Source organism: Microbacterium hatanonis (assembly GCF_008017415.1).
GTDB lineage: Bacteria > Actinomycetota > Actinomycetes > Actinomycetales > Microbacteriaceae > Microbacterium > Microbacterium hatanonis.
The window spans coordinates 1-55415 of sequence record NZ_VRSV01000002.1; the positions used below are offsets into that span (position 1 = coordinate 1).

57 protein-coding genes and 4 tRNA genes (1 of these 61 running past the window's edge) are annotated in these 55415 nt (G+C 69.3%); 25 read left to right on the forward strand and 36 right to left on the reverse strand.

What is annotated here, in order from left to right:
• Window positions 1-365: 365 nt before the first annotated feature.
• From FVP77_RS10240 to FVP77_RS10260, 6 genes are all read right to left on the reverse strand, one after another.
• Window positions 366-1838: an NAD-dependent succinate-semialdehyde dehydrogenase gene (locus FVP77_RS10240; protein ID WP_147894542.1), complete on the reverse strand. Its 1473-nt coding sequence runs from the start codon at window positions 1836-1838 to the stop codon at window positions 366-368.
• A gap of 142 nt (window positions 1839-1980) precedes the next feature.
• Window positions 1981-2550: a hypothetical protein gene (locus FVP77_RS10245; protein ID WP_147894543.1), complete on the reverse strand. Its 570-nt coding sequence runs from the start codon at window positions 2548-2550 to the stop codon at window positions 1981-1983.
• Between the two features lie 113 nt (window positions 2551-2663).
• Window positions 2664-3935, reverse strand: coding sequence for an ammonium transporter (locus FVP77_RS10250; protein WP_147894544.1), 1272 nt, complete (start codon window positions 3933-3935; stop codon window positions 2664-2666).
• Between the two features lie 178 nt (window positions 3936-4113).
• Window positions 4114-4341, reverse strand: a complete 228-nt coding sequence (locus tag FVP77_RS10255) for an RNA-binding S4 domain-containing protein (protein ID WP_147894545.1) — start codon at window positions 4339-4341, stop codon at window positions 4114-4116.
• 101 nt (window positions 4342-4442) lie between these two features.
• Entirely contained in the window at window positions 4443-4571 is a 129-nt protein-coding gene (locus FVP77_RS17180; protein WP_281290328.1) for a hypothetical protein, read from the reverse strand.
• Window positions 4568-5671, reverse strand: coding sequence for an MFS transporter (locus FVP77_RS10260; RefSeq protein WP_246134074.1), 1104 nt, complete (start codon window positions 5669-5671; stop codon window positions 4568-4570). The genes FVP77_RS17180 and FVP77_RS10260 overlap by 4 nt, the downstream gene beginning before the upstream one ends.
• Window positions 5672-5763: 92 nt before the next feature.
• Between FVP77_RS10260 and FVP77_RS10265 the strand changes: the two genes are divergently transcribed.
• From FVP77_RS10265 to FVP77_RS10285, 5 genes are all read left to right on the forward strand, one after another.
• Window positions 5764-6348, forward strand: coding sequence for a sugar O-acetyltransferase (locus tag FVP77_RS10265; protein ID WP_147894546.1), 585 nt, complete (start codon window positions 5764-5766; stop codon window positions 6346-6348).
• Window positions 6349-6352: 4 nt separating this feature from the next.
• On the forward strand, window positions 6353-6925 hold the full coding sequence (locus tag FVP77_RS10270) for a TetR/AcrR family transcriptional regulator (RefSeq protein WP_147894547.1): 573 nt from the start codon (window positions 6353-6355) through the stop codon (window positions 6923-6925).
• 29 nt (window positions 6926-6954) lie between these two features.
• A complete protein-coding gene (locus FVP77_RS10275) occupies window positions 6955-7593 on the forward strand; it encodes a hypothetical protein (protein ID WP_147894548.1) in 639 nt (212 codons plus the stop codon).
• 359 nt (window positions 7594-7952) lie between these two features.
• A complete protein-coding gene (locus tag FVP77_RS10280) occupies window positions 7953-8282 on the forward strand; it encodes a hypothetical protein (protein ID WP_147894549.1) in 330 nt (109 codons plus the stop codon).
• A 12-nt stretch (window positions 8283-8294) separates the two neighbouring features.
• Window positions 8295-8603 (forward strand): hypothetical protein, encoded by a 309-nt coding sequence (locus FVP77_RS10285; protein ID WP_147894550.1) that lies wholly within the window; start codon window positions 8295-8297, stop codon window positions 8601-8603.
• A gap of 70 nt (window positions 8604-8673) precedes the next feature.
• Here the strand turns inward: FVP77_RS10285 and FVP77_RS10290 are convergent, their stop codons facing one another.
• From FVP77_RS10290 to FVP77_RS10300, 3 genes are all read right to left on the reverse strand, one after another.
• A complete protein-coding gene (locus FVP77_RS10290; RefSeq protein ID WP_147894551.1) occupies window positions 8674-9348 on the reverse strand; it encodes an SDR family NAD(P)-dependent oxidoreductase in 675 nt (224 codons plus the stop codon).
• A gap of 118 nt (window positions 9349-9466) precedes the next feature.
• A tRNA-Ser gene (locus FVP77_RS10295) sits at window positions 9467-9557 on the reverse strand.
• Window positions 9558-9617: 60 nt separating this feature from the next.
• Window positions 9618-10481, reverse strand: a complete 864-nt coding sequence (locus FVP77_RS10300; protein WP_147894552.1) for an LLM class F420-dependent oxidoreductase — start codon at window positions 10479-10481, stop codon at window positions 9618-9620.
• A gap of 175 nt (window positions 10482-10656) precedes the next feature.
• Between FVP77_RS10300 and FVP77_RS10305 the strand changes: the two genes are divergently transcribed.
• Entirely contained in the window at window positions 10657-11613 is a 957-nt protein-coding gene (locus FVP77_RS10305; protein ID WP_116647229.1) for an L-lactate dehydrogenase, read from the forward strand.
• A gap of 58 nt (window positions 11614-11671) precedes the next feature.
• Here the strand turns inward: FVP77_RS10305 and FVP77_RS10310 are convergent, their stop codons facing one another.
• Both FVP77_RS10310 and FVP77_RS10315 read right to left on the reverse strand, forming a co-directional pair.
• Complete coding sequence (locus FVP77_RS10310; protein ID WP_147894553.1) at window positions 11672-12139, reverse strand: PCC domain-containing protein; 468 nt, start codon at window positions 12137-12139, stop codon at window positions 11672-11674.
• 1 nt (window position 12140) lies between these two features.
• On the reverse strand, window positions 12141-13127 hold the full coding sequence (locus FVP77_RS10315) for an adenosine deaminase (protein WP_147894554.1): 987 nt from the start codon (window positions 13125-13127) through the stop codon (window positions 12141-12143).
• Between the two features lie 146 nt (window positions 13128-13273).
• Between FVP77_RS10315 and radA the strand changes: the two genes are divergently transcribed.
• Window positions 13274-14638 (forward strand): DNA repair protein RadA, encoded by a 1365-nt coding sequence (gene radA / locus FVP77_RS10320; protein ID WP_147894555.1) that lies wholly within the window; start codon window positions 13274-13276, stop codon window positions 14636-14638.
• A gap of 168 nt (window positions 14639-14806) precedes the next feature.
• Here radA and FVP77_RS10325 read toward each other — a convergent pair whose 3' ends face one another.
• From FVP77_RS10325 to FVP77_RS10340, 4 genes are all read right to left on the reverse strand, one after another.
• Window positions 14807-15214 (reverse strand): dehydrogenase, encoded by a 408-nt coding sequence (locus FVP77_RS10325; protein ID WP_121151498.1) that lies wholly within the window; start codon window positions 15212-15214, stop codon window positions 14807-14809.
• 314 nt (window positions 15215-15528) lie between these two features.
• Window positions 15529-16218, reverse strand: coding sequence for a hypothetical protein (locus tag FVP77_RS10330; protein ID WP_187266901.1), 690 nt, complete (start codon window positions 16216-16218; stop codon window positions 15529-15531).
• Between the two features lie 45 nt (window positions 16219-16263).
• Window positions 16264-16773 (reverse strand): amino-acid N-acetyltransferase, encoded by a 510-nt coding sequence (locus FVP77_RS10335; RefSeq protein WP_147894556.1) that lies wholly within the window; start codon window positions 16771-16773, stop codon window positions 16264-16266.
• Window positions 16774-16858: 85 nt separating this feature from the next.
• Window positions 16859-19381, reverse strand: a complete 2523-nt coding sequence (locus tag FVP77_RS10340) for an ATP-dependent Clp protease ATP-binding subunit (protein ID WP_121151493.1) — start codon at window positions 19379-19381, stop codon at window positions 16859-16861.
• A gap of 225 nt (window positions 19382-19606) precedes the next feature.
• On the opposite strand from FVP77_RS10340, the gene FVP77_RS10345 reads away from it, so the two are divergent.
• The 4 genes from FVP77_RS10345 (at window position 19607) to FVP77_RS10360 (ending at window position 22766) form a co-directional block, all read left to right on the forward strand.
• A complete protein-coding gene (locus tag FVP77_RS10345; protein ID WP_147894557.1) occupies window positions 19607-20230 on the forward strand; it encodes a hypothetical protein in 624 nt (207 codons plus the stop codon).
• Window positions 20230-20958: a hypothetical protein gene (locus FVP77_RS10350; protein ID WP_147894558.1), complete on the forward strand. Its 729-nt coding sequence runs from the start codon at window positions 20230-20232 to the stop codon at window positions 20956-20958. Before FVP77_RS10345 ends, FVP77_RS10350 begins: the two co-directional genes overlap by 1 nt.
• Window positions 20955-21191, forward strand: a complete 237-nt coding sequence (locus FVP77_RS10355) for a helix-turn-helix domain-containing protein (RefSeq protein ID WP_121151488.1) — start codon at window positions 20955-20957, stop codon at window positions 21189-21191. The genes FVP77_RS10350 and FVP77_RS10355 overlap by 4 nt, the downstream gene beginning before the upstream one ends.
• Window positions 21192-21452: 261 nt before the next feature.
• A complete protein-coding gene (locus tag FVP77_RS10360; RefSeq protein WP_147894559.1) occupies window positions 21453-22766 on the forward strand; it encodes a hemolysin family protein in 1314 nt (437 codons plus the stop codon).
• Between the two features lie 21 nt (window positions 22767-22787).
• Here the strand turns inward: FVP77_RS10360 and FVP77_RS10365 are convergent, their stop codons facing one another.
• The 3 genes from FVP77_RS10365 to FVP77_RS10375 form a co-directional block, all read right to left on the reverse strand.
• The gene (locus FVP77_RS10365; RefSeq protein WP_147894560.1) at window positions 22788-23534 is read right to left on the reverse strand and encodes a hypothetical protein; all 747 of its coding nucleotides are present in this window, start codon (window positions 23532-23534) and stop codon (window positions 22788-22790) included.
• A gap of 85 nt (window positions 23535-23619) precedes the next feature.
• Window positions 23620-25086 (reverse strand): cardiolipin synthase, encoded by a 1467-nt coding sequence (gene cls, locus FVP77_RS10370; protein WP_147894561.1) that lies wholly within the window; start codon window positions 25084-25086, stop codon window positions 23620-23622.
• Window positions 25087-25164: 78 nt separating this feature from the next.
• Window positions 25165-25362, reverse strand: coding sequence for a hypothetical protein (locus FVP77_RS10375; protein WP_147894562.1), 198 nt, complete (start codon window positions 25360-25362; stop codon window positions 25165-25167).
• 115 nt (window positions 25363-25477) lie between these two features.
• On the opposite strand from FVP77_RS10375, the gene FVP77_RS10380 reads away from it, so the two are divergent.
• Window positions 25478-26641, forward strand: coding sequence for a DUF4192 family protein (locus FVP77_RS10380; RefSeq protein ID WP_147894563.1), 1164 nt, complete (start codon window positions 25478-25480; stop codon window positions 26639-26641).
• Between the two features lie 15 nt (window positions 26642-26656).
• Here the strand turns inward: FVP77_RS10380 and lysS are convergent, their stop codons facing one another.
• From lysS to tilS, 13 genes are all read right to left on the reverse strand, one after another.
• Window positions 26657-28174 carry a lysine--tRNA ligase gene (gene lysS / locus FVP77_RS10385; RefSeq protein WP_147894564.1) on the reverse strand — a complete coding sequence of 506 codons (1518 nt, stop codon included), beginning with the start codon at window positions 28172-28174 and terminating at the stop codon, window positions 26657-26659.
• 62 nt (window positions 28175-28236) lie between these two features.
• The gene (gene panC / locus FVP77_RS10390; protein ID WP_147894565.1) at window positions 28237-29088 is read right to left on the reverse strand and encodes a pantoate--beta-alanine ligase; all 852 of its coding nucleotides are present in this window, start codon (window positions 29086-29088) and stop codon (window positions 28237-28239) included.
• Entirely contained in the window at window positions 29085-29813 is a 729-nt protein-coding gene (locus tag FVP77_RS10395) for a Rossmann-like and DUF2520 domain-containing protein (RefSeq protein WP_147894566.1), read from the reverse strand. Before FVP77_RS10395 ends, panC begins: the two co-directional genes overlap by 4 nt.
• A complete protein-coding gene (locus FVP77_RS10400; RefSeq protein WP_246134075.1) occupies window positions 29810-31510 on the reverse strand; it encodes a PH domain-containing protein in 1701 nt (566 codons plus the stop codon). Before FVP77_RS10400 ends, FVP77_RS10395 begins: the two co-directional genes overlap by 4 nt.
• Window positions 31507-32115 carry a PH domain-containing protein gene (locus tag FVP77_RS10405; RefSeq protein WP_147894567.1) on the reverse strand — a complete coding sequence of 203 codons (609 nt, stop codon included), beginning with the start codon at window positions 32113-32115 and terminating at the stop codon, window positions 31507-31509. The genes FVP77_RS10400 and FVP77_RS10405 overlap by 4 nt, the downstream gene beginning before the upstream one ends.
• A complete protein-coding gene (locus FVP77_RS10410; RefSeq protein ID WP_147894568.1) occupies window positions 32072-32554 on the reverse strand; it encodes a DUF3180 domain-containing protein in 483 nt (160 codons plus the stop codon). The genes FVP77_RS10405 and FVP77_RS10410 overlap by 44 nt, the downstream gene beginning before the upstream one ends.
• A complete protein-coding gene (folK, locus tag FVP77_RS17055) occupies window positions 32551-33060 on the reverse strand; it encodes a 2-amino-4-hydroxy-6-hydroxymethyldihydropteridine diphosphokinase (RefSeq protein ID WP_246134076.1) in 510 nt (169 codons plus the stop codon). Before folK ends, FVP77_RS10410 begins: the two co-directional genes overlap by 4 nt.
• Window positions 33057-33464, reverse strand: a complete 408-nt coding sequence (gene folB / locus FVP77_RS17060; protein ID WP_246134077.1) for a dihydroneopterin aldolase — start codon at window positions 33462-33464, stop codon at window positions 33057-33059. The genes folK and folB overlap by 4 nt, the downstream gene beginning before the upstream one ends.
• Window positions 33452-34270, reverse strand: coding sequence for a dihydropteroate synthase (folP, locus tag FVP77_RS17065; RefSeq protein ID WP_147894569.1), 819 nt, complete (start codon window positions 34268-34270; stop codon window positions 33452-33454). Before folP ends, folB begins: the two co-directional genes overlap by 13 nt.
• On the reverse strand, window positions 34267-34917 hold the full coding sequence (folE, locus tag FVP77_RS10425) for a GTP cyclohydrolase I (RefSeq protein WP_147894570.1): 651 nt from the start codon (window positions 34915-34917) through the stop codon (window positions 34267-34269). The genes folP and folE overlap by 4 nt, the downstream gene beginning before the upstream one ends.
• 9 nt (window positions 34918-34926) lie before the next feature.
• The gene (gene ftsH, locus FVP77_RS10430; protein WP_147894571.1) at window positions 34927-36930 is read right to left on the reverse strand and encodes an ATP-dependent zinc metalloprotease FtsH; all 2004 of its coding nucleotides are present in this window, start codon (window positions 36928-36930) and stop codon (window positions 34927-34929) included.
• Window positions 36931-37044: 114 nt separating this feature from the next.
• Window positions 37045-37596 (reverse strand): hypoxanthine phosphoribosyltransferase, encoded by a 552-nt coding sequence (gene hpt, locus FVP77_RS10435; RefSeq protein ID WP_116647207.1) that lies wholly within the window; start codon window positions 37594-37596, stop codon window positions 37045-37047.
• Window positions 37597-37605: 9 nt separating this feature from the next.
• Complete coding sequence (tilS, locus tag FVP77_RS10440) at window positions 37606-38616, reverse strand: tRNA lysidine(34) synthetase TilS (protein ID WP_147894572.1); 1011 nt, start codon at window positions 38614-38616, stop codon at window positions 37606-37608.
• A gap of 40 nt (window positions 38617-38656) precedes the next feature.
• Here tilS and FVP77_RS10445 point away from each other — a divergent pair, with 40 nt between their 5' ends.
• Together FVP77_RS10445 and FVP77_RS10450 are read left to right on the forward strand one after the other, a co-directional pair.
• Window positions 38657-39631, forward strand: coding sequence for an acetylxylan esterase (locus FVP77_RS10445; protein ID WP_147894573.1), 975 nt, complete (start codon window positions 38657-38659; stop codon window positions 39629-39631).
• Between the two features lie 62 nt (window positions 39632-39693).
• Window positions 39694-40227 carry an inorganic diphosphatase gene (locus FVP77_RS10450; protein ID WP_147894574.1) on the forward strand — a complete coding sequence of 178 codons (534 nt, stop codon included), beginning with the start codon at window positions 39694-39696 and terminating at the stop codon, window positions 40225-40227.
• Between the two features lie 57 nt (window positions 40228-40284).
• On the opposite strand, the gene FVP77_RS10455 is transcribed toward FVP77_RS10450, so the two are convergent.
• Entirely contained in the window at window positions 40285-41727 is a 1443-nt protein-coding gene (locus FVP77_RS10455) for a M23 family metallopeptidase (RefSeq protein ID WP_147894575.1), read from the reverse strand.
• A 220-nt stretch (window positions 41728-41947) separates the two neighbouring features.
• Between FVP77_RS10455 and FVP77_RS10460 the strand changes: the two genes are divergently transcribed.
• The 4 genes from FVP77_RS10460 (at window position 41948) to FVP77_RS10475 (ending at window position 43304) form a co-directional block, all read left to right on the forward strand.
• Window positions 41948-42020 (forward strand) — tRNA-Glu (locus FVP77_RS10460).
• Window positions 42021-42047: 27 nt separating this feature from the next.
• Window positions 42048-42121, forward strand: a tRNA-Asp gene (locus FVP77_RS10465).
• An 86-nt stretch (window positions 42122-42207) separates the two neighbouring features.
• Window positions 42208-42280: transfer RNA gene (locus tag FVP77_RS10470), tRNA-Phe, on the forward strand.
• A 376-nt stretch (window positions 42281-42656) separates the two neighbouring features.
• Entirely contained in the window at window positions 42657-43304 is a 648-nt protein-coding gene (locus tag FVP77_RS10475; protein ID WP_147894576.1) for a Pr6Pr family membrane protein, read from the forward strand.
• On the opposite strand, the gene FVP77_RS10480 is transcribed toward FVP77_RS10475, so the two are convergent.
• On the reverse strand, window positions 43258-44328 hold the full coding sequence (locus FVP77_RS10480; protein ID WP_147894577.1) for an alcohol dehydrogenase catalytic domain-containing protein: 1071 nt from the start codon (window positions 44326-44328) through the stop codon (window positions 43258-43260). The genes FVP77_RS10475 and FVP77_RS10480 overlap by 47 nt on opposite strands.
• A 146-nt stretch (window positions 44329-44474) precedes the next feature.
• On the opposite strand from FVP77_RS10480, the gene FVP77_RS10485 reads away from it, so the two are divergent.
• From FVP77_RS10485 to FVP77_RS10500, 4 genes are all read left to right on the forward strand, one after another.
• Complete coding sequence (locus FVP77_RS10485) at window positions 44475-45122, forward strand: dihydrofolate reductase family protein (protein ID WP_147894578.1); 648 nt, start codon at window positions 44475-44477, stop codon at window positions 45120-45122.
• Entirely contained in the window at window positions 45119-45964 is an 846-nt protein-coding gene (locus tag FVP77_RS10490; RefSeq protein WP_147894579.1) for an SDR family oxidoreductase, read from the forward strand. Before FVP77_RS10485 ends, FVP77_RS10490 begins: the two co-directional genes overlap by 4 nt.
• 121 nt (window positions 45965-46085) lie before the next feature.
• Window positions 46086-46838 (forward strand): SDR family NAD(P)-dependent oxidoreductase, encoded by a 753-nt coding sequence (locus FVP77_RS10495; protein WP_147894580.1) that lies wholly within the window; start codon window positions 46086-46088, stop codon window positions 46836-46838.
• Window positions 46839-46957: 119 nt separating this feature from the next.
• Complete coding sequence (locus tag FVP77_RS10500; RefSeq protein ID WP_147894581.1) at window positions 46958-47785, forward strand: SDR family oxidoreductase; 828 nt, start codon at window positions 46958-46960, stop codon at window positions 47783-47785.
• Between the two features lie 60 nt (window positions 47786-47845).
• On the opposite strand, the gene treS is transcribed toward FVP77_RS10500, so the two are convergent.
• Window positions 47846-50155 carry a maltose alpha-D-glucosyltransferase gene (gene treS, locus FVP77_RS10505; protein WP_425463135.1) on the reverse strand — a complete coding sequence of 770 codons (2310 nt, stop codon included), beginning with the start codon at window positions 50153-50155 and terminating at the stop codon, window positions 47846-47848.
• Window positions 50156-50324: 169 nt separating this feature from the next.
• On the opposite strand from treS, the gene FVP77_RS10510 reads away from it, so the two are divergent.
• Window positions 50325-51662, forward strand: a complete 1338-nt coding sequence (locus tag FVP77_RS10510; protein ID WP_187266903.1) for an alpha-amylase family glycosyl hydrolase — start codon at window positions 50325-50327, stop codon at window positions 51660-51662.
• A gap of 85 nt (window positions 51663-51747) precedes the next feature.
• On the opposite strand, the gene FVP77_RS10515 is transcribed toward FVP77_RS10510, so the two are convergent.
• Both FVP77_RS10515 and FVP77_RS10520 read right to left on the reverse strand, forming a co-directional pair.
• Window positions 51748-52659 (reverse strand): ROK family protein, encoded by a 912-nt coding sequence (locus FVP77_RS10515; protein ID WP_147894583.1) that lies wholly within the window; start codon window positions 52657-52659, stop codon window positions 51748-51750.
• Complete coding sequence (locus FVP77_RS10520; RefSeq protein WP_147894584.1) at window positions 52656-53378, reverse strand: Pr6Pr family membrane protein; 723 nt, start codon at window positions 53376-53378, stop codon at window positions 52656-52658. The genes FVP77_RS10515 and FVP77_RS10520 overlap by 4 nt, the downstream gene beginning before the upstream one ends.
• 125 nt (window positions 53379-53503) lie before the next feature.
• Here FVP77_RS10520 and FVP77_RS10525 point away from each other — a divergent pair, with 125 nt between their 5' ends.
• Complete coding sequence (locus tag FVP77_RS10525; protein ID WP_147894585.1) at window positions 53504-54667, forward strand: polysaccharide deacetylase family protein; 1164 nt, start codon at window positions 53504-53506, stop codon at window positions 54665-54667.
• 114 nt (window positions 54668-54781) lie between these two features.
• Window positions 54782-55415, forward strand: partial view of a glycosyltransferase gene (locus FVP77_RS10530; protein WP_147894586.1) — the 5' portion only. It continues 494 nt past the right edge of the window; 634 of the gene's 1128 nt are visible here — the first part of the coding sequence; its start codon is at window positions 54782-54784; its stop codon lies beyond the right edge, outside the window.

Genomic DNA, 55415 nt, shown 5'->3' on the forward strand with positions numbered 1-55415 from the left:
TTTTGGCATTATGACAAGTGCACGCTGTTGAGTTCTCAAGGATCGGACGCACCTGCAACTCAGCCTCATCAGCCTCGCCCGCAGGGCAACTTCACTACCTTATCCCACCCACACCGACTGTCAAATCCGCGTCTCAGCCGCCGAAGCGAGAAGAGTGGTGGTTGACTCGGTCGGAGTGACCGGGCTCCTGATCATAGACCTTGCGGTCGGTCCTGCTCAAGAGCCTGACCAGATCGGGATGTTCGTCCACTTGAGGGGGCGGGGCCTGTCGGCCTCTCCGCTCAACCCTTTGGGGCGAACAGATATAACTCTAAGTCGGGATCGCCGACTCGTCCAATCACGGTGCGTCCCGGGCGTGTCGCGGCTCAGGCGGAGGGGTTCGGCGTCAGCGTGTACTTGGTCTGGAGGTACTCGTGGATGCCCTCCGCGCCGCCCTCACGACCGAGCCCCGACTGCTTCCACCCGCCGAACGGCGCGGCGGCGTTGGACACCACGCCCACGTTCAGGCCCATCATCCCGGTCTCCAACTTCTCGATCATCCGCTGCCCCCGGGCGAGGCTCTCGGTGTAGACGTACGACACCAATCCGTACTCCGTATCGTTGGCCAACCGCACCGCCTCCTCCTCGTCGTCGAACGGGACGATCGCGAGCACGGGCCCGAAGATCTCTTCGCGCAGGATGGCGCTTCCCGCTCTGACGTCGCTCAGCACGGTGGGCTCGTAGAACGTGCCGTCCCCCGGGATCGCGGAGCCGCCGGTGTTCAGAGTCGCACCTCGCTCCAGGGCGTCTTCGACCAGGGCCGATGCCTTGTCGATCGCCCGCTGATCGATGAGCGGACCGATCGTCACGCCGTCCTCGGTCCCGCGACCGATACGGAACGAGGCGACGCGATCGGTGACCCGCCGCGCGAACTCGTCGGCGAGCGAGCGATGGACGATGAAGCGATTCGCGGCTGTGCAGGCCTGCCCGATGTTTCGGAACTTCGCCGCCATCGCACCGTCGACGGCCTTGTCGAGATCCGCGTCGTCGAACACGACGAACGGCGCATTGCCGCCGAGCTCCATCGATGTTCGAAGGACACCGGCGGAAGCCTGCTCGAGGAGCTTTCGTCCGACCGGTGTCGAACCGGTGAAGGAGAGCTTCCGCAGGCGCGGGTCGCGGATGATCGGCTCGGACACCGCGCCCGACGTCGAGGTCGTGATCACATTGACGACGCCGGCCGGCAGTCCCGCTTCCTCGAGCAGGCGAACGAACAGCAACGTGGTCAGCGGCGTCAGCTCGGCCGGCTTGATCACGACGGTGCACCCGGCTGCCAGGGCCGGTGCGATCTTCCGGGTCGCCATGGCGAGAGGGAAGTTCCACGGGGTGATCAGAAAGCACGGCCCGACGGGATGCTGCGACACGATCATCCGCCCGGTGCCCTCGGGGTTCGGCCCGTACCGACCCTGGATGCGGGGCGCCTCCTCGCTGAACCATCTGAGGAACTCTCCGCCGTAGACCACCTCGCCGCGGGCCTCGGCGAGCGGCTTGCCCATCTCAAGCGTCATCAGGAGGGCGACGTCCTCCTTGCGCGCCTGGAGCAGATCGAAGGCCCGGCGCAGGATCTCGCCGCGCTCGCGCGCGGGGGTCGCCGCCCACGCGGGGAAGGCTGCGGCCGCAGCATCCATCGCCGCTTTGCCGTCGGCCACCGACGCGTCGGCGATCGTTCGGATGACGGCGCCGGTCGAAGGGTCCATGACATCGAGCGTCTTCCCGCTTTCGGCGGTGCGCCACTCCCCACCGATGAAAAGCCCATCGGGAACGGATGCCAGCAGCTCGGACTCTCTGTTGTCTGACACGGGACTCCTCCGGTTCGAACGCGAACGATAGCGACTTCCCAGCCATTCTCACCAGCGATGCGCTGAGCGCCGATGGACATCGCGTACACGCGACGATCATCGATCGCCGCTGCGTCGAAGAATCTGATGATCCGGTTGCGCTTCAGCCCCGCACGATCTCCCGCACGTCCGTGAACCTCAGGGTCAGGATGCGGGCGCCCTCCGCGTGCAGCGCATCGGTGACGGGGGCGCGCAGGATGGACACCGACTGGGGATCGAGACGCTTCCCGTCGTGCTCGACGTGTCCCTTCAGCACGACGATCGCCTCGGTGCCGGCCTCGACGGCGCGGTCGCCGTCGAGATCATCGAAGGTGGCCCGCGCCGACACGACGCGCGGATCGAAGGCCAGCACGAGGAGTCTGCTCGTGCCCCCGGGTCGGTCGACGGGGCGGTGCATCTCGATCAACGGCGCGTCCTGACCCAGGGCCTTGTCCCGACGCAGCGGGACGCCGCGGCCGGATCCGATCCGCACCTGCGGCCCCGAGATGCCGATGATCAACTGCTCGGTGCCGGCCGGCGCATAGATCTTCCCGTGAGGGCTGCGCAGCTCGACGAGGCGCAGCAGCCAGCGCAGGCTCGCTCCGGCGCCGCCGTCGGTCCAGATGTCGCGCAGGGTGCCGATGCCGTCGCTCAGATGCTGCGGAGGCAGCTGGAGGAAGGAGAGAACGTCCACGGGGTCGATCCTCGGAAGTCACAGGGGGAAGCGGACGCTCGTCGCGTCCACCGACGAACGGTGCACCGGGCGGCGAGAGCCACCCGGTGCACCGTTTTTCGTGCGTGTGTGCGTCAGGCCTTGCCGTCGGCGAGGACGTAGCCCTCTTCGCCGTGCACGACGGTGTCGATGCCCGCGATCTCGTCTTCGTTCTTGACGCGGAACCCGATCGTCTTCTCGATCGCGAAGCCGATGATGTAGGCGAGGACGAACGAGTAGATCATGACCGCGAAGGCGGCGATCGCCTGTGCCAGCAGCTGCGTTCCGTCACCGCCCATGAACAGGCCGGTGTCGATGGCGAAGAAGCCGAGGTAGAGCGTTCCGATGAGGCCGCCGACGAGGTGGATGCCCACGACGTCGAGCGAGTCGTCGAACCCGAGCTTGAACTTGAGCTCGATCGCCAGGGCGCAGACGGCGCCGGCTACGAGGCCGAGGACGATCGCCCACACGGGGGTGAGCGAACCGCAGGCCGGAGTGATCGCGACAAGACCGGCGACCGCACCAGATGCGGCACCGACCGAGGTCGGCTTGCCGTCCTTGATCTTCTCGACCACGAGCCAGGCGAGAAGGGCCGCCGCGGGAGCGGCGATCGTGTTGACGAATGCGAGAGCGGCGGTGCCGTCGGCCGCGAGCTCGGAGCCCGCGTTGAATCCGAACCATCCGAACCACAGCAGACCGGCGCCGAGGAGCACGAACGGCGGGTTGTGGGGGACGTAGACGCCCTTCTGGAAACCGACGCGCTTGCCCAGGACGAGGGCGAGGGCGAGGGCTGCCGCACCGGCGTTGATGTGCACCGCGGTACCACCGGCGAAGTCGATGGCGCCGACCCCGAGCCACTCCTGCAGGCCGTAGGTGATCCAGCCGCCGTAGGTGAAGCCGTCATCGCCGAGACCGAAGTTGAACACCCAGCTGGCGACCGGGAAGTAGACCACCGTCGCCCAGATGGCGGCGAAGATCATCCACGATCCGAACTTGGCGCGGTCGGCGATCGCGCCGGAGACGAGCGCGACGGTGATGATCGCGAACGTCGCCTGGAAGGCGACGAAGGCGAGCGGCGGGAAGGCCGCGCCCTCCGGTGTCTCGAGCAGGCTGGTGAGGCCGAGCTCGTTGATGTCGAGCGCCCAGGGCGCCTGCATGACGCCCACGTCGGTCGCGGGGAACGCGATCGCGTAGCCGTACAGCACCCAGAGGACGCCGATGAGGCCCATGGCGCCGAAGCTGAGCATCATCATGCTGATGACGCTCTTGGCCTTGACGAGGCCGCCATAGAAGAACGCGAGTCCGGGAGTCATCAACAGCACGAGCGCTGCTGCGATGAGAATGAATGCGGTGTTGCCTTGATCCATCTCGGGACCTCTCTGCGGGGACGCAAGAAGTGCGTCGGGTGTACACAGAGTGACGAATCACCGTTTCCATCCCACACTTCCGGTGTTTCCGGGATGTTGCGTCATCGGCCGGTCACGTAAACAGTGCGTGACGCGACGGGCCGTCCGTAGGTCGCAGAGCGGCCGCGGCCGCTGGCGCTCAGGGGCTGACGCGGACGCTGCGTCCCTCGAAGGTGACGATGTCGCCGACCTGCAGCTGTCGCCCTCGGCGACGGTCGACCTCATCGTTCACGGCCACGTAGCCATCGATGATGGCCTCTTTCACGTCTCCGCCGGAGTCGAGCAGACCCGCGAACTTCAGGAACTGCCCGAGTCGGATGCCGTCACCGCCGATCGATACGTCATCGACGGGACCAGAGGTTGCCATCCCCGAATGCTAGCCAATCGGGCATGACGACGTGGATGGACTCGGTCGGAGGCGGCCCTGAGCGATCCCGGCGAACGACTGCTCACCGTCGCAGCATCCGGCTAGGGCTGCCCGACCCGATCCCGACGGCGCACCAGACGGTTCAGCCGCTCGGACATCAGCAGGCCCAGCGCGACGAGCACGGCGAGGAAGACCGGGAAGATCCACACGCCCGTCCACGTCGAGATCACACCGAACAGCGGCGGGGCGAGCTGGAGCCGGTATAGGCCGCCGCCATCTGGATGCCGATGATGGCCTGCGAGTTGCGACGGCCGAAGTTGACCGGCGTCGAGTGGATGATCGCGGGATAGATCGGGGCGCATCCCAGCCCGAGCACCACGAGCCCGACGAGCGCGAGCAGGGTGGTCTCCACCGGCAGCGCGAGCATCACGACGCCGATCCCGACCGTGACGAAGCCGCCGCGAACCATCTGCTGGTCGCCGACGCGGTCGGCGAAGAAGCCGGCCAGGAAGCGTCCGGCGGTGACTCCCAGGAGGAAGAGGGAGGCGAACGCGGCGGCGGTGGCCGGTTCGACGCCGCGACCGGCGACCAGATACGTCGACGCCCACAGGATCGCGGTGCTCTCGAGAGCGCAGTACGCGAAGAAGGCGGCCAGGATCAGCAGGACACCCGGAATCCGAAGTGCGGTCGCAAGCGGAACGTGGGCGCCGCGTCGGTTCGCCTCTTCTCCCGATTCCTCGGGCGCTCCGGTTTCCGTAGCGTCATCGGTCGACGCCAGCGGATTGACCTTTCGCCAGAGCGGGATGCTGATCAGCAAGGCGAAGGTGAGGGCTGCCTGGATGATGCCGATGATGAGGTAGGCGCTCGACCAGCCCATCCCTGAGGTGAGCGCGTAGCTCATGATGAACGGACTGATCGACGCGCCCAGCCCCCAGCAGCCGTGCAGCCAGTTCATGTGGCGCGCCGCGTAGTGCACGGCGACGTAGTTGTTCAATGCGGCGTCGACGGCCCCCGCTCCGAGGCCGTACGGAATCGCCCAGAGACACAGCATCCAGAACGAGTCGGAGGCGGAGAATCCGAAGAGAGCCGCCCCAGTCATCCCGACGCTCACCGCCGTCACGAGACCGACGCCGAAGCGTCGTGTGACCCGCTCCGATGCGAGGCTCGACAGGATGGTGCCGGCGGAGACGATCATCGTGAGGATGCCCGCGAAGGCGATCGGTACCCCGAGGTCCTGATGCATCACCGGCCACCCGGCCCCGACGAGGGAGTCCGGCAGTCCGAGGCTGATGAACGCGATGTAGATGATCGCCAGGAGGAGCGAGTACACGGCGGTGTGGGCGCCCTTTCACGAGGCAGCGTCCGGTGACCGGGATGGCACCGTTCTGTACGATCGTACACATTCTGTGTAGGTTCTCTGTCATGGCTGTCGACTACTTCGCCGGAGACGAACGAACCAACCGCGAGCGGATGCTCGCGGGCGACCTCTACGTCGCGGACGATCCTGAGAACGAGCGCCTGCACCGGCGGGGGATCCGCCTGGCGGATGCCTATCACCGCGCCGACGTGGCGGGCGACCCCGCCGCCCGCGGCATCCTCGACGATCTCCTGGGCACCCTCGGCGAAGGCGCCCACATCAACCCGCCCTTGTTCGTGGACTACGGCGAGAACATCCACGTCGGCGCACGCACCTTCGTCAACTACAACCTCACCGCACTCGATGTGGCCCCGATCGTCATCGGCGAGGACTGCCAGATCGGCCCGAACGTCCAGCTGCTCACGCCGACGCATCCGATCGATCCGCAGCCGCGCCGCGACAAGCTGGAAGCCGCCCAGCCCATCACGATCGGCGACAACGTGTGGCTCGGTGGCGGCGTCATCGTGTGCCCGGGCGTGAGCATCGGCGAGAACTCGGTGATCGGTGCGGGTTCGGTCGTCACCAGGAGCATCCCCGCGAACGTCGTCGCCGTCGGCAACCCCGCCCGCGTCATCCGAGAGATCGGCTAGGTCGGTGCCGCCGCAGGATGACGCCACGAACTCCCGTCGCGGCCGACCCAACGATCCCGACCGGCGTGATCGGATCATCGACGCGTGTCTCGACGTCATCTCCCGGTCAGGTGTCGCCGGCACGTCCCACCGCAAGGTCGCTGCCCAGGCCGCCGTTCCGCTCGGAGCGATGACCTACTACTTCGACGGCATGGACGACCTCCTCCGAGAGGCCTTCACCCGGTTCGCCACGACCATCAGCGATCGGTTCGAACGCCGCATGGCCGCAGCATCCGATAGGGCGACCGCCCTGGAAGCCGTCACCGCGATCATCCTCGAAGACGTCTTCGGCGACGACCGCGACCTCATCCTCTCGCACGAGCTCTATACGCTCGCCGCCCGCGAACCGGGCTATCGAACGATCACCACCGAATGGATGCAGCGCAGCCGCGCCGCTCTCGGACGCCACTTCGATCCCGAGACCGCGCGCATGCTCGATGCGCTCATCGAGGGGCTCACGATCCACCGCGCCCTCGACTCGCAGGATCGCGATCCACACGAGGTGGAGATCGCGGTGCGTCGCATCACCACTGGATAGGGCCGAGTCCGGTGGGCGAAGATGCTGCCATGCCCCGACGACGTTCAGCCCGCGCCACCGTCACGATGCTCGCAACCGGCATCGTGCTCGCCGTTGCGCTCGGCGGATGCGCGTCGACGGCACCGGGCGCCGACGCGGCGGCCGCGGACGTGATCGCGGAGCGCGCGAGCGCGGTCGGCATCGCGCCGGAGCTCGTCTACACGACCGACGTGGACGGCTACGACCTGGCGCCGCAGTCGGTCGGCCCGGGCGCGGCCGACGGGATGTCGGCGACCTGGTTCAACCAGGCCACCGGGTCGATGATCACCATCCGCACCGACCGCACCGAGCTGACGGCCGAGGCCTGCGCCGAGACACCGCTGTGGGATGCACCCGGTGCGCCCGTGACGTGCACGGAGGAAGAAGGCGACGTCTGGCATCGAGCAGCGGGCGGCCTCGACGAGTACGTCGCCGTCCGGGACGGCGCATCGATCTGGGTCGCCGGCATGAACGCGGCGACGCCCGCCGACCTGAGGGCAGCCGCGGTGGCCGTACACGTGCCGTCGGAGGCCGAACTCGACCTTCTCTTCTCCGACGCTCCCGAGGTCCCCTCAGCGCCCATCGAGCGCGGGGACCTGCCCGAGAACGGCGACGGAGCTCCGATCGACCCGGTCGGCCCCGGAGGCTGACCGAACACGCGTTCCGGCAGAGACACGCCGCCTGGCGCGATGTCTCGGCCGGAAACGGTGTATCAGACCCGTCCGCACGCGCGCTCGGGCGGCGGCGTCGTCGTGCCCGGGCGAGGGCGGAATGCGGACGCTTTTCCCGGCCCGGACACACAAGATGTCAGCGCACCGACGGCGATATCGGTGTGCTCAGCGGGCCAGGGTAAACCACGAAGCGGATATTTTCTGTCCCCCAAACAGCCGACTGTGAAAGGGCTCGGACGGTACGTAGATTCGAAGTCCGATCAGGAACGGGGAATGCCCAAACGAAGACCGCGGATCTTCGGATCCGCAGACTGGAGGTTTGCGTGAACATTCGAAGCTTGATCTCTAAGACCGCAATTGCGGCAACGATAGTGGCAGCCGGTGCCCTCTTGACGGCGGCACCCGCGTCGGCGGCGAGCACTGCTCATTGCTCGTCACTCGGTCTCGACCGCGTGTCGGTCTTTCCGAATCAGGACTACATCGTCGGAAGCTGCACGCCCGCCAATCCGCGCTCCGGCGCACAGATGCAGTTCATCGTCACGTGCCACGTCACCGGCGTGCGGAATGTCTACGTCACCTTGAACTACGGGGCGTCCTTCCGAGCGGATACCGGATGCGGCGGCTGGGGCGCGCAATCAGTCACCTACAGCCCCACCTACGTCGGATAAGGAGGAGAAACAATGAAGAAGATTCGTGGAATCCTCGGCGCGAGCGCCATTGCTGCTGCACTTATCGTCGGCGGATTCGCCGCACCAGCCCAGGCAGGCGTCGGCGGCTGTTCCTCGCTGGCAAAGGATGGCCGCTACATCGTCGGAAGCTGCACCGCGAACAATCCAGGACCGAATGCCACAATGCAGCTCGGATTCCGCTGCATCGGCGAAAGGGTCGGCGCAGTCCATTACGGCACCGTGACGGTGGGATATGGCGCGTCGTTCCGGTACGACTCCGAGTGCTGGTTCGGCTTGGCTGAGGTCTGGCGGGCCGACTGACCCACGTCACCCGGGCTCATCCGAACGCCCGTCGAGTCTGCGCGATGCGCGGCTCGACGGGCGTTCGCCGCTACTCCCGGCCGTCCTCGAGGGGGATCAGCATCGTCCTGAAGTCGCCCGGCGTCGTGTGGAGCTCCCAGATGCGCTCAGCGACGTCGTCGATGCCGTTGTCGAGGTTCAGTTTGGGGATCGCGCCCGGGATGACCAGCTGCGAGACGCCGATGCCCTCGTCGGCGAGCGCGTCGTGCAGCATCTCGCCGTACGCGCTCTCGGAGGGGAACGCCACGGACGTCCCGGCGAACCCGGCCCGAGCCTTCACGGAGGTTCCGCCGTTGATGAGGATGATGCTGCCGGCGCGCGCCTCGCGCATCGCGGGCAGCACGGCGCGGACCGCGTGGATGAGTCCGATGGCCGAGAACCGCAGCGCCTCGATCGCCAGCTCGGGCGTGAGATCGAGCACGGGCTCGAGGTACGTGCGCGAGGGGAGCGGGCTGTACTGCAGGACCGAGATCGGGCCGAGGTCGGCGGCCGCACGAGCCAGCGCGTTCTCGAGGGCGTCGGCATCCAGCACGCTCGCCGCGTAGCCCCGCGCCTCGAAACCCTCGCTCCGCAGCTGGGAGGCCAGATCGTCGAGTTTCGCGGCGTCGCGAGCGATCAGCGCGATCGCATGACCCTCCCGACCGAACCGGCGCGCGACGGCCGCACCCAGACCAGGACCTGCTCCGACGATCGCGATCGTTGCCATGATCAACCCTTCTCGATGCTTCGATACTCGGTGCGAGCACGGTCCGGGTGGCATTCGACCTCGAATGGCGCCCGAATCGCAGAAAAGCGCCCGAAAAAGGGCGCTGATCTGGAAAAAATGGCGGTGACGGTGGGATTTGAACCCACGGTAGGGGGTTACCCTACACAACTTTTCGAGAGTTGCACCTTCGGCCGCTCGGACACGTCACCGCCGACCAGCTTACGACACGCCACGGGCTCGCGCGAACCCGCAGCGAGCGCAGCATCCGCTCAGCCCTTCTCCACGAGGTCGGCCGTACCCGCGATCAGGTCGACGACCTCCGCGGGATCGGGCATCTGGACGGCGAAGACGTAGGTGGCGGTGAACCCGGTGTCGGCGATCTCGCGCACGGTCGCCGCCACGCTCTCCGGCGTCGAGGCGGGGGTCACCGGGATCATCGCGGTCTTCTCGATGTCGTCGTAGTCGCGTCCCACCGTCTCGCAGTGCGCGCGCAGAACGTCGAGCTTGCGGGCCGACTCGGCCGAGAACGAGATGTTGCAGGCGTCGGCGTACTGGGCGACCATGCGCAGCGTCTTGCGCTCGCCGCTGCCGCCGATCATGAGATACGGATGCGGCCGAGTGATGCTCTGCGGGGAGTTGAGCGTGCGCCCGAGTCGGTACGTCTCCCCTTCGTAGGGCTCCTCGGAGTCCGACCACATCTGCAGACAGATCTGGATCTGCTCCTCCAACCGGCGGAAGCGCTCGGCCACCGGCGGGAACTCGAAGCCGAGACCGGCCGACTCCTCCTCGTTCCACGCGGCGCCGATTCCGAGACCCACGCGTCCGCCCGAGAGCACGTTGAGGGTGGTCACGGTCTTCGCCAGCAGCGCCGGTACACGGTAGATGACACCGGTGACCAGTGTGTGGAGGAGCGCCTTCTCGGTATGCGCGACGAGGAAGCCGAGCGTCGCGTAGGCCTCGAGCATCTCGTGCTCGACCGGTCCGATGCCCGGCAGCTGCCAGAAGTGGTCCATGACGGTGATGCGCTGAATGCCCGCGGCTTCCGCGTTGCGCGCATGCCGGGCCAGCGCCGGCCCCAGCTCGGTGGGCCCGCTGTCCCAGGTGAAGTCCGCGATGTGAAGTCCGAATTCCATCAGCCGCTCCGTTCGACGCGACCGGGCGCTGCGCCGGGTCTCGGGCCAGGCTACGTCTCGCCGCGCGGATCGGGAACAGGTCGCATCCCCCGGGCCTGCGGACGGGATTCCGGGCGATCGGTCACCGTCGAGAAAAACACCTGCGCAGCATCCCGCCCCCTGCGAAACTGAGCCCATGAGCGTGATCGAGAACTCGAAGCTGACCGTCGTGGGTGCCGGAAGCGTCGGATCGAGCGTGGCGTACGCCGCGTTGATCCGCGGATCTGCCCGGCACGTCGCCCTCTACGACATCGCCACCGCGAAGGTCGAGGCCGAGGTGCTCGACCTCGCGCACGGCACGCAGTTCACCGGCACGAGCGACATCATCGGCGGCAGCGACCTGTCGGTCGTCGAGGGTTCGCACGTCGTGGTGGTCACCGCCGGCGCGAAGCAGAACCCCGGGCAGTCGCGCATCGAACTGGCTGCGACGAACGCCGGCATCCTCCGCACGATGATGCCTCAACTCCTCGAGGCCGCCCCCGACGCGATCTACGTGATCGTGACCAACCCCTGCGACGTGCTCACGGTGCTCGCGCAGGAGGCGACGAACCTCCCCCGCGAACGGATCTTCGCCTCCGGCACGGTGCTCGACACGTCTCGACTGCGGTGGATCCTCGCCAAGCGCGCCGGAGTGTCGACCTCGAGCGTGCACGCCTACATCGTGGGCGAGCACGGCGACACCGAGTTCCCGCTCTGGTCGCGCGCCACGATCGGCACGGTGCCGATCCTCGAGTGGGAGGCCCCCGGCCACCCGCGGATGACCCAGGACGAACTCGACGCGATCGCGATCGACGTGCGCGACGCGGCCTACAAGGTGATCCAGGGAAAGGGTGCGACGAACTACGCGATCGGGCTCTCCAGCGCGCGGATCGTCGAGGCCGTCCTCGGAGACGAGCACGCGGTCATGCCGGTCAGCACGGTGCTGAACGGCTTCCACGGCCTCGACGGCGTCGCCCTGTCGGTGCCCTCCATCGTCAGTGCCGCCGGCGCGGTCCCGATCCCCGAGACCTCCTTCTCCGATCACGAGCACACGCTGCTGCGTCGCTCGGCCGACGCGCTGTCGACGGTGGCCGAGTCGCTGCGCGGCGCTTAGGACAGCGCGCTCGTCGAAGGGTCGCTTCCGTTCGGGTCGGTTCGGCGCAGGCGTCCGCTCACGACGCCGTCGGCGCCTTGTCGAAGTGCAGGCAGTTGATGCCGAACACGGCGTCGGGCTCGAGCCGGAACACGGGATCGAGCACCTCCTGCACGACCATCTCGAGCGTGTAATGGGTCTCGGCCGCGAGCAGGTGGCCCGCGTAGGCGGCCCCGCCTTCGCCCTTCGCCCCGGCGGCGAGGTGCAGATGCACGACCGTCCGACCGTTCACGGTTCCTATCGATCCGGCACCCACCCCCTCGAGGTAGGCGACCTCCACCTGATCGGGGAGGGGCGGCTCGGGGTCGACCATCGCCCCGTTCGTGGCGATGAGGCGGGCGCTGCGCAGCGCCCCGAAGAACATGTCCACCGTCGCGGAGGTGACGCCCTCCCGCTCCGCCCACCGCGTGACCGTTGCGAGCACCTCCTCACCGGGCTCCAGCACCAGCATCCACCGACGACCCAGGGTGACATTCGCCGCGCGCACGTCAGCCCACCGCCCCGGTGCGCACCTGAGCGATCCACCCGTCGACCTGCGCGCGGGGGGCGAAGCTCGACACGAAGCTGTTCTCCGCCAGCCGCCGCATGGTCTCGTCGTCGAGTTGCAGGGCGTCGCGCACCTGTTGCAGGTTGTCGTCGACGTACCCGCCGAAGTAGGCGGGGTCGTCGCTGTGGATGCTGACGAGCAGCCCCTCTTCGAGCATCACCGGCAGAGGATGGGCCGACAGCTCCGGCGGTGCGGTGCGCAGAGCGAGGTTCGACAGCGGGCACACGGTCAAGGCGACACCCTCATCGCGCAGCCGGGCGACGAGCGCCGGGTCTTCCAGAGCACGGTTGCCGTGGTCGATCCGCTCCACTCCGAGCACGTCCAGCGCCTCCCACACGTAGTCCGGTCCGCCTTCCTCGCCGGCATGCGCGACGCGGTGGAGCCCCTCGGCGGCGGCGCGGGCATAGACGTCGCGGAACAGGGACGGCGGGTAGCCGACCTCGGTCGAGTCGAGCCCGACCCCGATGAATCGGTCGCGCAACGGCAGCGCCGCCTCGAAGACCTCCATGGCGGCCTCGGGTCCGAGATCGCGAAGGAAGCACAGGATGAGATCGGCCGACATCCCGCGCGAGCGCGCCGCGTCGACGGCCGCTCCGAGGCCCTCGACGACCGCCTCGATGGGAACACCGCGCCGTACGTGGGCTTGAGGATCGAAGAAGACCTCCGCTCGGACTACTCCCGCGGCCGCTGCGCGGCGGAAGTACATCTCGCCGAGCTCGGCGAAGTCCTCATCGGTTCGCAGCACGGCGGTGTTCGCCTCGTAGACGTCGAGGAAGTCCTGCAGGCGGGTGAACGCGTAGGTCGCACGCAGCTCGTCGACGTCATAGGTCGGCAGGTCGATGCCGTTGCGGCGCGCAAGACGAACGAGGAGGTCCGGCTCCAAGGTGCCCTCGATGTGTACGTGCAGTTCGGCCGTCGGCCCCATCATCTACCTCCGCGCATCTGCCGACCGCGTGCGTCGCCCGGCACCCCTCGAGCAAACCACGTCCCGCGTCCCGGTCCCACATCGACGATCGACCGCAGGGCCGGAGGCGCACCGGCCGTGATGTCGCAGGCGCGGGCTAGCCTGATTCCATGGCCACCCGACGCTCCGCTCCCCCCGCACCGTACCGGTGCACCGAGTGCGGGTGGACCACGTCGAAGTGGGCCGGGCGTTGTGCCGAGTGCCAGCAATGGGGCACCGTCGTCGAGGTCGCCGAGCAGACCGGCATCCTGCGCTCCATCAGCGCCGTCGCTCCCACGGCATCACGCGCCGCGAGACCCATCACACAGATCGACACCACCGACGCACCCCGCCGCACGAGCGGCGTGGGCGAGTTCGACCGGGTGCTCGGGGGCGGCATCGTTCCGGGCGCCGCCATCCTGCTCAGCGGTGAGCCGGGCGTCGGCAAATCGACGCTGCTGCTCGAGGTGGCTGCGCAGAGCGCCCGGGCCGGCCGACGCGTCCTCTACGCCAGCGCCGAGGAGTCCACCGCCCAGGTACGCCTGCGCGCCGAGCGCACCGGCGCGCTGCACGACGAGCTCTATCTCGCGGCCGAGACCGACCTGGCGACGATCCTCGGCCACGTCGACGAGGTCGCGCCCGAGCTCCTGATCGTCGACTCGGTGCAGACGGTGTCGTCGTCGATGTCCGATGGAGCGGCCGGTCAGCCGAGCCAGGTGCGCGAGGTCGCCTCGACCCTCATCCGCACCGCGAAAGAGCGCGGGCTCCCCGTCATCATCGTCGGACACGTCACCAAAGACGGATCCATCGCCGGCCCGCGCATCCTCGAGCACCTCGTCGACGTGGTCTGCCAGTTCGAGGGCGACCGCCAGACGTCGCTGCGCTTCGTACGCGCGCTCAAGAACCGGTTCGGCCCGACCGACGAGGTCGGATGCTTCGACATGACCGGCGACGGGATCACCGAGGTGCCCGACCCCAGCAGTCTCTTCCTCGGCCACGGCGACCCCGTTCCCGGCACGTGCGTGACGATCGCCTTGGAGGGGCGCCGCGCACTGCCCGTCGAGGTGCAGGCGCTGACCATACCCACCCAGGCACCCAATCCGCGGCGGATCGTCAGCGGCGTCGACTCGGCCCGCGTGGCGATGGTGCTCGCGGTGCTCGAGAAGCGCACCGGTCTCGATGTCTCGAAGAACGACGTCTACGTCTCGACCGTCGGCGGGGTCCGCCTCGTCGAGCCCGCCGCCGACCTCGCGATCGCGATCGCCGTCTCGGGCGCGATGAACAATCGGGCCACTCCCCCGCAATCGGCGGCGGTCGGCGAGCTCAGCCTCGCCGGTGAGATCCGCCCGGTCACGCAGTCGGCGCAACGGAGATCGGAAGCCGCGCGACTCGGATATCGCCATCTCGTCGATGAGCGGTCGAAGAGCCTCAGCGGCGCCCTGAACGACCTGCAGTTGCGTCACGCCCCTCGGCGCGACGACAAGCCCGATTTCTGATCGGGGATGGGGTCGAGGCTAGTTCCGACCGGGACGACGCCGTCGCGGGTCGGCGAGACTCAGCGCGACCGGAAAAACGAGGCCTGCGGCGCACACGGCGCCCACGATCAGGAACTCCATTCGGCCGAGTCTGCCACGAACCGGCTGCGGGGTCGACCCGGGCGCCGATCAGGCCTCGAGCGCTGCCAGCAGATCGGTCGGCGACGACTGCAGCGGGTGCGGCCCGGCGATGTCGAGGAACACGGTCGTGATCGCGTTCTCGTGAGCGGTGAGGAACGCCCGCAGCCACGCGGGCGACTGCAGCGCGACATCGGGCGGCAGCGTCTCGGGCTTGTGCGCCGCATCGCTGAATAGCAGCAGAGCGACGTCGCCGGTGTTCGGGTCGCGATAGGTCCACACGTCACCCGCGTCGAGAGGATCGTCGAGCGCACCCACGCGGATGAGCGGCGCCACGGTCGGACCGTGCCGCAGCGCGAACGCGACGGCGGCCATGTCCTGCGTCTGCAGTGCGTCCGTCAGGGCGGTGTTGCGGAACTCCAGGTCGGAGGCTTTTCTTCCGCGCTTCTTACCGGGCATCACACCAACCTACCCGGGCAGGCTTGGGGCTCCTCCGATGACGACGGGCCCCCTCGACACGACCGGAGCCGGCGTGTACCGTCGACCCGATCGCATCGTTCGTGGCCATGCGAAAGGCCCTCTCGAATCGCCCAGTTGGGGGCTGAAAGATTCGAGAGGGCCCACTGCTTCCCGCGAACGCTCGAACTCGGTCCGTTGGGGACGGTCGAGTGCTACCTGCTGGGGACAGTGACGAGACGCCCGTTTGCGGGGAACTCCCTCAGGATATCCACGGCAATCCGGTCCGTCTGTCCACCGTTTGGGGGACAAATTCGCTACTCGAGCTGGAATGCCGCCGTATTCGACGACGACAGCCCGCCGATCGCCACGCTGAGGCGGTAGGTCGCGCCGCCACCGGCAGCCTGCGGCCGATCTCCCTGGCAGGTGTCCACCGATGAACGGGTGCGGTCCCAGGTCAGCGGGGTAGCGCTGGTGACCTGCTGGCCCGCCGACAGCAGCACCGTCATGTCGCTCGGCTCGGTCTGGCAGTCGGTCGAGCGCCACCAGATGTCGGGCCCGCTCGAGATCGTGAACGCCTGAGCGCTCGTGCCGACGTTCAGCGTGCAGTCGGTCGTGCTTTGGTTCGTCAGTCGGATCGACAACTGCGGATTCTGCCCGGCGGCGTAGACGGTCTGATCGGTCACCGCCTCGATGAGGAGATCGGCGGCGATGCAGGGCTCCGCGCTGGGCGTGAGCTCGGGCGCCGGTTCTTCGGCCTCGGCCTCCGGCACCGGGGTCTCGGCGTCGGTCTCCGGTGCGGCGGACTCGCTCGCCGACGGCGATGACGACGGCGACGGCGACGACACCGGCAGGGTCTGAGTCGATGCGGAGCTCTGCCACGGCTGCGCGATGAACAGCCACACGAGCCCGGCGACCACGATCAGCGCTGTGAGCAGCACGACGAGACGTCGACGCCGGTAGACGGCCGGCGAGTGCTTTCTGCGCCGAGAGGTGGAACCGCTCATGATCTCAGGGTAGGCGCGGGAGCGCCCAGCACCCGTTCGGCGCGCCTAGGCTCCGAGCGTCTTCAGCATTCGCGTGTTGCCGAGTGTGTTCGGCTTCACATGCGCCAGGTCGAGGAACTCGGCGACGCCCTCGTCGGGACTGCGGATGAGCTGCGAGTACACGTCGGGGTCGACAACCTGCTCGCCGATGGGGGCGAACCCTCGTCGTTCGAAGAAGTCGACCTCGAACGTGAGGCAGAACAGACGTCGCACGCCGAGAGTGGTCGCACGGTCCTCCAGCGCATCGACGATCAGCCGGCCGACGCCGCGGTGCAGCCATCCATCGGCCACGATCAGAGTGCGCACCTCGGCGAGGTCTTCCCACATCACGTGGAGCGCGCCGCATCCGATGAGCCGTCCGTCGGTGTCTTCGGCGACGACGAACTCCTGCACCGCCTCGTAGAGCACGACGAGGTCTTTGCCCAGGAGGATCCGCCGCTGCACGAACGGCTCGAGCAGGTCGCGGATCGCTCGCACGTCGCCCGTGCGAGCCGGACGCACGGTGTACGAACTCATCCTGCAACCCTACGCCCGGCGCCGACCGGAACGACGAAGGGGCGGATGCTTCGCAGCATCCGCCCCTTCGTTCGTGGCCGTCGTGTCAGCTCGTCGCCGTGATGTCGGGCGTCGCGGTGATCTCGCCGCCGGTGGCCACACCGACGGCCACCTTGTCGCCGCGAGGCGTCGTCTCGAACGTGAACTTGCCGTTCTCGAGCTCGACCTTGACGTGGTCTCCCGAGTTCAGCTCGCCGTGCAGGATCTGCTCGCTGAGGCGGTCCTCCACCTCGCGCTGCATCGCCCGGCGGAGGGGGCGTGCACCGAGCGTCGGGTCGAACCCGATCTCGATGAGCTTCTCCTTGGCGGCCTGCGACAGCTCGATCGTCATATCGCGGTCGAGCAGACGGTCGGCGAGGCGCTTGGTGAACAGATCGACGATCTGCACCAGTTCGTCCTTCGACAGCTGCGGGAAGACGATGACGTCGTCGACGCGGTTGAGGAACTCGGGCTTGAAGTGCCGCTTCAGCTCTTCGTCGACCTTGCCCTTCATGCGCTCGTAGCTCGTCTGCGCGTTGCCCTCGACCTGGAACCCGACCGGGCCGCCGGCGATGGCCGACGAACCGAGGTTGGTGGTCATGATGATGACCGTGTTCTTGAAGTCGACGACGCGGCCCTGACCATCGGTCAGACGACCCTCTTCGAGGATCTGCAGCAGCGAGTTAAAGATGTCGGGGTGCGCCTTCTCGATCTCGTCGAAGAGCACGACCGAGAACGGCTTGCGCCGCACCTTCTCGGTGAGCTGGCCGCCCTCTTCGAATCCGACGAACCCGGGAGGGGCGCCGAACAGACGCGAGACGGTGTGCTTCTCGCCGTACTCCGACATGTCGAGCGAGATCAGCGCGCCCTCGTCGTCGAAGAGGAACTCGGCGAGCGCCTTGGCCAGCTCGGTCTTACCGACACCGGTCGGGCCGGCGAAGATGAACGAGCCCGAGGGGCGCTTGGGGTCCTTGAGGCCGGCGCGCTGACGACGGATCGTCTTCGCGAGGGCCGAGATCGCCTCTTCCTGGCCGACGACGCGCTGGTGCAGCGCCTTCTCCATGAAGACGAGCCGGCTCGACTCCTCCTCGGTGAGCTTGAAGACCGGGATGCCGGTGGCCTGCGCGAGAACCTCGGCGATCAGACCCTCGTCGACGATAGCGTGCGACGCGACGTCGCCCGTGCGCCACTGCTTCTCGAGGCGCAGGCGCTCGGCGAGGAGCGATTTCTCCTCGTCGCGCAGCGACGCGGCCTTCTCGAAGTCCTGCTCCTCGGAGGCGACCTCCTTGTCCTGGCGGACCTTGGCGATCTTCTCGTCGAACTCGCGGAGCTCCGGGGGGCTCGAGAGGATCGACAGGCGCAGGCGCGCGCCGGCCTCGTCGATCAGGTCGATGGCCTTGTCGGGGAGGAAGCGGTCGGAGATGTACCGGTCGGCGAGGTTCGCCGCGGCGACGATCGCGCCGTCGGTGATCTGCACCTTGTGGTGCGCCTCGTAGCGGTCGCGCAGCCCCTTCAGGATGTTGATCGCGTGGGGCAGGCTCGGCTCGGCGACCTGGATCGGCTGGAAACGGCGCTCGAGCGCAGCATCCTTCTCGAAGTGCTTGCGGTACTCGTCGAGCGTGGTGGCACCGATCGTCTGCAGCTCTCCGCGGGCGAGGAGCGGCTTCAGGATGGATGCGGCGTCGATCGCGCCTTCGGCGGCACCGGCTCCGACGAGGGTGTGGATCTCGTCGATGAACACGATGATGTCGCCGCGGGTGCGGATCTCCTTGGTGACCTTCTTCAGGCGCTCCTCGAAGTCGCCGCGGTAGCGGGAACCGGCGATGAGCGATCCGAGGTCGAGGGAGTAGACCTGCTTGTCCTTGAGCGTCTCGGGCACATCGCCCTTGACGATCGCGATCGCGAGACCCTCGACGACGGCGGTCTTGCCGACGCCCGGCTCACCGATGAGGACGGGGTTGTTCTTCGAGCGACGCGAGAGGATCTGCATGACCCGCTCGATCTCCTTCTCGCGCCCGATCACGGGGTCGAGCTTGTTGTCGCGGGCGCTCTGAGTGAGGTTGCGGCCGAACTGGTCGAGCACGGCGGAGCCGCCCTGTGCGGCCTGCCCCGACTCGTTCGCTGCGCCGCTGACGGCGGCGGGCTCCTTGCCCTGGTAGCCGGAGAGCAGCTGGATGACCTGCTGGCGCACCTTGTTCAGGTCGGCGCCGAGCTTGACGAGCACCTGAGCGGCGACTCCCTCACCCTCGCGGATGAGCCCGAGCAGAATGTGCTCGGTGCCGATGTAGTTGTGGCCCAGCTGCAGCGCTTCGCGCAGCGACAGCTCGAGCACCTTCTTCGCGCGCGGCGTGAAGGGGATGTGGCCGGTCGGCTGCTGCTGACCCTGGCCGATGATGTCCTGTACCTGCTCGCGCACCGCGTCGAGCGAGATGCCGAGCGATTCGAGGGCCTTGGCGGCGACTCCCTCACCCTCATGGATGAGACCGAGCAGGATGTGCTCGGTGCCGATGTAGTTGTGGTTGAGCATCTTCGCCTCTTCTTGGGCGAGCACAACCACGCGACGAGCACGGTCGGTGAATCTCTCGAACATCCTCAGTCCCTTTCCGGTGTGGGCTGACAGGCGTTGTGGGGGTGGCAGGCGCACAGCCCCGCGCCGTACATCGAGAGTAACGACGGCCCGGGAGCTGGGGCCCCGTGTTCGCTGGGGGCATAGCGCCGCCGGCGTGAGGCCGGGAACTCGCGGTTGACACGACAGACGTATCGTTTATCGTTGTTATCGATATTCGTTAGTAACGCTGATCGATATGGAGCGATGATGTCCCCCCAGACGAAGACCGAACGCGCGCTCTCCCGCCCCGACGCCGCCGCCCTGATCGGATTCATGGTCAGCGGCGCGGTGATCGCGGTGTGGGTGGTGGTCAATGCCGTCCGACGCGTGCTCGAAGTGGTTCCGAACCGCGACGTACCGGTGACGGCCGTCTTCGACGGCACACGGGCCCAGGCACCGCTCGGCCCCGACGGCGCCGCCGTGACGGTGGAACTCGCGACCGCCCGGCTCATCGCGCCGGAGCTGCCCGTCGCATCCGTCATCGCACTCGTGATCGAGCAGATCGCCCTCGTCGCGACGGTTCTCGTGGTGGTCGGTGCCCTCCTGTGGCTGACGAAGAACATCGTGCGGGGCACGATCTTCTCGCGCACGAACACGGCGCTCGTCTCGACGGCGGGGATCGTCGGGCTGCTCGGTTTCTGCGCGGTGCCGTTCTTCGCGAACATGGGCGCGAACGGGGCGTTCGCCTGGATCTCGGATCGCACGTTCGACAACGCGGTGATGTCGGTGGATCTGTTCCCGCTGCTCCTGCTGGCCTTCATCGCCGCCCTCGCCAGCACCGTGTTCACGGTCGGCGACCGGCTGCAGCGCGAGACCGAGGGGCTCGTCTGATGGATCTGGGCACGGTCAATCTGCTTCTCGCCATCGCCGCCGTCGTCGCGCTCGTCGGTGCCGCGGCGCTCGTGGTGCGATCGGTGCGCCGGACGTGGTCGCACGACAGTCCCTTGAGCCTCCCGGAAACGGTCGTGGTGTCGGTCATCGGCAGCGGCGCCCTCCTCGGCATCCCCCTGTCGCTGTACGGGCTCATCGCCTCGGGCGTGCAGCTCGCGAACACTGCCGCGGTGCGGGTCAACAGCATCGCCGTAAGCGGTGGCGAGTACCCGCCGATCCTCCGCGCATCCGACGCCCCCGTCGACGCCGGCTATGAGACGGCGTGGATCGAGGTCGCCAATCTCCCCGCGGGAGCGCGTTGGCTGCTGTGGGGCGAGCAGGCACTGACCACGCTCATCGGACTCACGATCGCCGTGGCCGTCGCCTGGCTCGCGCTCGCCCTCCTGCGTGGACGCCCGTTCACCCGCACCTTTCCATGGGTGCTCGCGATCGTCGCCATCGCCATCATGGTCGGCGGGATCGGCTCGCAGTTCGTCGGGGCCCTCGCCCGCTCCGAGACGGTCGCCTTCCTCGGCGATCCGCAGGTCATCACGGGAGCGGGCGGCTTCTCCGCGTTCTCGTTCGCGCTCGACCTCGGGCCCATCGGGTGGGGACTCGGCATCGGCCTGGTCGCGGGGGCGTTCCAGATCGGCACGCGTCTCCAGCGCGAGACGGCGGGTCTCGTATGAGCCCCGCGGCAGACGACGAGGGCCCCACTGGAATCCACTGCCGGCTGGACGAGCTGCTCGCCGCCCGCGGCATGACCCTCACGCGCCTCAGCGAGATCGTCGGGGTGAGTGTCGTGAACCTCTCCGTCCTGAAGAACGACCGCGCCCGCGCGATCCGCTACTCGACCCTCTCGGCCGTGTGCCGCGCCCTGGAGTGCGAGCCCGGCGACCTCCTGGTGCTCGCGCGCGACTGACGCGCAGCATCCTCTCTGTACACAGGGATCGGCCGAAACGCCCCGCCTGGCGCGATGTCTCAGCCGATCCGTGGGTCTCGTGGCACCGTGGGTGACGACGGATGCTGCGCACTACCGCACGAGCGGGCTGTCGGGGAATCCTCGGCTACGCGAACCGGCTGCCGAATATCCTCAGTCCATGAACCGACGCGCGAAGCGAGACCCCGACAGTCATAGACCCGGCGCCCATTTGGGCGCATCCCGCACGATCGGAGTCGCACTGTGAGCGGCGACCTGATCTTCAACATCGTCCTGGTTCTGGTCTTCGTGCTCATCGGCGGCGTCTTCGCCGCCACCGAGATGGCGCTCGTCACCCTTCGCGAGAGCCAGCTCAACGCGATCGCCGCGCGCGGCAAGCGCGGCGAGAAGGTGGCCTCCCTCGCGCGCAACCCCAACCGCTTCCTCTCGGCCGTGCAGATCGGCGTCACCGTGGCCGGGTTCCTCTCGGCCGCCTACGGAGCATCGTCGATCTCGCCCTACCTCGAGCCGCTGCTCGTCGCGATCGGCATGACGCCCGAGGTCGCCGACGGCGTCTCGACGGTCGTGCTCACGCTTGTCATCGCCTACTTCTCGCTTGTGCTCGGCGAGCTGGTGCCCAAGCGTCTGGCGATCCAGCGCAACGCCCAGTTCTCCTACGCCGTGGCCCCCGTGCTCAACGGGTTCGCCGTGCTGATGCGCCCGGTGATCTGGCTGCTGTCGGTGTCGACGAACGCGCTTGTACGCCTCCTCGGCGGCGACCCCGACAAGAACGCCGACGAGATGACCGACGACGAGCTGCGCGACATCGTCTCGAGCCACGGCGGACTGCCCGAGGACGAGCGACGCATCCTCGACGACGTGCTGTCACTGCGCGATCGGCAGATCAGCGAGGTCATGCGCCCTCGCCTCGAGGTGATCGCCCTCGACGTCGCGATGACCATCGCCGACGCCGTCGAACGCGTGCAGCATCTCCCCTACTCCCGCTACCCGATCACCGATTCGTCGATCGACGACATCATCGGGTTCGTGCACGTCCGCGATCTCTACGACGCCGCGTCCGCCGACCCGACGCGCGCCGTGTCGGAGATCGCGCGCGAGATCAGCTACCTGCCGGCATCGTCGCGGGTGCTGCCGACGCTGACCAAGATGCGTGCCGAAGAGCTGCACATCGCCGTCGTCGTCGACGAATACGGCGGGACCGACGGGATCGTCACCCTCGAGGACCTCGTCGAGGAGGTCGTGGGCGAGATCTTCGACGAGTACGACGTCGAAGCAGCAGCCAACCCCGACGACCCCGCGGGTGGCACGTTCGACGGGCGCCTGAACCTGCAGGACTTCGAGGAGGCCTCGGGCGTCGAGCTCGAACGCGGAACCTACGACACCCTGGCGGGCTTCATCATGGATCGCCTGGGACGCATTCCGGCGGTCGGCGACACCGTCGCCGTGCCCGACGCGACCCTGCGCGTGCAGCAGATGGAGAGGCGCCGCGTCGCGGAGGTCGCCGTCATCCGCACGGGCGCAGACCCCGACGACGCCGAGGAGGCGCCGGTCGTCTGACGCGAGTCCCGGTCGTCGCGCTCAGTTCACGCCGGCGACCGGGATGCGGGTTCCTTCGAGCCCGTCGCCCTGGAGCACCAGCTCGTAGGCGGTGTCGCTCTCGATGCCGGGGACCTCCCCCAGCGTCACCCGCGGGGCGAAGTCGCTCGTGCAGATCCTGTCGGCGGGCGACTCGGCCAGCGTGACGGTGATCTCACCCGGCGCGCTCACGAGGGCGTCCTGCACGACGGGCGGGCATCCGGACGACCCCCAGGTGAGCAGGGCGAACACGCCGTCGGCGCTGCTCCAGCCGGCGGTCGGGACGCCGCCGTCCTCGAGACCGTCCGAGGGGACGAGCCCGGCGACACCCGCCAGCTCGGTCGATCCGCTCGCCTCCGTGCCCGACACGGCGATCTCGAGATCCTCGGCGGGGTCGACGCCCTCGGGCACGACCACGGCGAAGGCCCGCAGCACGTAGTCGCGCGTGCACGCCTGGTCTGCCGGCGGATCGGCGAGCTCCACAGTCAGCACCCCGTCGGCGTAGGCGACGTCGGAGGCCACCGGCACGCACGTCGAGCTTCCCCGGGTCAGGACGGCGATCATCGTCCCGCCACCGAGCCAGGCTGCGTCGATGTCGGCGTCGGCCGGCGCGCTCGCGTCGTCCGAGGGCGATGCCGCGGGGGTTCCGGAAGAGGACCCGGGGGCGGAGGGGGTCGCGCATGCGGCGAGACCTCCGGCCAGCAGGAGGAGCGAGGCGGCTGCGGCCAGGATCGACGTCGTGCGTGTCATTGAGGCGGACCTTCCGAGTGGGGGCGTGCTCCCATCCTGCACAGAAAGGCGCCATGACGCACGACGCAGGGGCGGATGCTGCGCGCTACTGCAGCGCGGAGGTCAGCCTCGCGAGGTTGTCGAGCACGGTGGAACGCAGCGGCTGCTTGCGCCACTCCTCCACCGTGAGCTCACGGCTCAGATCGCGGTACATGTCTTCGACGGCATGCAGGTCGCGGACGAATTCGTCGCCGCGTACGAGCATCGAGATCTCGAGGTTGAGACCGAAGGAGCGCATGTCCATGTTGCTCGATCCGATGACGGCGACGTCGTCGTCGATCGTCAGGCTCTTGGAATGCAGGATGTAGGGCCTTCGATACATCCAGATCTTCACGCCTGCTCGCAGGAGGGCTTCGTAGTAGCTCCGCTGCGCGTGGTAGACCATGGCCTGGTCGCCCTCCTCGGAGACGAACAGCTCGACGTGCACGCCCTTCTGACAGGCGGTCGTGATCGCGAGCAGCAGCGCCTCGTCGGGCACGAAGTAGGGGCTGACGATGATGATCTTCTCCTCGGCCGCGAGGAGGAGCCCGAGGAACAGCTTCAGGTTGTTCTGGAAATCGAAGCCCGGGCCCGACGGGACGATCTGGCAGTCGAGGTCGCCCGGACCCGACGTGACGCTGGCGAGATCGATCTCTTCCGTGAGGATCTCATCGGTCTCGCTGTACCAGTCGCTGAGGAACACGGCGTTGATGCTGGCGACGACCGGACCCTGCACGCGCACCATGAGGTCGACCCAGTGCAGGCCCCGGCGGATGTTCTTCGGCAGGTTGTATGTGGAGTCGGTGACATTCTGCGAACCCATGTAGGCGAGGTCGCCGTCGATGACGAGGAGCTTGCGGTGGTTGCGGAGATCGGGGCGCTGGTACTTGCCCTTGAGCGGCTGCACCGGGAGCAGGAGGTGCCATCGGGCCCCCATCGCGTCGAGTCGCGCGAGGGTCTGCTTGTAGAAGGGCTTGCCCCGGTTCGCCCAGTGATCCAGAAGCACGCGAACGACCACACCCCGGGCCGCCGCCTGCTCGAGTGCGCGGAAGAAGCCCTCGGTCGCCGCATCCGACTGCAGGATGTAGAACTCGACGTGCACGTAGCGCTCGGCGCGGCCGATGGCCTCGGCCATGGCGTCGAGGCTCTCCTGGTAGTCGTGGATGATGCGCGCGTCGTTGTCGCCCGCCAACGGCATCGCACCCAGGTTGCGGTTCATACCCACCAGCGCGGTGAACCAGTGCGGGGCGTTCGGGCGGAGCGTTCCGAAGTCGAGCGAGTCGCTCGTGTCATGGAGGTACTCGTTGATCGCCGCCTGCTTGCGGCGGAGCTTCCTCGGCAACCGCGGGTTGCCGATGAGAAGGAACAGCAGCACCCCGATGAACGGGATGAAGTAGATCGCGAGCAGCCACGCCATCGCGGCCGTGGGCCGCCGGTTGCGCGGCACCACGATGATCGCGGTGATGCGGATGATCAGATCGACGACGAAGATCGTGACGACCCACCACGTCGCATCGAACGTGATGCTGACCACGAGACCTCCCGGCGAGCTGCTGCCCTCAGCGTAGCGGCGCGAGGGAGCGAGACCGCACGACGGGCGCGACCGGTGGGATCAGCGCTCGGAGGAAGTCGCTGTGGAGGAGACGGGGGCCAGTCCGCGCTTCGCGCGCTCCTCGGCCTCGATCTTCGCGTAGACCTTGCGCTCCGTGCGGTCCATGCGGATGACGTTGCGGATCACGAAGTAGAACACGACCGACACCACCACGGTCGGCAGAAGCGACCAGATCACGGCGGCGGCGTAGGAGTCCACACCTCAAGGATACGCGCTGTTCGCCGCCTCCTCCCCAACGGTGGATTCTCATCACTCCTCCACATCCGCGCCTCCCGTCGACGCGGGCGGATGCTCCGCTCACGACGGTGGGTGCATGACCCCGATCTTCAAGGCCACCACCGCCGCCGACTTCCTCGCCCTGGTCCCCCGTCTCGCGGGTTTCTCCCCCTCGCGAAGCCTCGTCCTCGTGCCGTTCGCGGGCAATCGCACGCTCGGCGTGATGCGACTCGACCTCCCCGACGACACCGACGACGTGGAACGGATGGCGTCCACCTTCATCGGCCTCATCTGTCGGATCGCAACCGCCGACGCCCTGGCACCCGTGGTCTACACCGACGCCGCCTTCGCCGAGTCCGAGGGCCTCCCCCACGACCGCCTGATGAGCGCTCTCCTCGCCCGGGCCGACATCTGCGGTCTCGACGTGCGTGACGCGCTCTGCGTCGCGTCCGACGGCTGGGGCTCCTACATCGATCCGGGATGCCCGCCGGAGGGGCGAGACCTCGCCGAGCTCCGCCTGGACCGCGCGGAGCTCGACGACCTCCCCCTCGACCCGGGAGATCAGTCCACCGGCCACACGCTGCCACCGGTCGACCTCGCCGAGAAGGAACGCGTCGGACGCGCACTTCACGACCTGTCCTTCGCGGTGTCGGTGCTGCAGAACGAGACCTGGGCCGACCCCGACGTGCCCGATGATCCCGCGCGGATCGACCCGCGCGCCCTCGCGGCCGCGGAGGCGCTCGACGACCTCCCCCTCCTCCTCGAGGACGCCCTCGACTGGGATCCGTCCCGTCTCGACGCCTTCCAGATCGCGACCCTCGGGTGGTCGCTCGCTCGGCCCGCGCTGCGCGACATCGCCCTCACGCAGTGGTGCCGTGACCTTGAGGCCGGAGACCGTGCCGCCGAGGCGCAGCTGCGGTGGCAGGACGGCGAGACGTATCCCGACGAGCTCGCGTCGTCGATGTGGGGCGAAGGGCCTCGGCCCGATCCGGAGAGGCTGGGCCTCGCCCTCGAGCTGTCGAGGCGGGTCGCCGCCGCCGTTCCGCGCGAGGATCGGCCGGGAGCGCTGGCCGCGTGCGCATGGCTGTCCTGGGCGCTCGGGCGATCGACTCACGCGGCCGCCTACGCCGGGGAGGCCGTGAAGATCGACCCCGCTCACGGTCTCAGCGAGATCGTGCTGACCTTCGTCGCGAACGCGCACCTGCCCGAGTGGGTCTTCGAACGCCCGGTGCCGCACGGGCCGGTGACGCAGGTGATCTGAGGCGGGCGAATGCGATTACTTGACGAGGGGGAAGAGGATCGTCTCGCGGATGCCGAGGCCCGTGATCGCCATGAGCAGGCGGTCGATCCCCATGCCCATGCCGCCGGTGGGCGGCATGCCGTGCTCGAGGGCCCGCAGGAACTCCTCGTCGATGCGCATGGCCTCGACATCGCCGCGAGCGGCGAGCTGCGCCTGCTCGACGAACCGCTCCCGCTGGATCACGGGGTCGATCAGCTCGGAGTACCCGGTGGCCAGCTCGAAGCCCCGCACGTAGAGGTCCCACTTCTCGACGACCCCGGCGATGGAACGGTGCTCGCGCACCAGGGGGCTCGTGTCGACGGGGAAGTCCATGACGAAGGTGGGGCGCGTCAGAGAGGGCTTCACGAAGTGCTCCCAGAGCTCCTCGACCCACTTGCCGTGCGTCGGGTGCGCCGGCTCGTCGACGCCGACCTCGGCTGCGAAGGCGGCGAGCTCGTCGGCCGACGTCTCGGGGGTGATGGAGCGACCGGATGCTTCGGACAGCGACGCGTACATCGAGATCCGGTCCCACTGACCACCGAGGTCGTACTCCGTGCCGTCCGCCCAGGTGACGGTGGTCGACCCGGCGACCGCGATCGCCGCGTTCTGCACGAGCTCCTGCGTCAGATCGGCGATGCCGTTGTAGTCGGTGTACGACTGGTAGGCCTCGAGCATCGCGAACTCGGGGCTGTGTGTGGAGTCGGCACCCTCGTTTCGGAAGTTGCGGTTGATCTCGAACACTCGGTCGATGCCGCCGACCACGGCGCGCTTGAGGAAGAGCTCCGGAGCGATGCGCAGGAACAACTCGGTGTCGAAGGCGTTCGAGCGCGTCACGAACGGCCGAGCACTGGCGCCGCCGTGCTGCACCTGCAGCATCGGCGTCTCGACCTCGACGAACTCGTGACCCGAGAACGTCTCGCGGAGGCTCGCGTTGACCTTCGCGCGGGCGAGCACCGTCTCGCGGGCGCGGTCGCGCACGATGAGATCGAGGAAGCGGCTGCGCACGCGGCTCTCCTCACTGAGCTCGGAGTGAAGGTTCGGCAGCGGCAGCACGGCCTTCGCAGCGATGCGCCAGTCGGCCACCATGATCGACAGCTCGCCGCGGCGGCTCGAGATGACCTCGCCCGAGACGTAGACGTGGTCGCCGAGGTCGACGAGTTCCTTCCATGCCTGGAGCGATTCCTCACCCACCGACGCGAGCGAGACCATCGCCTGGATGCGGCTGCCGTCGCCCGACTGCAGCGAGGCGAAACAGAGCTTGCCGGTGTTGCGGCTGAACACGATGCGCCCGGCGACGGCGGCCGTCACGCCCGTCTCGTCGCCCGCTTCGAGGTCGGCGAACCGCTCGCGCAGCGCGGGAATGGTGTCGGTGACAGGGACGGTCACCGGGTAGGGCCCTCCCGCAGCATCCGTCCGCTCGGCCAGCAGCCTCTCGCGCTTGGCGAGACGCACGGCCTTCTGCTCGATGACGTCGTCGTCGGGCGTTTCAGGGGCGGCGTCGGGGGCGTCGGTCATGCTCTCGATCCTACCGAGCGGCGTCGACCGACTCGGGCGCGGCCCCTCGCCCGAGTACCGCCTCAGGGCAGCGAGATCTCGGCGTTGTCGATGAAGCGGTGCCCGGCGACGGTCGCCGCGATGAGCGCGAGAGCTCGCCCCGAGTGCGCCTCGTCGACGGGGAGGAAGGTCGCCGGATCGACGACGTTGAGGTATTCCAGGCGGATGCGCTCCTCGCCCATGAGCGACGACTGCGCCGCCGCGATGCACGCGTCGACACCACGATCGGCGTTCGAGGCGGCGGCCTCGAGGGCGCGGGGCAGGAGCGCGGCAGCCCGACGATCGGCGGGTTCGAGCAGGTCGACACGGCTGGAGATCGGCAGACCGTCGTCGCTGCGCACGGTCGGCACGGTGGCGACCTCGATGTCGAAGAAGAGGTCGCGGATCATCCGTCGCACGAGGAAGACGCGCTGCAGATCGCGCTCGCCGTAGACGGCGACGTCGGGCCGGATCAGGTGGAAGAGGATCGCCTCGGCCGTGAGCAGGCCGTCGAAGTAGTACGGCCGTGTGCGCCCCTCGTAGCGGAGACCGAGGTCTCCCGCCGAGACGCGCGTGGTCGCGATGCCCGCGGGAAGGAGCTCCGCCGCGTCGGGTGCGAACACGACGTCGACGCCGAGCCTGTCGAGGAGCGCGTCGTCCTGCGCGCGTCGCACCGGGTAGGCCTCGACGTCTGCCGACGTGCGGAAGCGCAGCGGGTTCACGAACGATGCGACGACCACGAGGTCGGCGCTCTCCCGCGCCCGCTCGACGAGGTCGACATGGGCTTCGTGGAGGGCGCCGAGCGTCGACACCAGCGCGACCGACGCGGTGCCGCCTTCGGAGCCCGAGCGCAGCTCGGTGAGGCGGGAGCGCAGCGCGTCGAGGGAGCGGATCATCCGTCGATCGTAGCGTCGGGACCGAGCGGGTCCCTGTGCGGGGGCGTTCCCTCGGCGAGCGCCTGGTCGACGGTCGAGCGCACGAGGGCGGAGAGATAGCCTCCCGCGTTCTCGACGCCGAGGCGGGTGAGCATGCCGGCCGCCTGTCGCACGATCGAGCGCGAGAACTCCGTGGCCGTCGCGATCGCCTCGGCATACGCGGGTCGATCGGCATCAGCGACGACGACCGGCTCGCATCCCAGCTCGACCGCGAGCGCCTGGGCGATGGGCAGCACCGGCCCCGGCGCGGTGACGGCGGCGTAGCCCTGGCTGAGGGCGCGGAGGTCGATCGAGGTGCCGGTGAAGCTGATCGCCGGGTGTATCGCCAGCGGGATCGCGCCGGATCGCAGTGCCGGTTCGAGCACCGCGATGCCGTGCGCGGCGTCGGTGTGCAGAACGAGCTGACCGGGCTGCCATGCCCCGACCTCGGCGAGACCTGCGACGAGCCCGGCGAGCTCGTCGTGGGGAACCGCGATGACGACGAGCTCGCTGCGGCGGACGACCTCGTCGGCGGCCAGCACCGGCACCCCGGGAAGGATCGCCTCGACCCGGTCGTCGTCGGACCCCGAGGTGATCCCCACGAGCGCATGTCCCGCGCCGGCGAGCGCCGAACCGATCACGGGCCCGACCTTGCCCGCCCCGATGATGCCGACTCCGAGGCGTCCGTCGCGTCCTGGCCCGCTCATCGCGGAGTCCGATCCGGCGCGTCGACAGGCTCAGCGGGCGGCGCCACGGTGTCAGCGGGCGGGGCTGCGAGGTCAGCCGGCGCACTAACCGGTTCGAGGAGGGGCTCCCCCGCCGGAGTCTGATCGGGTTCGGACGACGCCCACCGGTGGCTGCGATCGCCGGCGGATGCGGCGACGATTCCGTCCGCGGCATCCTGGAATCCTCGCAGCGCGTCGTCGCGCTCGAGAATCCCCACGGTGGTCGTCACCGATCCCGCCACCACGTGCGCGGTGAGGTTCGCGACGCCCAGCATGCGGTCGATCGGCCCCTGCGCGATCCCGACGCTCTGCATGCGTGCCAGCGGGAAGACGCCGAGCGCACGCCAGATGAAACCCCGTCGGAGGAAGAGCGCGTCGGGCGTCAGCAGGTACCCGTTGCGTCGCCACGACAGCGGCCGCAGAAGCCGGGCGCGCGCGGGCGTCGTCGCGTACGGATCGTCGGCGCGGGGGCCGAGGATGCCCTGGTCGAAGACGAACGGCCAATCCTCGTCGGGGAGGGCCGGCAGCAGGAGCTTGAGCACGCGCTCGACGTCGGCGCGCGTGCCCACCGGCAGCACGGTCGTGAACTGGTCGGCGTTCGTGTCGCTGGCGGAACGGCCGGAGAGGCGGTTGACCGTGATCGACCACCAGCCGAACGGCCGCCAGAAGATCGACTGGCGCACCTCGACAGCGTGGACGCGCCCCGGCGGCAGAGTCTCGCTCACGGTCGTGAAGAGGCCGAAGGTGATCCGCGTACCGCTCGGCATGGGGGCGATCGAATAGCGCAGCGCCCGCGTGACAGACCTCACGTAGTAGGCGCCGAACCCGAGCACGGCGGGTACGAACGAGAACAGCACCCAGACCGAGCCGACGATGGAACCCACCACGATCGCCGCGATGAGCGCGATCAGCACGAGGGTCGTGCCGCTCAACAGGCGCGACGCGATGAGACGACCTGCGGGGATGTGCACCACCGATTCGGGCTCGACGTCGCCCTGGTCGTCGCCGTCGACGAGACCCGTCAGGCCCGCCCCGACGGCCGAAGCGGCCTGCCGCACGCGCGTGCCTGCGCTGCGTGCGGCGGCGCTCCCCCCGAGGCGGCGGCCCGACGCCAGTCGCAGGATGTCGGCGCGGATCGTCTCGGCGTTCGACGTCGAGAGGTACTCGAGCTTCACGTTCGAATCGGTGCCCGCCCCCACCACCTCGAGCTTGCCGACGCCGAGGAGACGCGCCACGAGGGGCCGCGTCAGGTTGACGCCCTGCACACGGTCGAGCGGTGCCCGCCGGTGCGTGCGGAAGAGCACGCCCGAGCGCACCTCGACGTCGTCGTCGGTGATGCGGAACGTGTGGAACCGCCACGACAGGGAGAACACCAGCAGCAGCACGACGACCGTGCCGAGCACAGCGAGGAGGGCGATCAGGATGAGGTTGCGGCTGACGAGGTAGTCGATCGGGTCGGGCGGCAGCTCGCCCTCGCTGAACTCCGGGGCGAAGGCCGGCAGCAGCCACTCGACGAGCCGCTCGCGCAGGTTCGCGATGATGATGCCCGCGACCACGAGGAGGAAGAGCCCCCCGCGCAGGAGCGGGGTGAGCGGATGCATCCGGTGCCACTCGCCGTCGCTGAGCGGCGAGCGCACCTCGTCCGCCGGGGGTGCGGGCGGGGCGGATGCTTCGCTCACAGGCCGGTCCGTCGGGTCTCGGCGACGTCGACGAGGGTGTCACGAAGATTCTCGGCGGCCTTCTGCGTCAGGCCCGGGATCGTCACGCCGGTGGAGGCTGCGGCAGTGACGAGCTTCAGCTGAGCGATCCCGAATCCGCGGTCGAGGGGACCGTGCGTGATGTCGATGAGCTGCATGCGCCCGTAGGGCACCGCGACCATGCGCTGCCAGAGGATGCCGCGGCGGAACACGAGATCGTCGCGCCGCAGCTGATACCCGTACGAGCGTGCCTGACGCGGCGTGATCGCGAGGGAGAAGAGGCAGACGAGCAGCACGAGTCCGGCGGGGATCCACGTCCACGGCTGGTCGAGCCACAGCTGCAGACCGATCGCCACCGCGAGCACGACGAGGGTGAACGCGCCGGTGGAGATGATCTGCACCCAGACGTAGGCGCGGGCGAGCTGATGCCAGGTTCCGTCGCCGAGCGGCAGGCGCGCCTCGGAGCGGGGCTCGATGATGCGGGTGAACGACCCCTCGTCGAGAACGGCCGCCGTCTCGCGGACACGCGCGTCGTCGGTGGGGTCAGTGGGCGACGCCTGCGGAGTCGCCTCCGGGTTGTTCGTCATCGTCGTCCTTCCGGATGGTGCACAGGTGCTCGGCGACCAGCGCCGCCGCGACGAGGATGCCGCCGCAGATCGCCGTGGCGATCGTCGTGCCCATCGAGCCTACCGAGGGGGTCACCGGACGGGTGAAGAGGAAGAGCAGGAGCCCGACCGCGACGCCCCCCACGGCCGCTCCGACGATGCTCGACGCTTTCGCCAGGATGGCGATGCGCAGCGCCCGGAACGGGTTGACGGCGGTGGTGGCGAGCCCCCGGGTGGCCCGCCGGATCGGGATGGCGAGCGCGATCACAGCGCCCCCGACCAGGAGGAGCAGGATCGGCAGCGTCACAGCCGGCGCGAACGTCGGCCGGCCCGCAGAGCTCAGGGCGGTGTCGAGCACGAACCCCGCGACGATGCCCAGCACGGCCGCGCCGACCAGCACCCCCGCGCCGGTGCGCTTCACCGCGCTCCTCGGAGATCGGCGATCAGGTCTGCGACGCGTCCGGCACCGGGGAGCTCGGCGTCCGGGTCGACCTCGTGCCAGGGCGCGAGCACGAACTCCCGCTCGGCCGCGCGCGGGTGGGGGAGTATCAGTCGGGCGTCGTTCGAGACCACCGCGCCGTACGAGACGAGATCGAGGTCGAGGGTGCGGTCCGCCCACCGCTCCCCCCGTTCGCGTCCGTGACGGGCTTCGATCTGATGCAGGTACGCCAGCAGCACCGACGGGGCGAGGCGGGTCGCCACCAGCGCGACGGCGTTGAGATAGCGCGGCGCCTCAGCATCCGGCCCGCTCGTGGTGACCGCCACCGTCTCCATGACCGCGGAAGTGCGCACGCGGTCGGTCAGCGGCAGCGCCGCGAGGTCGGTCAGCGCGGCCTCGAGGGTCGCCTCGCGGTCGCCGAGGTTGGCCCCGAGAGCCACGACGGCGATCGCGGGTCGCGGCCGGCCCTCGACGGCGACGTCGCTCACGGCGCGACCCCGAACCCGAACGGCACGGCGCGAGGGGCCGGTCGCGTGCGGCGGATCGTGACCGAGACGTCGGCGAACGGCACCGTGATCGGCGCCGAGGGCTTGTGGACGGTGACGACGGCTTGCTCGACGCGGGGATCGGTCAGCGCGTCGTCCGCGATCCGCGCGGCGAGGGTCTCGAGCAGGTTCACCGGATCGGTGCCGACGAGCGCCACGATCCGCTCCGCCAGTTCGCCGTAGTGGACCGTGTCGACGACGTCGTCGGATGCGGCGGCAGGGGCCGTGTCGATCCGCAACGTGAGGTCGACGACGAACTCCTGCCCCTGCGCACGTTCGTCGTCGTACACGCCGTGGTGGCCCCACGCGCGCACGCCGGTGAGGGTGATCTCGTCTACGGGGTCCATGTTCCCTCCGGGTTCTCGTCCGACCAGAGCGCCGCGACGCGGAGTGCGTCGCGGGTGGCGGCGACGTCGTGCACCCGCACGGCCCACGCTCCGTCTCGCGCGGACAGCGCGCTGGTGACGGCGGTCGCGAGGTCGCGGCGAGCGAGGGACGCATCGTCGCCGAGCGCCTCGCCCAGGAACCTCTTGCGGCTGGTGCCCACGAGCACCCGTGAGCCGAGGCCCACGAGCTGGGGCAGCGCTCGGAGGGTCTGCCAGTTCTGCGGTCCGCGCTTGCCGAATCCGATTCCCGGATCGAGCACGATCCGGCTCGGGGCGATGCCGGCGGCGGCCGCCGCGTCGACGCGCTCGATCAGCTCGGCCGAGAGCTCGCGCACGAGGTCGACGTAGTCGGCGCGGGCGTACATGTCGGCCGACGGACCGCGCCAGTGCCCCAGAACGATCTCGGCGTCGGTCGCGGCCACCGTCTCGAGCATGGCCGGGTCGGAGAGCCCGCCCGAGACGTCGTTGACGATGCGGGCGCCTGCCGCGATCGCCTCGCGAGCCGTGTCGGCGTTGAGGGTGTCGATGCTGACGACGGCGCCGGCCGCGGCGAGGGCTTCGATCACCGGCAGCACGCGTTGCTGCTCGACGCGCGGGCCGACCCTTTCGGCGCCCGGTCGGGTCGATTCACCGCCGACGTCGAGGATGTGGGCACCGTCGGCGCGCAGCCGCAGGCCGTGACCGACGGCGACGTCAGGATCGACGTAGCGCCCGCCGTCGCTGAACGAGTCGGGGGTGACGTTCACGATCCCCATGATGAGCGTCACGTCGTCACCGACCCCTGAGCCTGTACGGCCGACCCCTGAGCCTGTGCCACCGGTCCCTGCCCCTGTCGAAGGGAGATCAGCGCGATGAGCTCGGCGCGCGCCGCCGGGTCGGCGAGTTCTCCTCGGGCGGCGATCGTGACGGTGGTGGCGTTCTTCTGCTGCGCACCGCGCATCGTCACGCACTCGTGCGAGGCGTCGAGCACGACGAGAACCCCTCGCGCGTCGAGCGACGCCGCGATCGTGTCGGCGATCTGCTCGCCCAGGCGCTCCTGCACCTGCGGGCGGGCGGCGAGCACCTCGACGACCTTCGACAGCGCCCCGAGGCCAACGACCTGCTCGCCCGGCAGGTACGCGAGATGCGCCACCCCGCGGAAGGGGAGCAGGTGGTGCTCGCAGATGGAACGGAAATCGACCCCGCGCAGCATCACCGCACCCGACGGCACCGTTTCGGGCGCCGGGCCCCGCGAGATCGAGATCGTGTGCGCGAGGGGTGCAGCAGCATCCTCACCGACCCCCGCGAAGAACTCCGCGTAGGCGTCGGCCACGCGCTCGGGCGTCTGACGGAGCCCCGGTCGTTCGGGGTCTTCGCCGATCGCCTCGAGCAGCTCCCTCACGAGAGAGCGCACGCGCTCCCGGTCGACGGTCATCGGCCGGGCCTACGCGGTCGCCGGTCGAGCCTGTCCGCTCGGCTGGCGACGCGGGGCCTTCTCGGTCTGCGCTTCGGCCTCGGTGTTCGCCGCGACGCCGGCCGGCTGGGCACGACGGGGCACGTCGACCGGCGGCAGCTGCGAGACGGGGCGACCGTCGGACGACAGCCACTGCGGGCGCGGGGGCAGGCGCGTGATGTCGGTGAAGATCTCGGCGAGCTCGAGGTGGTCGAGGGTCTCCTTCTCGAGGAGCTCCAGCGCGAGGCGGTCGAGGATCTTGCGGTTCGAGTTGATGACCTCGTACGCCTCGTTGTGCGCCTGCTCGATGAGCGCGCGCACCTCGGCGTCGACCCGCTCGGCGATGCGCTCCGAGAAGTCACGGCCGTGGCCCATGTCGCGACCCATGAAGACCTCGCCCGACGACGAGCCCAGCTTCACGGGTCCGACGTCGGTGGTCATGCCGTACTCGGTGACCATCTTGCGGGCGATGCTCGTCGCCTTCTCGATATCGTTCGACGCGCCCGTGGTGGGGTCGTGGAACACGATCTCCTCGGCGACACGGCCGCCCATCGCGTAGGTGAGCTGGTCCTGCAGCTCGTTGCGGGTGATCGAGTACTTGTCGTCGAGCGGCAGCACCATCGTGTAGCCGAGCGCCTTGCCGCGCGGAAGGATCGTCACCTTCGTCACGGGGTCGGTGTGGTTCATCGCCGCCGCCGCGAGGGCGTGACCGCCCTCGTGATAGGCGGTGATCAGCTTCTCCTTGTCGCGCATCACGCGGGTGCGGCGCTGCGGACCGGCGAGCACGCGGTCGATGGCCTCGTCGAGGGCGCGGTTGTCGATCAGCTGCGCGTTCGAGCGCGCCGTCAGGAGCGCCGCCTCGTTGAGCACGTTCGCGAGGTCTGCACCGGTGAAGCCGGGCGTCTTCCGGGCGACGACCTCGAGGTCGACGCCGTCGGCGAGCGGCTTGCCGCGCCCGTGCACCTCGAGGATGCGCTGGCGGCCCTTCAGGTCGGGGGCGTCGACGCCGATCTGGCGGTCGAAGCGGCCCGGGCGCAGCAGCGCGGGGTCGAGGATGTCGGGGCGGTTCGTCGCCGCGATGACGATGACGTTCGCCTTCGGGTCGAAGCCGTCCATCTCGACGAGCATCTGGTTCAGCGTCTGCTCGCGCTCGTCGTGGCCGCCGCCCATGCCGGCGCCGCGGTGGCGGCCGACGGCGTCGATCTCGTCGATGAAGATGATCGCCGGGGCGCTCTCCTTGGCCTGGTTGAACAGGTCGCGCACTCGGCTCGCACCGACGCCGACGAACATCTCGACGAAGTCCGAACCCGAGATCGAGTAGAACGGCACGCCGGCCTCACCGGCGACCGCACGGGCGAGGAGCGTCTTGCCCGTTCCGGGAGGGCCGTACAGCAGCACGCCCTTCGGGATGCGGGCGCCGACGGCCTGGAACTTCGCGGGGTCCTTCAGGAAGTCCTTGATCTCTTCGAGCTCCTCGATCGCCTCTTCGGCGCCCGCGACGTCCTGGAACGTGACGGTGGGGCTCTCCTTCGAGACGAGTTTGGCTCGCGACTTGCCGAACTGCATCACCTTGCTGCCGCCGCCCTGGGCGCTGGAGAGCAGGAACCAGAACAGCAGACCGAGGATGAGCAGCGGGATCAGGAGCGACAGGATGCCGTCGAAGAACGACGGCTGCGGGACGACGTCGTTGTACCCGTCGGCGGGGTTCGCGGTGTCGATCGCGTCGACCACCTCGAGCGCACGCGCCGAGACGTAGTAGAACTGCACCTCGTTGGCGCCCTCATAGGGCTGGTTCAACGTGAGGTCGACGCGCTGGTCGCCATCGGTCGTGGTGGCCTCGGCGACGGTGCCGCCCTTGAGGAGCTCGAGGCCCTCTTGGGTGGAGATCTGCCGAGCGCCGTTGAGGCTCGTGATGAGCCAGAAGCCGACCAGAAGGAGCAGACCGATCACGACGATGTAGAGGATCGGATTGCGCGTGAGCTTCTTGAAGTCCATGGTGCGGGGCGACGCCCGGGCCCCTTTCGTCAGGATTCCACCGGTTTACGGTGAAATTAGGGTACAGCGGGGTCTCTATGGGCGGACTGTGCATTCGCCCACGGCGTACGCGCCTCAGCTGTAGACGTGCGGTGCGAGCACCGCGACATCGCGCAGATTGCGGTACTTCTCGGCGTAGTCGAGGCCGTATCCGATGACGAATTCGTTGGGGATGTCGAACCCGACGTAGCGGCAGTCGACCTCCACCTTCATCGCGTCGGGCTTGCGCAGGAGCGCGAGCACCTCGATCGACTCGGCCCCCCGCGAGGCGAAGTTCTCGAGCAGCCAGCTGAGGGTCAGGCCCGAGTCGATGATGTCTTCCACGATCAGCACGTGGCGCCCGTGGAGGTCGGTGTCGAGGTCTTTCCGGATCTGCACGACACCGCTGGAGCGCGTACCCGTTCCGTACGACGACACCGCCATCCAGTCCATCTGGATGTGCAGCGGGAGGTGGCGTGCGAAGTCGGCCATGACCATGACCGCGCCCTTCAGCACACCGACGAGGAGGAGGTTCTCGCCCTCGTAGTCACGGGCGACCTGCTCGGCGAGCTCGGCCAGTTTGTCCTGGATCTGCTCCTCGGTGATCAGTACCTCGGTGATGTCATCGGAGATCTGGTCGGCGCGCATGGATCGAGTTTAGGCGCTGGCCGCGCCGTGTCCCGTGGCCGCGAACACGATCCGCCCGCCGATGCGGCGCGCCGAGCAACCGGGCAGATCGATCGGTCCCTGCCCCGCCCAGTCGGTCGCGAGACGTGCGACATCGAGGGTCTGCGACCTCGTGAGGCTCTCGCCGAACTCGCTCGACACGATGAGGCGGATGATGCGCTGGCGCAGCGCAGCGGGGTTCGCTGCCAGGGCTGCGGCCGACACAGAGATACCCGCCTCGGCGTGCTCGACGATGTCTTCGATCGTCTCGTCGATCATCTCGGCGAAGGCCTCGGCGTCTTCGCGCAGCTGCTCGGCGGTGCGCGCGAGCGCCTCGGCGATGCCCGGACCCAGCTCGGTCTCGAGCACGGGCAGCACGCGCTCGCGCACCCGCACCCGGGAGAACCGGGGCTCGGAGTTGTGCGGGTCGTGCCAGGGGTCGAGCCCTTCGGCAGCGCACGCGGCGACGGTCGTCGCACGACGCACTCCGAGCAGCGGACGCATCCAGAGGCCGGACTCGTCGGTGCGCTCGGGCGCCATGCCCATGAGGCTCGACGCCCCCGAGCCGCGCGCCAGCCCGAGCAGCACCGTCTCGGCCTGGTCGTCGAGGGTGTGCCCGAGCAGCACCGCGTCGGCGCCGCGCTCGCGGGCGGCGGCCGAGAGCGCGGCGTATCGGGCATGGCGGGCGGATGCTTCGGGGCCGCCCTCCGCACCCACCTGCACCGCGACGACGACGGCGTCGAGGCCGAGAGCGCGAGCGGCGGCGGCGGCGCGGTCCGCAGCATCCGCCGATCCCTCCTGCAGCCGGTGGTCGATGGTCACCGCGGTGGCGGCGATGCCGAGCTTCGGTGCCTCGAAGGCGACGGCCGCGGCGAGCGCGAGCGAGTCGGGTCCGCCCGAGAGGGCGACGACGACCGAGGCGGGGCGGGACGTCTCGAGCGCCGCGCGCACGGCGCGGCGGACATCGGCGACCGCGGGGTCGAGGCTCGGGCGTACGGGCATCCGTTCACGGTACCGGCGCACCGCACGGTTAGATGAATGCATGCTCACCGATCGCCCGCTCTCCGAGCTGCGTACGTTCCAGTCCGACGTCGAAGATCCGGCGGATTTCGACGACTTCTGGGTGCAGACGCTCCACGAGGCGGCCGAGCGCGCCACCCCGACCGTGCTCGAGACGGTGGAGACCGGGATGCGGCGCGTGAACGTGTCGGACGTGACCTTCAGCGGCTACGCCGGCGACCCGGTGCGCGCCTGGCTCGTGACTCCGGTCGGGGCCGAGGAATCGTTGCCGGTCGTGATCGAGTACGCGGGCTACGGCAGCGGACGCGGTCGTCCGATCAACCACCTGTGGGCCGCGGCCTCCGGGTGGGCGCATCTGGTGATGGACGTGCGCGGCCAGGGCGCCGGGCGCGGATCGGCGGTCGGCTCCACCCCCGACCCGCACGGCTCGGCGCCCGCGCACCCGGGCGTCATGACGCGGGGCATCGAAGACCCGCGCACCTACTACTACCGGCGTCTGCTCACCGATGCCGTTCGCGCCGTCGACGTCGCGCGCGACCTGCCCGGCATCGATCCCGACCGCGTGGCCGTCGTCGGCGGCAGCCAGGGCGGTGCGCAGGCGATCGCCGCCGCAGCGCTCCGACCCGACGTGAGCGCGGCCGTCGCCTTCGTGCCCTTCCTGTCCGACACCGCGCGCGCGACGCTCATCACGGATGCTGCGCCCTACTCCGAGATCGCGGGGTACCTCACCTCGCAGCGGTCGCGCGTCGAGCAGGTCGCCCGCACGCTGTCGTACGTGGACGGGGTCAATTTCGCGCGTCGGGTGCGCACCCGCATCCACTACTCCGTCGCGCTGATGGACCCGATCTGCCCGCCGTCGACCGTCTTCGCCGGCTTCAACGCGAACGCCTCGGAGAACAAGACGATCGAGGTGTGGCCCTACAACGGGCACGAGGGCGGCGGACCCGAAGACCGCGAGCGCGCGATCGAGGTCATCGCCGAGTCGTTCGCCGCCTGAGAGCCGACAGGCCGCCGCACTAGGCTGGGCGGCGGAAATCCACCGATTTAAGGAGCACGAGTATGGGCGCGTACGACGCCGTCATCGAGATCCCGCGCGGCAGCCGCGTGAAGTACGAGGTCGACCACGGCACGGGGCGCGTGTTCCTCGACCGCATCCTCTTCACCGCCTTCGGCTACCCCACCAACTACGGCTTCTTCGAGAACACTCTCGGTGAGGACGGCGACCCGCTCGACGTGCTCGTGCTGCTCGACCACGACATCTACCCCGGCGTCGTCGCGAAGGTCCGCCCCGTCGCCGTGCTGAAGATGAGCGACGAGGCCGGCGGAGACGACAAGGTCGTCGCCGTGCTGTCGAAGGACCCGCGCTGGGCGCACATCCAGGACGTCGGCGACATCGCCGAGGAGCTCCGCAACGAGATCGGCCACTTCTTCGAGCACTACAAGGACCTCGAGCCCAACAAGTGGGTCAAGGTCGACGAGTGGGCCGGCGCGACCGAAGCCGAGCGTCTCGTGCAGGAGGCGTTCGTGCGCTTCGAGGAGCACGAGGGCCAGACCAAGACGCAGGGTGCGGGCGAGGCTCCGAGCACGCTCTGACACACGTCGAACCAGAAGAGCCCGGTCGGCGACGACCGGGCTCTTCTCGTTCGACGATCAGACCGAGATCCCCCGGGCACGCAGGAACGGCGCGGGGTCGATGGTGCTGCCGTTCTGGTAGACCTCGAAGTGCAGGTGGCAGCCGAAGACGTTGCCGGTGAGGCCGACGAGGCCGACGGCCTGGCCGGACGACACCCACTGGCCCCGCGAGACGAGGATGCGGCTGTTGTGGGCGTACCCGGTAGCGAGGCCGCCGCCGTGGTCGACGCGCACGTAGTTGCCGTAGCCACCGTTCCAGCCGGCGTAGGTCACCGTGCCGCTGTTGGCGGCGAAGTTGGATGCTCCGCACCCCGCGCCGAAGTCGATGCCGAGGTGGTACGACGTCGAGCAGTAGCTCGGCGTGCACTGCGAGGAGCGGGGGCCGTACCAGGAGCTGACCCACGCCGACGAGGGACGCGACCAGCCGGATCCGACGACCTGACCGCCGCCTCCGCCACCGCCACCACCGCCGGAGTTGCCGCCACCGCCACCGCCACCGCCGCCTCCGCCGCCACCGCCGGAGTTGGCCGCAGCCGCTGCGGCGGCCGCTGCTGCGGCTGCCGCCGCCGCCCGCTCGCGCTCGCGTTGCTCGGCGGCCGCGCGTTCGGCGGCCTCCCGCGCGAGGCGGGCCTGGCGCTCGGCTTCGACGCCGGCTTCGTAGTCGGCGATGGTCTTCGCCGTGTTGTCCTGGAGGGCCGCGAGCTGCGCCGTGAGCGTCACCTGGTTGGCCTGCTGCGCGGCGAGGGCTGCCTGCGCAGCATCCGAAGCCTGCTGGGCCGCGACCATCTTCGACTCGGCCTCCTGCTTGAGGCGGTCGCGTTCGGCGCGCTTTTCTTCGGCCTGGTTCGTGAGGTTCTGCGCCGCGTTGCGGGCGGCGACCGCGGTGGCGTAGACCGACTGGTTGCGGTCGAGCAGCTTGTCCATCGTGCCGAGGCGCGAGAGGAGGTCGTCGGCGGATGCTGCGGAGCCGGCGAAGAACAGCTCGAGCGAGGCGTCGTCGCCGCCCTTGCGGTAGAGCTGGGCTGCGACGCGTCCGGCCTGGTTCGCCGCGGCGGTGGCTTCTGCGCCCTGGGCGTCGGCCTGGGCCTGCAGCTGGTCGGCCTCATACGCGGCATCGAGGAACGCCTGCTGCGCGGCGTAGTAGACGTCGGATGCCGCCTGGGCCTCGGCCTGCGTGCGTTCGACGTCGGCGGAGAGCCCGGCGATGAGCCCCTGGATGCGGGTGATCTCGGCGGACTTCGCGGCCTCGCTGGCCTTCGCCCGCTCGACGTCGGCCCACGACGGGTAGGTCGCGGCGAAGGCACCGGGGATCATCGGGCCGCCGACGGCTCCACCGATCGCGCCGAGCGCGACGACGCCGAGGCCGCCCGCCGTCAGGAGGGTGCGCCGGTTGACCGCGGGCCACAGAGTGCGGCGCTCGCGGTCGGTCGGCGCGCAACCGCAGTCGTCTGCGTCGTCCAAGCGCTCGAGCGTCACAAGGTGCCTATCGTCGAGGGGGTCTTAACTTCGAACACACTAGCAACACCCGTCACACCGACAACAGGGCGGATTATCGGGCGGGTGCCAGGTTCATCCTGGGCGCCGGAACCGCGGATCGACGGAGGACGCGCCCTCGATTGGCGCATCGGCGACGGATTACGTATGCTTGAGCGTCGGCAAGCGTAAGCCTGCAGAGTCGCTCGGCCCCATCGTTTAGCGGCCTAGGACGCCGCCCTTTCACGGCGGTAGCACGGGTTCGAATCCCGTTGGGGTCACTCGAACCGATATAACTGAATAAGCATGGCCCTGTAGCGCAGTTGGTTAGCGTGCCGCCCTGTCACGGCGGAGGTCGCGGGTTCAAGTCCCGTCAGGGTCGCTCCGAGCGACAGGCTCTTTGTTCCTCCTTTTCGAGGGAAGACAGAGAGCCTTTCGTCTAGGACGCGGCGTTTTCACTTGCCGCGCGGCTCTGTAGCTCAGTTGGTAGAGCGCACGACTGAAAATCGTGAGGTCACGGGATCGACGCCCGTCGGAGCCACACGGGTGATCATTACAGTCACCCCAGAAACCCTCGCCTAGCTTCTACATGGCGGGGGTTTTGCTTTGCCCTGGTCAGAGCGGACTCCCGTGCGGAACCAAATGCGGCCGAGGCAGGCAGAACCTCGGGACAAGACGGTCGGGCCTCAGCCGAAGCGACGGCGTCAGTCCTCGGCGGCCTCGAGCTCACGCAGGCGGCGGAGCTTCGCCCACGGGTAGCACGCGATCCAGGCGATGGACGCGATCGAGCCGCCCATGATCATCGATGCGATATCCATACCGGCCACCCTATGAAACACGGAACGCCCCCGCCAACGAGGCGATCGAAGCCTGACCGGACACGCACCCCCCGAAGGCCCGCACCTAGGCTGGCGCTCGTGACGCACCGCCCGCCCCTCCACGTCGGCGTCCGCTCGATCGGGGCGATGCGGGTGGGGATCGCCGCAGTTGTCGTACTGGTGCTCACCTACGCCTACGCCCTGCGCATCGGAGTCGGCGATTCGAACCCGTTCGACTTCTTCGGGTACTTCACGAATCAGACGAGCCTGCTCGCGGCGATCGTCCTCGGAGCCGTCGGCGCTCGTCTGATCACCGGCCGGCCCGTCTCCTCCTGGCTCGCGACCGCGCGCGCCGTCGTGACGGCCTACCTGATCGTCGTCGCCGTGGTCTACAACGTGCTCGTCCCCGGCACGGGCTCGGCGCCGGCGTGGGTGAGCTCCCTGCTCCACGGGGTGTTCCCCGTCCTGGTGCTGCTGGACTGGATACTCGTCGGCGATCGACCGCGACTGCCGTGGCGGATGCTGTGGACACTCCTCCCCTACCCGGCCGTCTGGCTCACCGTCGTCCTCATCCGCGGGGTCACCGACGGGTGGGTGCCCTACGGGTTCCTGCTGCCCGAACGCGGACTCCCCTCACTGGCGGCGCACGTCGCCGGCCTGATCGCCGCCACCATCGGAGCGGGCGCCGTCGTCTGGGCGATCAGCCGGATTCGACCGCGGGTCGTTCCGGCGAGCCCACATCGATGACGGTGATCCCGCTGGGGGCGCGGCCCTCGGCCATCTCGGCAATCGCCTCCGGCACCTCGTCCAAGCCAATGCGACGCGTGATGAGATCCCCCGGCCGCAGGGCGCCCGAGACGACCATCTCGATCAGCTCGGGATAGGCGGATGCTGCCATCCCGTGCGATCCGCGCAGGGTGAGCTCGCCCGCGATCACCGCAGACATGGGGATCCGTGGGTCTTCCTCGAGCAGACCCACCTGCACGTGCCGCCCCTGCAGGCCCAGCGAGAGCACGGCGGCGATCACCGCCTCCTCCCGCCCGAGCGCATCGACCGACACATCGACCGCGCCGTCGACGGCGTCGCGCACGCGGGCGGCGATCGCTTCGGGCGCCAGTCCCGACGAATCGATCACGACCTCCGCCCCGAGCTCGCGAGCCCGGCCGAGGGCGGCGGCGCTGATGTCGACGGCCACGACGGTCGCCCCGAGCGCCCGGGCGATCATGATCGCGCTGAGACCGACCCCGCCGCATCCGATCACCACGACCGTCTCGCCGGCGGCCAACTCACCCTGATGCACCAGGGCCCGGAAGGCGGTCGCGAAGCGGCACCCCAGAAGCGCCGCGACGCCGCCGTCTATCTCGTCGGGCAGGGCGATCAGATTGGCGTCGGCGTCGTGCAGGGCGACGTACTCCGCGAAGGAGCCCCAGTGGGTGAAGCCCGGCTGCGTCTGGTTCGGACACACCTGCCCCTGGCCGGCACGGCACTGCGGACACGACCCGCAGGACGACACGAACGGCACCGTGACGCGATCGCCGACCGCGAAGCGCGCCACCCGATCGCCGACGGCATGGATGGTCCCCGACAACTCGTGCCCGGGCACATGCGGCACCGCCACGCCCGAGTCGTGGCCGAGCCACGCGCTCACGTCGCTGCGGCAGAGCCCGGTCGTCTCGACCCGCACGACGACTCCGCCGGGCGACGGCTCGGGGATCGCGACGTCGGCCACCCGCGGCATCTCGCCGAATCTCTCGAAGACCACAGCCCGCATCAGGTTCCTCCTCGTGTGCGCCGACCTCTCCGTCGAACTTATGCCCCGCGGCTTCAGTGGTCGGCATGTGGAACCTGGCACGCCCACGCGGGGGCGGCTACGCTCCGAAACGGTTGCAGACAGCATCCGTTCTCTCGGGAGTGCCCATGTCGCAGGTTCGCGTTCACAACTTCGCCGTCTCGATCGACGGGTACGGCACCGGCGAGGGTCAGAGCCTCGAGACCCCGTTCGGCCACGCGCAGGCGCGGCTCATGCAGCCGTGGTTCTTCGGCACCCGCACGTTCCAGGCGATGCAGGGCGGCGACGCCGGGTCATTCGGCATAGACGAGGCCTTCGCCAGCAACTGGGGCACGGGCATCGGGGCAGAGATCATGGGCCGCAACAAGTTCGGGCCCCAGCGCGGGCCGTGGACCGACGAGGAATGGATCGGCTGGTGGGGCGAGGATCCCCCGTTCCACACCCCGGTCGTCGTGCTCACCCACCACCCCCGCCCGGTGCTCGAGCTCGAGGGCGGCACGACCTTCCACTTCGTCGACGCCGCCCCCGCCGAGGCCCTCGCCGTCGCGCGCGAACTGGCCGGAGGACTCGACGTGCGCATCGGCGGAGGCGTGAACACCGTCCGCCAGTTCCTGCAGGCCGATCTCGTCGACCGGATGCACCTCGCCGTGGTGCCGATCGTGCTCGGTCGCGGGGAGAACCTCTGGCACGGCCTCGAGGGGATCGAGAGCCGGTTCGCGGTGGAGGCCGTCTCGTCTCCCTCGGGCGTCACGCACCAGACCTGGACCCGCGCATGAGCGGGCCGATCGCCGTCACCGGATCCACGGGCGTGCTCGGCGGCCTGGTCGCCCGCGACCTCGCCGATCGCGATGTCGCCCAGCGGCTGCTCGTGCGCACGCCGACCAAGGCACCGCAGCTGCCGAACAGCACCGTGCACCGGTCGAGCTACTCCGACGGCACCGGCCCGGTCGAGGCGCTCGGGGGCGTCGACGTGCTGTTCATGGTCTCGGCCTCCGAGAGCGAAGACCGCCTCGCGCAGCACCGGGCGTTCGTCGACTCGGCCGCCGCATCCGGCGTCCGGCACATCGTCTACACCTCGTTCGCCGCAGCCGCCCCGGATGCGACGTTCACCCTGGCCCGAGACCACTACGCCACCGAGGAGCACATCAAGGCCTCCGGCGTCGACTGGACGTTCCTGCGCGACGGCTTCTACATCGACTTCATGGAAGCGATGGTGGGCGACGACGGCGTCATCCGCGGCCCCGCGGGCGACGGGCGGGCGTCGATCGTCGCCCGCGCCGACATCGCCCGCACGGCGACAGCGGTGCTGCTGAACCCCGCCGCGCACGTCGGGCGCACGTACGACCTCACCGGGCCCGAGGCGCTCACGCTGAGCGAGGTCGCCGCGACCATCGCCCGCGTGCGCGGCCGCAAGATCTCGTTCCACGACGAATCCGCCGAGGAGGCGTATCGATCGCGCGAGAAGTACGGCGCCCCCGACTGGCAGGTCGACGCCTGGGTCTCCACCTACACCGCCATCGCGAGCGACGTCATGGCGGACGTCAGCGGCGACATCGAAGCCGTCACCGGCACCGCGCCGATGTCGTTTGAGACGTACCTTCGCTCGACCCCGCGCTGAGTCAACAGATCATCCGCCGTCATGGAATTCCGCGCACCCCGAGCTGTTTACTTCTATACACACGCATGAAAAGCGCGGGGTGTGAGATCCGCTCCCCGTGGCAGTGAAGGGAAGTAGTCTCATGGCTCGTTTCGACGGCAAAGTAGCGATCGTCACCGGCGGCGGCAGCGGCATCGGTGCGGAGATCTCGCGCGAACTCGCGGCGGAGGGCGCGTCGGTCGTCGTGACCGACATCAACCTGGATGCCGCGCAGTCGGTCGTCGACGAGATCACCGCCGCGGGCGGCACGGCGTCGCCCTTCACGCAGAACACCGCGAAATGGGAGGACTCCGAGGCCGCCGTCGCCTTCGCGACGAAGACCTACGGCGCCCTGCACCTCGCGGTCAACAACGCGGGCATCGGCGCTCCCCCGCAGACGATCGGCGACTACGACATCGCCGCGTGGGACCGCGTGCGCGCGGTCGACCTCGACGGCGTCTTCTACGGCCTGAAGTTCCAGCTCCCCGCGATCGTCGCCGCCGGTGGCGGCGCGGTCGTCAACATGGCCTCGGTGCTCGGCTCGGTCGGCATCGCCCAGAACGCGGCCTACGTCACCAGCAAGCACGCACTCATCGGCCTCACGAAGGTCGCGGCTCTCGAGTACACCGCACAGGGCGTGCGCACGAACGCCGTCGGACCGGGCTTCATCGACACCCCGCTGGTGCGCTCCAGCCTCTCGGCCGATGCCCTCACGGCTCTCGAGGGCGAGCATGCCTCGCGCCGCCTCGGCACCGACAAGGAGGTCGCCGCGCTCACGCTCTTCCTCCTCAGCGACGCGGCGTCGTTCATCTCGGGCAGCTACCACCTCGTCGACGGCGGCTACTCGGCCCACTGACGCATCAGCCCCTCGTCAGGTGCCGCGATCCGGGGTCTCCGATGCCGGAGATTCCCCGATTCGTGGCACCTGACGGAGGGCGTCGGAATAAGCGAGGTCGCGGGGGTGTCATAGCTCCCATGACACAGAAGACCTGGTTCATCACCGGCACCTCCCGCGGATTCGGACGCGAATGGGCCATCGCCGCCCTCGACCGCGGCGACCGCGTCGCGGCCACCGCCCGCGACACCTCTACGCTCGACGATCTCGTCGAGAAGTACGGCGAGGCGATCCTCCCCCTCTCGCTCGACGTGACCGACCGCGACGCCGACTTCGCGGCGGTGCAGAAGGCGCACGACACGTTCGGCTCGCTCGACATCGTCATCAACAACGCGGGCTACGGCCACTTCGGCATGGTCGAGGAGGTCGGCGAGCAGGAGCTCCGCGACCAGATGGAGACGAATCTCTTCGGCGCGGTCTGGGTCACCCAGGCGGCACTGCCGATCATGCGCGAGCAGGGCCACGGCCACATCCTGCAGGTCTCCTCGATCGGCGGCATCTCGGCGTTCCCGAACGTCGGCGCCTACCATGCGTCGAAGTGGGCGCTCGAGGGCATCTCGCAGGCGCTCGCACAGGAGGTCGCCGGTTTCGGCATCCACATCACCCTCATCGAGCCGGGCGGGTTCTCCACCGACTGGGCAGGGCCCAGCGCCCACCACTCCGACCAGAACCCGGCGTACGACGAGCTGCGTGAGGCGAGCGAGAAGGCTCGCAGCGAGCGCGCCGGCAGCGGACCGGGCGACCCCGCAGCATCCGCGGCCGCCGTGCTCCGGATCGTGGATGCTGCCGAGCCTCCGCTGCGCGTGTTCTTCGGCGCCTCCCCGATCGACATCGCCAAGGCCGACTACTCCTCGCGTCTGAAGACGTGGGAGGAATGGGACGACGTGGCGAAGCTCGCCCAGGGCTGACGCACCGCACGAAGAGAGGGCGACCCCGTCCACCCGGGGCCGCCCTCTCTTCGTTCTCGCCTACGACCCCGAGATGATCGGGATCGCGCGAGTCATCGGCCGGGGTTCGGGTTCGGGCTCCGGCTCGCCCAACAGCAGGAACAGCCCCCCGTAGGGCGGCAGTTCGATCGGGAAGCTCTGCAGGTCGTCGACGCGTGCGAGCGTCTCGCCGCTCTCGGCGTCGATCACGCCGCTGCGCGGGGTGAGGCTCTTCGAGCGCACGGTGCCCTCGATCGTCTCTCCCGAGAAGTTCAGCACCGTGATCTGCAGCGGGGCGTCGTCTCGCCGCTTGTCGCCGCCGTCGAGCCGGTGCACGAGCACCAGCATGCTCTGATGGGCGACCTGGGGGACGTCGATCTGCGACGCGATCGCGATGTCGTGCGCACGTCGGGTCGAGAGCACGTCGCGCAGCCCGACCGCGAACGACTCCGGGTTGCTCAGCTGCGAGGGCAGCGATCCGTACAGCGACCGGGCGCGCGGCATCCCGGCGAGCGACCTCGTCGCCTCGGGGGCGACGTCGAGCAGGTCGTGCGCGCCGCGCTCGATCCATCGGGTGTCACCGGTCGCGATGAGCGAGCCCACCTGCTCGGAGGGAAGGGTCAGCGTGCCGGTGAGGTCCCACCCCGACAGCGCGAAGACTCCGGGCTGCCAGGCGTTGTACTTCGCCAGCAGCAGGTGCGCGTCGCGGATGGCGGGCATGTCGTCGTCGGTGATGTCGTCGAGTCGCGCCTTGCCCTGGGTGGCGGCGATGAGCGACGCCGTCGTGCACGCGATGCCGTTCTGCGTGAACACCAGGTTGTAGTCGGCCTCGATCGTGAGGCTGTCGGTGAGGTCGGCGCGCACCTCTTCGGCGAGCTCGAGCCCGGTCACCTCGCGGTGGCGGTAGGTGTAGACGTCGTCGCGGTGCGTGGTCGCCCAGTGCACCAGCTCGTAGGTCAGCTCGTCGTGGTTCTGCAGACCGTGTACGAGCTGGGCGGGCTCGACGCCGATCTCGAGCGCGGTGTTCAGAGCGAGACGCAGGAACTCGGTGTTGCCGGTCGCGAGAGCGTGGTGGTAGCCGGGGCGGGTGACGAAGTCGTACGACAGGTCGGCGCCGACGGCTCCGGTGTCGCGGATGTCTTCGATCGTGAGGTTCAGCTCCTGGAAGGTGAACCCGCCGACCTTTCGCACCATGCTCGCGATGATGTGGTTCGCCGCGTGCGAGAGCGGGTGCCCCTCCGACCACGCGGGGAGCCCCTCGGTGCTCTTCTCCACACCGAGGAAGCCGTTCGCGTCGAGCCGCAGTGCGCTCGTGCCCAGATCGCCGAGCGAGTGCAGCGCGTCGCCGATCACGAGCTTCATGCCCGAGAAGGTGGGGTCGAGCCAGTTGATCGACGGCTGCCCCTCCTTGAAGTAGTGGAGGTAGACCCAGCGGCGCTCGACCCCGTCGACGCCGGTGACGGCCGCGGTGGCACTCCAGTTCGTCTCCTTCACACCGACGGTGTAGAAGATGACGCGCTGCAGCTCGCCGATGATGTACCCGCGCTCGCTGAGCTCGCGCTCCTGATCGCGGTCGAGGTTGACCGAGTCGCGCCCGTCGGGGATGACGGGGAGCAGGCCCCAGTCCTCCGGCGGGATCTCGACCATGTGGTAAATCCCGGGGTAGTCCTTGTACGCCATCTCGGCGAGACGGAAGTCGGCCCCCTTGCCGGTGTGCCCCGGCACGATGTCGTCGATGACGCTGCCGCCGTGGCTGTCGGCCACGTCGGCGAGGCGTCGGAACGAGGCCTCGTCGCCGAACTCGGGGTCGATCTGCGTGCTGATCCGGTCGAAGTGCCCGTCGACGCTCGGGGTCTCCTGCCAGCCGGTGATACCGCCGGCGCGCTTGACGGGACCGGTGTGGATGCCGGTGATCCCGACCTGCTCGAAGGCCTCCCAGAGGGCCTCGTCGCCGAGGGCGTGCAGGAACGACTCGCCCGGACGCGTGATCAGCGACAGAGGGTAGGCGGTGAACCACACGTCGCTCGTCTCGATCGCCCGGCGGGCGTCGGGGCGGGCGTAGGGGTTGCGCCACATCGAGGGTTGGCCCGACAGCTGTCGTCCGAGCACGTCGGCGTCCTTCAGCATCGACTGCCGCACGAGCCACTCGATGTAGGCGGGGTTCGTACCGTTCGCGGTGCGCGGGTCGGTCGCGAAGCGCCGCAGCGTTCCACCGCGCATCTGATCACGGGGGCGGAGCCGGCGGGGTCTTGCCGGGTAGCGCTGTTCGTCGTAACTGATCTCGGTCGTATCACGCTCGACGATGTCTTCGTCCTCGACGGGTGTCGAGTCGCGCTCGATGGGTTCGTCCACGGAGGGTCCTTCCCAGGCAGCACAGCACAGCATTCAGGTGGTCCCGATCGTATCCGCGCGCGCGGCCCTGACAGGTGGAGGTTGACCCTGTCGACACGACCCGATAGGTCGCGCGGATCGACGGCGCAACCCTGCGCGGCCGGCGGTGACCACCGTGTTGACTGGCCTGATGGCACTCTGGGTCGACCATGCGATGTGGTGGCACGTCTATCCGCTCGGCTTCGTCGGAGCCCCCATACGTCCCGAGGAGGGGGCGACGGATGCTGTGCACCACCGCCTCGACCGTGTCGGCGGGTGGCTCGACCACGTCGTGGAGCTGGGACTGAACGGTCTCGCCCTCGGTCCGGTGTTCGCCTCCACCACGCACGGCTACGACACGACGGACCACTTCCGCATCGATCCTCGGCTCGGCGACGACGCCGATTTCGACAGGCTCGTCGCCACCGCTCACGAGAAGGGCGTGCGGGTGCTGCTCGACGGAGTCTTCAACCACGTCGGGCGGGCGCACCCCGCCTTCCGTGCGCTGGAGGAGAACGGACCGGATGCGGCGACGGCCGATCTGTTCCGCGTGGACTGGAACGGGTGGCAGCCCGGTGCCCCCGTGGCGGCGGAGGTCTTCGAAGGACACGACGCGCTCGTCGCGCTCGATCATTCCTCGCCCGCCGTCGAGCAGCTCGTCGTCGACGTCATGACGCACTGGCTCGATCGCGGCGCCGACGGGTGGCGCCTCGACGCCGCCTACGCGGTCGACCCCGCGTTCTGGGCGCGCGTGCTGCCTCGGGTGCGCGCGCAGCATCCGGACGTCTGGATCACCGGCGAGGTCATCCACGGCGACGCGGCCGCGATCGTGGCGGAGTCGACGATGGACTCGCTCACGCAGTACGAGCTCTGGCAGGGGATCTGGCACGGCCTCGCCGACGCGAACCTCTTCGAGACGACGCACGCGATCGAACGCAACAACGCGCTGCTCGAGACCTTCGTGCCCACGACGTTCATCGGCAACCACGACGTGACCCGCATCGCCTCGGCCGTCGGCGACGCCCGGCACGTCCCGCACGCCGTCGCGCTGCTGATGATCCTCGCGGGAACACCGATGGTCTACGCCGGCGACGAGTACGGACTGCGCGCGGTGAAGGAGGAGCGGCTCGGGGGCGACGACGCCGTGCGGCCGGAGTTGCCCCCTGCGCCTCCCGCGGATCCGGCGACCCTGCCGGGCGCGGGGGCCTATGCGGCCGCCATGCTCGCGGTGCACCAGGAGCTGATCGCCCTGCGCCGTCGGCACCCGTGGCTGCGCACCGCGCAGACCGACGTCGTGCAGGTGGAGAACACCTCGGTGTCGCTGCGGACGGCCACCGGTACCGATGCGCTGGTCACCGTGCTGAACCTGGCCGACGAGCCGGTGTCGCTCCCGGCGGCCGGGGCGACGTCGGTGCTGGCCGGGGCGGCGACGATCGCGGGCGACCGGGTCGAGCTCGCACCGCACGGCTGGGCCGTGCTCGGAGCCTGAGACACGCGCATCGGCCGAGACGCGCCGCCTGGCGCGGTGTCCGAGCCGATACGCGCGTCTCGATGCGCCGTCGGCGGCGGGAGCGTCAGAGGCGGAAGACGAGGCCGCCGGCACCGATGAGCGGGGCGTCCGCCCCGAGCGACGAACGACGCACCTCGACGGCGCGGGTATGCGGCAGCACGCTGAAACGGTCGAGATCGGCGGCGACGTCGTCGACGTATCCGGGATAGCCGAGCGCGAGACCGCCGGCGAGGCTCACGGCCTCGATGTCGAGCAGCGCGGCGACCGAGACGATCGCCTGAGCCATCCCGCGGGTCGAGCGACGCAGGGCACCGAGCGCGAGGTCGTTGCCGCGGAGGGCGTCGGCGACGATCTCTTCCCCCGTCGTTCCCGACCACCCCCGGGCACGCGCCCAGGCCACGGTGCCCGGGCCCGAGCAGATGCGCTCGACGGTGGCCTCGACGGGCTCTTCACCGTCGACGACGTCGCGCAGCAGCATCTGCCCCACGTGACCGGCGTTGCCCGTGCGCCCCGAGACCAGGCGCCCGTCGACGATCAGACCGCTCCCCACACCCGTCGACACCACGATGGCGATCGCGTTCTCGCAGCCCGCGAGCGATCCCACCCATGCCTCTGCGAGCGCGAAGCACTGCCCGTCGAGCCGCAGGGTGGTCGGGAGTCCCGACAGCTCCGACACCTGGCGGGCGATCGGATGACCACGCCACAACGGGAGGTTGAGAGGCGATATCGCCCCGTCGTCGAGTGAGACCGGGCCGGCGGACCCCACTCCCGCACCGACCAGACGGGCACCGTCGGGAACGCTCGAGAGCGCGGCTCGCACCACCTTCGTCACCGCGGCGTCGAGGTCGGCGACCGACCGCTCGCGCCCGGTGGGCCCGCGGTGGCGGCTCCCGTCGACCAGACGGCCGTCGGTCGTGACCAGCGCGGCCTCGAGCTTCGTGCCGCCGATGTCGACGGCCAGCGCGAGGTCGGTCATGACGCCGTGCCGCGGGCTCGCCGACGCGGGTCCTGCACGAGCGCCGGCAGGAACCGGTCGAGGAGCGTCAGAACGACCGCGATCACCACCCCGATCAGGAGCACGAACAGGGAGTTGCGCACGGAGTCGGCGAAGCCGATCGTGGCGACGTCGAGGAAGGGGTAGGGGTACCAGCCGGTGACGGCGCCGTGGACGAACGTGTATACGAGCCACAGGACGGGCCAGATGAAGGCGAGGGCGCACGCACGCCAGCCGATGCGCGGGCGAGGGCCGAACAGCAGCCACCCGATGAGCGTCGCCCACGGCGCGATGTAGTGGAAGCCGATGGTCGCGGCGAGCGCCCACCCCTCGGGGTGCACCAGCCGTGCGAGAACCGTCTCGTAGACGAGTCCCGTGATGATGATGCCGAGGAGGGCATCGAGCCGCAGCACCCTCCAGACTCGTCCGTCGCGCCGGATGTTCAGGGCGAGGGCGAGCGAGGTGCCCAGCACGAAGATGTTGCTCTGGATGGTGAAGAAGCTGAACAGGCGCACGAGTCTCGTGGCGAGGCTCTCACCGGCGGTCGACGTGCCGGAGTTGACGTCCTGTCCGCCGGTGAAGATGAGTGTCAGCTGGATCGTCAGCGCGATGGCGACCACGACCGCGATCACGCCGAACCACACCCGCGCAGCCGTCGTGCGCGCCGAGCTCCGTGCCGTTGCCGCGACGTCGTTCGACATCCGCCGACCTCCCCTCGACGCCGACGGCGCCGTCGGGGTCATGCTAGGGGACACCACCTCCGCACGTCTGCCGCGTTCGGCGGATTCGCGCGGTTATGATCGCCGGGCGGGAAGTGGGGGAAACGATGACGTCGTCACGCGGTGAACGGGTGCGCGCGAGACGCGCCGTCTACCGGGCACGCCGGTTGTGGGTCTTCGGGTCGCTCGCCGCGGTGATCGTGCTCGCGGCCGGCGGGGTCTTCACCGCCATGGCGCTCGCTCAGTCCGCGGGGTCGGGCCCGACGGCGCAGGCGGAGCCCGCAGCATCCGAGCCGGCCACTCCGATCCCCGAGGAGACTCCTCTCACCCCCGCCCAGACGCTCCTCGCGTCCACGACCGACCCGCAGGCGTGCGCGGTGCAGTTCACCGGTGACGCGATCGCACAAGACCCGGTGCTGCAGACCCAGGGGGCGCTCTACTCCGGGCTCCCGATCCCGCGCGCGGAGGGCAAGGTCTTCGCGGGGTGGTACGCGAGCGACGCGGATGCTGCGGCCCTCACCGCGGCGGCGCGGGTGAACGGCTCCGACGCGGTGTCGTGCGTCGACCGGCAGGTCACGCTGCACGGCGCGTGGACGACCCCCGACGTGAACGCCGCGGAAGACGCGGGCATCCCGATCCTCATGTACCACCAGTTCACGGCGAACCCCGAGGGCGAGAACAACTCGCTCAAGCTGAACTACGCCTACATCGGCGACTTCGACGCGCAGATGGCCTACATCGCCTCATCGGGGTTCTACCTTCCGACCTGGGACGAATTGAGCGCGTTCATCGACGGCGCGCTGTTCCTTCCCGAGCACTCTGTGATCGTGACCGACGACGACGCCCACCAGACGTGGCTCGAGCTCGCCGCGCCCGTGGTGGAGAAGTACAAGGTAATGACGACATCGTTCGTCATCACGAAGTGGCGCACCGAAGGCACGCCCAACCCCTACGTGCTACAGCGCTCGCACACCCAGGACATGCACGAGGCCGGCGAGAACGGCAAGGGCCGGATGGTCAACTGGACCGCCGACCAGATCGCCGCCGACCTCGAGCAGTCGGCCCAGATCCTGGGGGCGAGGGAGGTCGTCGCCTACCCGTTCGGGCACTACAACGACACCACGAAGCAGGGTGTCGCCCAGGCCGGATTCGAGATGGGCCGCACGATCGAGCAGGGGTATGTGCGGATCGGCACCGACAAACTCGCCCTGCCGTGCATCCGGATCAACTACGGAATGACCGTCGACGATCTGGCCGGTCTCATCGGCTGATCGTCGGCACCCGCGGAATCACGCCCCTTTCCAACCTGTGGGCGCCCATAGCCGCGTCTCAGGAACCCCCGTTAGGCTGAACCGTCCTTGGCACCAGCAGATCGAGAGTCCTTCATGGATGTGTCCGTCATCGTCCCCACCTTCAACGAGGGGCCGAACGTTCGGGAGCTTCTCCGACGCCTCGACGCAGCTCTGACCGGCACCGCGTTCGAGGTGGTGTTCGTCGACGATTCGACCGACAGCACCCCCGACATCATCCGTGAGGCCGCGGCGAAGACCGACACCCCGGTTCGCCTCATCCACCGGGAGCACCCCACCGGCGGCCTCGGCGGCGCCGTGGTCGAGGGCATCCAGGCGTCGGCATCGGACTGGTGCCTCGTCATGGACGGCGATCTGCAGCATCCGCCGGAGGTCATCCCCGACATGCTCGCCCGCGCCCAGCGCGGTGACGCCGACGTCGTCGTCGCCTCGCGGTACACCGCCGGCGGCACGTCCGACGGACTCGCCAACGCGGTGCGCACCGGGGTCTCCCGCGCGTCGACGCTGCTGACGAAGGCGATGTTCCCCCGCAAGCTGCACGGCTGCTCCGACCCGATGACCGGCTTCTTCCTCGTGAACCGCCCGGCCATCGACGTCGAGTCGCTGCGCCCGCGCGGATTCAAGATCCTCCTCGAGATCCTCGCGCGCAAGCAGATGCGCGTCGCCGAGGTGCCGTTCGACTTCGCCGAGCGCTACGCGGGCGAGTCGA

Coding starts and splice junctions, on each gene's coding strand:
- FVP77_RS10290 (WP_147894551.1), bottom strand. CDS start 9,348: ATGGCAACGATCGCGATCGTCGGAGCAGGTCCTGGTCTGGGTGCGGCC.
- FVP77_RS10250 (WP_147894544.1), bottom strand. CDS start 3,935: ATGGATCAAGGCAACACCGCATTCATTCTCATCGCAGCAGCGCTCGTG.
- FVP77_RS10340 (WP_121151493.1), bottom strand. CDS start 19,381: ATGTTCGAGAGATTCACCGACCGTGCTCGTCGCGTGGTTGTGCTCGCC.
- panC (WP_147894565.1), bottom strand. CDS start 29,088: ATGATCCGCTCCCTCGACGCGCTGCGCTCCCGCCTCACCGAGCTGCGC.
- FVP77_RS10315 (WP_147894554.1), bottom strand. CDS start 13,127: ATGATGGGGCCGACGGCCGAACTGCACGTACACATCGAGGGCACCTTG.
- FVP77_RS10495 (WP_147894580.1), top strand. CDS start 46,086: ATGGCTCGTTTCGACGGCAAAGTAGCGATCGTCACCGGCGGCGGCAGC.
- FVP77_RS10515 (WP_147894583.1), bottom strand. CDS start 52,659: ATGACCGACCTCGCGCTGGCCGTCGACATCGGCGGCACGAAGCTCGAG.
- FVP77_RS10500 (WP_147894581.1), top strand. CDS start 46,958: ATGACACAGAAGACCTGGTTCATCACCGGCACCTCCCGCGGATTCGGA.
- FVP77_RS10335 (WP_147894556.1), bottom strand. CDS start 16,773: ATGAGTTCGTACACCGTGCGTCCGGCTCGCACGGGCGACGTGCGAGCG.
- FVP77_RS10490 (WP_147894579.1), top strand. CDS start 45,119: ATGAGCGGGCCGATCGCCGTCACCGGATCCACGGGCGTGCTCGGCGGC.
- FVP77_RS10365 (WP_147894560.1), bottom strand. CDS start 23,534: ATGACACGCACGACGTCGATCCTGGCCGCAGCCGCCTCGCTCCTCCTG.
- FVP77_RS10345 (WP_147894557.1), top strand. CDS start 19,607: ATGTCCCCCCAGACGAAGACCGAACGCGCGCTCTCCCGCCCCGACGCC.
- FVP77_RS10405 (WP_147894567.1), bottom strand. CDS start 32,115: ATGACGAACAACCCGGAGGCGACTCCGCAGGCGTCGCCCACTGACCCC.
- FVP77_RS10485 (WP_147894578.1), top strand. CDS start 44,475: ATGTCGCAGGTTCGCGTTCACAACTTCGCCGTCTCGATCGACGGGTAC.
- FVP77_RS10275 (WP_147894548.1), top strand. CDS start 6,955: ATGCCCCGACGACGTTCAGCCCGCGCCACCGTCACGATGCTCGCAACC.
- folE (WP_147894570.1), bottom strand. CDS start 34,917: ATGACCGTCGACCGGGAGCGCGTGCGCTCTCTCGTGAGGGAGCTGCTC.
- FVP77_RS10525 (WP_147894585.1), top strand. CDS start 53,504: ATGACGTCGTCACGCGGTGAACGGGTGCGCGCGAGACGCGCCGTCTAC.
- ftsH (WP_147894571.1), bottom strand. CDS start 36,930: ATGGACTTCAAGAAGCTCACGCGCAATCCGATCCTCTACATCGTCGTG.
- FVP77_RS10305 (WP_116647229.1), top strand. CDS start 10,657: ATGAGCGTGATCGAGAACTCGAAGCTGACCGTCGTGGGTGCCGGAAGC.
- radA (WP_147894555.1), top strand. CDS start 13,274: ATGGCCACCCGACGCTCCGCTCCCCCCGCACCGTACCGGTGCACCGAG.
- FVP77_RS10380 (WP_147894563.1), top strand. CDS start 25,478: ATGACCCCGATCTTCAAGGCCACCACCGCCGCCGACTTCCTCGCCCTG.
- tilS (WP_147894572.1), bottom strand. CDS start 38,616: ATGCCCGTACGCCCGAGCCTCGACCCCGCGGTCGCCGATGTCCGCCGC.
- FVP77_RS10520 (WP_147894584.1), bottom strand. CDS start 53,378: ATGTCGAACGACGTCGCGGCAACGGCACGGAGCTCGGCGCGCACGACG.
- FVP77_RS10355 (WP_121151488.1), top strand. CDS start 20,955: ATGAGCCCCGCGGCAGACGACGAGGGCCCCACTGGAATCCACTGCCGG.
- FVP77_RS10265 (WP_147894546.1), top strand. CDS start 5,764: ATGGCTGTCGACTACTTCGCCGGAGACGAACGAACCAACCGCGAGCGG.
- lysS (WP_147894564.1), bottom strand. CDS start 28,174: ATGACCGACGCCCCCGACGCCGCCCCTGAAACGCCCGACGACGACGTC.
- FVP77_RS10395 (WP_147894566.1), bottom strand. CDS start 29,813: ATGAGCGGGCCAGGACGCGACGGACGCCTCGGAGTCGGCATCATCGGG.
- FVP77_RS10255 (WP_147894545.1), bottom strand. CDS start 4,341: ATGGCAACCTCTGGTCCCGTCGATGACGTATCGATCGGCGGTGACGGC.
- hpt (WP_116647207.1), bottom strand. CDS start 37,596: ATGCGCGCCGACCAGATCTCCGATGACATCACCGAGGTACTGATCACC.
- FVP77_RS10330 (WP_187266901.1), bottom strand. CDS start 16,218: ATGAGCGGTTCCACCTCTCGGCGCAGAAAGCACTCGCCGGCCGTCTAC.
- FVP77_RS10300 (WP_147894552.1), bottom strand. CDS start 10,481: ATGGAATTCGGACTTCACATCGCGGACTTCACCTGGGACAGCGGGCCC.
- FVP77_RS10285 (WP_147894550.1), top strand. CDS start 8,295: ATGAAGAAGATTCGTGGAATCCTCGGCGCGAGCGCCATTGCTGCTGCA.
- FVP77_RS10480 (WP_147894577.1), bottom strand. CDS start 44,328: ATGCGGGCTGTGGTCTTCGAGAGATTCGGCGAGATGCCGCGGGTGGCC.
- FVP77_RS10445 (WP_147894573.1), top strand. CDS start 38,657: ATGCTCACCGATCGCCCGCTCTCCGAGCTGCGTACGTTCCAGTCCGAC.
- FVP77_RS10350 (WP_147894558.1), top strand. CDS start 20,230: ATGGATCTGGGCACGGTCAATCTGCTTCTCGCCATCGCCGCCGTCGTC.
- FVP77_RS10510 (WP_187266903.1), top strand. CDS start 50,325: ATGGCACTCTGGGTCGACCATGCGATGTGGTGGCACGTCTATCCGCTC.
- FVP77_RS10325 (WP_121151498.1), bottom strand. CDS start 15,214: ATGCCCGGTAAGAAGCGCGGAAGAAAAGCCTCCGACCTGGAGTTCCGC.
- folB (WP_246134077.1), bottom strand. CDS start 33,464: ATGGACCCCGTAGACGAGATCACCCTCACCGGCGTGCGCGCGTGGGGC.
- FVP77_RS10450 (WP_147894574.1), top strand. CDS start 39,694: ATGGGCGCGTACGACGCCGTCATCGAGATCCCGCGCGGCAGCCGCGTG.